The following is a 51,204-nucleotide window of genomic DNA, read 5'->3' on the forward strand; positions in this document are numbered from 1 at the left end:
AAGCGCTCGATGCGCGCGTCCATCGACAGCCCGAACACCGGCACGCCATGCGAGATCGCGAGCACTGCCGCGTGATAGCGTGTCGTCACCACACATGCGGCATGCGCGACCGTGGCGGCCACTTCGTCGAGCGTCTGCGGGCCGCGCGCGACGATCTCGATCGGGAACGGCACACGGGCCGCCAGATCGGCGCAGGCGCCGCGATCGAGTTGCTCCATGCCCACCAGCACCGGCGTGTACCCCTGCTCCCTCAAGCCGACAGCAATCCGCGCGAATCGATCCAGATAGGCGTGATAGGCCTCGGCGCGCGACGCGTCCCAGCAGTGGAAATGCAACGGCCCATAGCGCAGCGGCGATACTTCGCGACGCGCGTCGAGCTCACGCGCTCGCGCCGCGTCGGCATGCACCGGCCACCAGAACGGATTGTTGGGACAGAGCACCGCGCGCCGTGGGCCGTGCGGCCCATCGTGCACTGCAGAGTGTGCCCGATAGGTCCACGCGGTATCGGCGCCCGCTTGCGCGCTCACACCGAGCGACGCGAGCTGCGCGCGCGCCGCGTCGTTGCGGCAAATGACTTCTCCGGCCTGCGCGTGGCGTTCGACAAAGCGCGTGAGCGCTGCGCTCATCGTGCCGCTATCGACACCGTACGCAATCGCCGCCCGCCCGTGCGCATGCGCGAGCGCGATTCCGCCGATCAGCACGCCCGCCAACGAGTCGGAAAACTTCGACGTATAGGTCGAGCCCTCCACGTTCAGCACGAGATCGGCGTCGCGCACGGCGGCGTCGAGCGCATCGGGCAGATACGGCAGCGCGGGCATGAGACGCGGCGTGCCGGCAAGCAGCGGATGATCGAAGCAGTCGCCCAGCGCGAACAGCGTGATACGGGGCTCGCGCGGCGCGAGCAGACGACGCAACTGCGCGATCGTCTCGATCGTGCGCAGATCGGCACCGGTATTGCCCGCGCCGCTGTAGCCGAGCAACAGCACGCGCGGCGTGTCGCGCAATGTGTTGCGCGGCGCGTTTCGATTTTCTCCGGGATCGCTGCGCACGGGCGCACGCCGCGCCGCGTCGATGCGTCGCCGCATGTCGTCGAGAAATACCTCGTCTGGCGCGGGAGCGTCCGCATATCGGTTCAGCGCGGCGAGCGACCGCTGCAATGGGCTGTCGGCAAGGTCCCAATCCATCATGCCGCACCTAACGCTTGAGCAAGTTGCTGCATTTGCAGCGCACCGGAGTACGGATCGACCGCCACTTCGACGATCGTCACGCCGGCGTGATCACGCGCCTCTGCGAGCGCCTCGTCCAGCGTGTCTCGCGTCTCGACACGGCGATGCGCCAGCCCGAACGCCTGCGCCAGTGCGCCGATATTGAGCTGGTAAGGATTGCGGATCGTGCGCCGATAAGCCGGTGCTCGCGAGATCGGCAAGAAGTCGAAGATCGCGCCTCCGCCGTTGTCGAGCACGCATAGGCAGGCCGGCGTACTCACACGTTGCGCGCTCGCCAGCGAGGAGAGATCGTGAATCAACGCCTGATCGCCGAGCAGCAACAGACCCGCATCGCGGCGCGCGAGCGCTTCGCCGATGAACGTCGCCAGCGTGCCGTCGATGCCGCTCACACCGCGGTTCACATAGATAGTCTGGCGCGCGGCACGCACGTCGTAGCCGATATCGGCGTGACGCATCGACATGGAATTGCCGAGATGGACGAAGGCAAAGCCGGGCACAGCCAGCACGCGATGAACCGCCGACACTTCACCCCAGGGGAGCGCCGCAACGCACGCGCGCCGTTCGCGCGCACCGTAGGCGGCAACGCTCGCCCAGCGGTCACGCCAGGAAAAGGCGACGGGCGCGGCAGGCTTCGCCGCTGTGTTGGGACTGGCACTGGTACTGGCAGTCCGACGTAACGGCACGGGCACGGCCTCGCACAACGCCGCAGCCATCTCATCCAGCGTCGCTGGCGAAGCGGCGACCACCACATCGCGCGGATCCAGCGCCGGGTGCAGATAGTCATGCGCGACACGACAAGGCGCGATCTTGATGGTGGGCACGTCGGCATGCTTTTCGAGGTACGCATGCAGCACCGGCATGACCGGCGCGAGGCCGAAGCGCACGATCAGTTCCGCGCGCGCCGACGCGAGCCGCGCCGCGCCGCCGAACACATCGAATGCGTTGACGATCAATGCGCCCGCCGCGCCGTGCGCAGCCGCTTGCGGCGCCAATGCAAACGGCCCCGAGCGCAGCCCGCTGCCCGCATCGGCAAGCACGGGAAAACCACTCGCCGCGGCCAGCGCGAAGATCGCCTCGGGTGGCACGCCCGGTTCCGGGCCGACCACGATCAACCCGTCGAGACCGTCACTGAGCGGTCGGCTGCCGCGCCTCGCAAATACGCGCGCCATGACGCGTTCGACGATCAGCGTGGCAGACCTGTCGGATAAGCGGGAGTCGGCGTACAGAGACGCGCTGCGATCTTGCGAAGCAGTGAGCGCACATGCGCCACCGTCTGCCTCGGTCCGCGCGGCTCGTGCCGCGCGGACCGTCCCGAGCGACACCGGCTGCGTTTCGAGCGCGTCGTAGACACCGGCCAGCGGAACGTTCAGATGCACTGGACCACGCGTTGGCCGCATCGACGATGGATGCGCGTCGGCGCGTGACAGGCTGTCGCTGAGATCGGGCACGCCCTCGAACATGGCGGCCAGCACGGCCGCGATCTCGCCGCGCGCTCGCTCCACGGCTCGTGCGGAGTCCTCGGGATCGGCCAGGTCCGCCTGTGCGCGCACGAACGCGCGGGTCGCACCGAGATGGTCCGCCGTCTGTCCAAAGCCAGCGCCGCGCAGCCCACGCGGCCGGTCGCACGTCAGTACGACAAGCGCCACACCGCAGGCGTCCGCTTCGGTCAAGGCCGGCAAGACACTGGCAACCGCCGAGCCGGACGTCGTGACGATCGCGACCGGTGCGCCGCTCGCTTTCGCGATCCCAAGTGCGACGAACGCGCCGCTGCGCTCGTCCGTACTGATCATCTCGACGGCGATTCGTGGATGCGCGTCGAGGGCAAGACACATCGCGCTCGCGCGGCCACCGGGACACAACACCGCATGACGCACACCGGCCGCGCTCAACATCTCGACGATGAACTCCACCCATACCGTGTTGAGTGATTCACCGCGCGCCGCGGTGGCGGGAACGGCGCTCATCACGCCAACGCTTGCGAAGTGTCCGCCACCGGCGTAATCGCGATCGTGCGCGCCTGCGCAGCGTTCGCCCCTTGCTCCGCCGCAATCAGCCGCTCCATCACGCGTCGTGCGCGAATCGCGCCGGCGTCGATGGGCAGCAGCGCCGGCTGCAGCGCCCAGAAGTCGTTGTCGCCGAGATTCTTCTGCTGCGCTTCGAGCATCGGCAAGTCTTCGCACTCGAACGGCTTCATCAGACCTTCGACGGCATAGCGCACCAGACCGCGCGCCGCGTCGCCCATCTCATTGGGCAGACCGAACGCGAAGAAATAGTGTGTCGTGCACTCGGTTTCCGGCGTCAGCCAATGCGCGGACGGCGCGATCAGCCCCGCTTCGCGCGGCATGCCCGCCGCCGTTACGCCGACCACGATGGAGAGCAATCCGGGAGGCGTCCAGCGCACATCCATCCAGCGATCCACCCGCGTGCCGGGTGGAATCCCGAAGCCTTGCGCGACGAACGGCTGCAGCGCTTCGTCGTAAGTGCTGCGGCGAACCCAGACCGTATCTCCGAGACTGCCCGACTGCACGTCGCCGCGTGCAATTGCCTCGCTGCCGAGCGTATCGGGATGGAGGAACTGGAAGTGGCTCAGATCGAGCAGGTTATCCGCGCTCAGCTGATAGTGGGCGCGCGTATGCAGATAACCGTCGTGCGTGACGTTGGTCGCGGGATCGACGAAAGGAAACGACGGCACCAACGCCGCGTCGGCGCGGGCGGGGTCGCCCGGCCAGAACCAGATGGCGCCGTAACGTTCGATCGACGGGTAGGCACGCACCTTCGCGCCCGCCGGCACGCGGCCGTCGCCGTGCGGATTGTGCACGCACTGCCCGCTCGCGTTAAAGCGCAGACCGTGATACGGACATTCGAGCACGCCGTCGACGATACGGCCTTTCGAGAGCGGCGCGAAGCGATGCGCGCAGCGATCGTCGAGCGCGATAGCACGCTGTCCGGCATCGCGATACAGCACTACCGGCCGCCCGAGCAGCGTGCGCGTGAGCGGCAGGTCGGCGCGAACCTCGTGCGCAAAAGCGGCGACATGCCAGGCGTTTAACAGAAAGGACATGAGACCACTCGCAATGGAATCGGCAGAGGAAAAACACGGCGCGGCGCCGCATTGGGCGGCCGCCTCATGCGAGTGTAATTAGCCCGGTCATCCCACAGATTCAACAAAGCTCAGGCAAATGCGAAGCCGCATTCACAAAATGCGCATTCGAGATGCTCAACAAAGATAAATACGGCTTGCGAACCTGAAAGGTGCTGCGAACCTTGCTTCGCATGCGATTCCCGGCGGCCCGGGTCTCTTTTACCCGTTAAGGCAAACGATAAGGTAATTGATGCCGAATTCGCATTTAGCCATGCATCTCCCGGCTAATAGCCGCGATCTGTCCGGTTATTGACCGGATTGAAACGATGCGAAACAAATTCCGAATCTTTCATGCTGCTTCAGTGCATGTCAGGGCGAAACAATTCGTTACAGCCCTGATATTTTAAGGACCGTAATTTTCGGGACAAGCAACGCGGTTTGGGAAGCAACCTTATGCATCAATCCCCGGAGGGCATGTTGAAATTCGCCGTGATGACTACCAGCAGCAGCCTGTTCAATCTGATTTGCCAATGCTTTCGCGACGATACGATCGAATGCTGCCGCTTCCTCGATGACGTCGCGCTCTCACGGGCGATCTATCGGGAGGACTATCACGCCATTCTTGTGGACGCGGCAACGGGAATCGACGCGACGCGCGCGGTCTTCGCACGGCGAGCCTGCTATGGCGACCGCCGCGCGCCGTTGATCGTGATCGGCGCGTTTGCCGATCGCGACAGCATCGAGCGCGCTTTCGAAGTCGGCGCCGACGACGTCGTGCTCTCACCGATCGACCAGGGAGAACTCGAAGTACGCACCTACCAGGCATTGCGCCGCTTTCAGTCGCCGCCGCCGTTGCAATCCGAAGATCGGGCCGAACTCGGCCCTTACCGGCTGGACCGGCGTACCGGCACGGTGCTGGTGGACGAACGCGAAATCCGCCTGACGGTGCGCGAGTTCGCCATCGCCTGGCTGCTGTTCTCGCGCGCGGGTGAATACGTGAGCCGCCGGCAGATTGCCGGTGCGATCTGGAGCAGTACGGAAGATATCGTCGGACGCACGCTCGAACAGCACATCTACAAACTGCGCAAGAAGCTGGGGCTGAACGGCGCGTCAGGCGTTCAGCTACGCACGATGTATGCACACGGATATCGCGTCGAGTTGTGCGACGGCAAGCAGGATGCCGATGCCATCATGCCGGTGATCAGCGAGGCCGAGCGGGCCGTCGATGCGATCGAGGCGATCACAGAAGTCGTCGATATCGCTCGCGACGAAGGGAACAGACAAGGCATCCGGCAAACCGCGCGCGTTTCCCGAACGCTCGATGTCCACGAAAAAGACAGTGAAGCCGCTCGCAGCGCGCAACCGTGGGCTCAGTATGCCGCCATGTGGCACAGCGGCACCGCGCATATCGTGAACCCGGTTGCGGGCATCGGCACGCGCGGTGCCGAATCGTCGGTAAACGAGGCTTCGTCGGCCTTGACGTCGTTCCCGATTCCCGCCGCGCTGCTGGGCAGCAACGGGCGGCGGCGCTAATGCACGGGCAAAGGGACGCACACCACCGCTGAGGAAAGCGGGTGTGTCAATCGCAAGTGGGGGGCACTTACGACGTCGAACTTGACGCCGCACGTGCCCCCGCGTTCAGCAGCGGCCTTCCGATTACAGATCCAGCACTCGCGGCGACAACAGAAAGACGCGTTCCATATGCGAGCGCTCATCGTTGTTGTAGCGGAACAGTGCGCCGATCAGCGGAATCTTCGATAAGCCCGGCACGCCGGTCACGCCGTTCGAGTTGTTGTCCACGCTATACCCGGCGATCAACAGGCTCTCCCCCTGGCCGACAAAGGCCTGCGTATTGATCTCGCTGCTGGTGATGACCGGAATGTTGTCGACCTGCTGGCCGGTGAGCTGACCGTCTTCGATATGCACTTCGAGCTTGATGCGCATCTGGCCGTCCTCCTGCACGACCATCGGCAGCACACGCAGCGAGACGCCGGTCGACACGCTGTACAGATCCGCCGACGTATAACCGGACACACGCACGAAGAACTTGGTCTTGTTGTCCATCACGGCTTCGACGTTGTCGAGCGTGGCGACCTTCGGCGACGCATCGATCTTTGCCTTCGAGGTGGTCTGCAACGCGTTGACGCGCGCCATCAGATAACGCCCCGCATCGCCGAGCACGGCGGTAATCGAGGCGCCGACCGGTGTCGCTGAGACCACCGTGGTGCCGTCGGCGAGTGTCGTGGTGCCGAAGTTCGGGTTGATCGAGCCGTTCGCGTAGCTGTTCTGCTGATACGTTCCGGTACCGGTCTGGAAATCGAGATGACTGTTATGCGCGCGCCAGTCCACGCCGATTTGCGCGAGCACGTCGTCGTCGATTTCTATGATGTGCGCTTCGATCTCGATCAGCTTGGGCCGCGTGTCGAGTTGATCGATCAGCGAAGCGTACTGGTCGATGCGCTGCGGCGTATCGCGGATCAGCACCGAGTTGGTGGTCGGATCGGGCTGCATGATCGGCAAGGTCAGATCGCCGCCGCTCGGCGGGCTCGTCTGCGAAGCGCCAGGCGCATTCGCGTAGCCGACATTGCCGGTGCTGCCGTAGTTGGACGGCTGCGCATTACCGACCAGCCCGCCGAGCGCCCCACCCTGGCCGTCGGCCATATTGGGCGGCAACGGCGGGTTCAGCTGGCCGCCGCCGCTATTGCCTCCGCCCACGTCGTTCATGGCCGGCACGCGCTGCATGTTCGGCGCTACCGAGGTCTGCGACTGACCGCCGCCCTTCTCCTGCCTGGCGTGATACATGTTCGACAGCACGGTGGCCACACCCGGCACGGTGATCGTGTTGCCGTCGATCTGCACCTTGTGATCGGCGGCCCATGCGTGCTTGAGCTTGAACACGCGAATCACCGAGCCGCTGCGGCGGCTCGCATTGTCGTCGAGGCGTTTTGCGATCTCGCTCACCATCTGCACATACTGCGGCGGACCGTTGACGATCGCCGTGCCCGCGCTCTCGTCGTAGACGACCGGGAAGCGCGCGTCGTCGACACTCATGGTATGCAACGCTGCTCGTAGATCGGAAGCGGATGCGTGATCGAGCTTGATCACCTGGTGGGTGACGTCGTTGGCGCTGCTGATCGACAGCACGCTGCCGTCATAGAACCAGACGAAACCGAACGTCGACGCCAGCGTGTCGAGAAAGCGCTGCGGCGACATGTCGAAGCGACCCGTCACCGCGCCCTGAACATTGCCCGCGATCGACGCGGCCACGCCCTGGCTCGCGGTGAAATCGCGCAGCACGTCTTTGAGATCCTTGCCTTCGACGGCGATATGCACCGTCGTACCGCGCCACCGCACGGGCGCCGCACTGGCGGGTTGCAGCGTGCTCAACGTGAGGGACGCCGCGAGCCACGCGGCGCAGAACAGCGTCTTCGATTTCATGGAGTCGACTGTGTGAGGGTGATGGAAAAAGCCGCGAGCGCCGCAGCGCAACCGGAGCAGCAACCCGAGCAGCAACCGGAGCAGCAACCGGAGCAGCAACCCGAGCAGCAACCCGAGCCGCAAGCGCGGCGGCGCTATCGCTCGAGCGTCTCGGACGGCGCTTCATGAAACTGCTTGCGATAACCGTTGACGAGCGTCGAGCGGTTTTGCACGCCCCATTTACTCGCGGCGCCCAACACGCCGCGATCGCTCGAATACGACCGGTCGGTGAGTTCCGCGCGAATCCGCTCCATGCGTTGACGCCGGATCAGTTCGGTCGGCGACAGGCCGAGGAAATTCTTGAACGCGCTTTGCAACGCGCGCTCGGTCACGCCGATCTCGGCCGCTACTTCCCGAACCGACAGATCACGCCGGTCGAGGTTGTCGAGCACGTAGCTGTACGCGCGGCGATACTTGGCCGGCAGACGCGCGCCGACATCGTCGAGCTGGGGCGAGGCCTTCGCGCCGCGCTGCAGGAACGGCGCGCGCGTTTGCGAATCTTCGCGCAGGCATTGCATGGCCACGAGCGCATAGCGGCTATAGAGTTGCAGCGACTCCTGCGCGCGGCCTTCGGCCTGGCGCGTTTTGGCGCTGCAGTAGAGATATTCGAGCTGACGGTGGCCGGTGGTGCCGTTGCGGCCGATCTGATGCAGCGGTTCGAGAATCGAGCAGGCCAGATGAGGCGCCGCGCCCGCCAGCGTCGCCAGCGCGATTTCAAGGCGCAGCGTGCGCTGATAGTCGCCGATTCCCTGCTCGCGCGACCAGTGCAGATGCTGCTGCAATGCGCCGATCGCGTCACGATCCGCGCAGGCGGCCAGACGCAGTTGCTGCAGGTAGTCGATGCGCGCGCGCAGCAGCGGCGAGCGCACGCCGAACACCGCGCGCGCGAGACTGTCCACGCTTGCATCGGCGCCCCGGCCCGGCCGCGGCACGCGTTCGCTCGACAGGCCCGATTGCCAGTAGACATGATCGCGCAACGCCGTCGCGTTGCGCACTTCCATCTGCACGGCGAGGTCGAAGCGCAGCGTGCCGAGCAACGCGTGCCAATGACCCGCTGCATCGTCGAGATCGCGCTCCACCCGTTCGACGAGATCGTCGATGGCGTCGGCGGCTTCACTCGTGCGTCCCAGTTCGTAGAGCACGCAGACAATGCCGAAGTGCGCTTCCACGGCGCGCGCCGGTTCGATGCCGGGCTCATCGGCCACACGTGAAAAGCACGCCAGCGCAGTGCCGAGACGATGCCGGAAAAACGCCTGCCAGGCGGCGTTGCGGCACGACGCGGTACGAATGGCATGCTTGGACGAGCGACTCAGCTTTTGCGAACGACGGTAGTTCTCCTCGGCCTCGACTTCGATGCCGAGCATCAGTTGCATGTCGGCGTGCAGTTGCAGCGCATGCGGGGCGAATTCGGCGTGACCCGCTTCGTCGGCCCAGCGACTCGCGAGCTGACTCGCGGCGTTCAGCTTGCCGTCGAGCAACGTCTCGAGAAAACGGCTGGACAATGCCGGGTGAGCAGACGGTGCGGGCGTCGCGAGCGCGGATACCACGGGGAAGTAAAGCATCGAGAACATGGACGACTCCTCTGAGTGCGGGAACGCGTCGCAGGCGACATGCGCGATGCGTCGAGTGGAGTCAATGTAGCGAGCCGCCTGAAGCGAAGTTTCAATTAATCTGATATTTGCGGCGCATTTGAGAAGGTTTGAGTTTTGCATCGATGCGGCCGCGCAGCCGCGTTTCGCCACGCATTCTCAACGCAAGCTCAAGGCTTGCCTGACGGCGTCGCAAGGTTCGGCGTGCTCGATGCATTCGGTGCGTTCGATGCGTTCGGTGTCGCCGAAGCGGCCGGCGTTTTCGTCATTTCGTTCAGTACGCGAAACTGCGCTTCGAGACCGCGCAAGGTCACCTGATCGCGCACCTGGTCGACAAAGATGCCGACGAATAGCGCCAGCATCAACACCGTCACCGCGCCCTTGACCGGCTGACTGAGTGTCATCAGATCGAGCTTCGAGGCGGACTTCGCGGCAAAGCCGAAGGCGAAATCGACCAGCAGCAGAATGAACATCATCGGCGCGGCGAGCTTGGCAATGGTTTGCATCAGCGTGTCGGTCTGCGTGAGCACGAACGATTCGAGTATGTTCGACACATTCGGCCCCGCCGACACGATCGGCCACCAGTGATACGACTCGTACAGCGTGCCGAGCAGGAAGGTCATGCCGCCGAGCGCCCAGAACGCAACGGAGGCGATCTGTCCGAGCAGCGTGGCGGTCGGCGTCGATTGCTCCTGACGGGTGGGATTGGTGATCTGCACGTTGTTATAGCCGGTCAGGTCGTCGATATAGGTGCCCGCGCCCTCCGCGACCCAGAACACGACCGAGGCCGCAAAGCCGATCACGAGTCCGATCAGCGCTTCACGCAACCCCACTTCCAGCAGCATGACGCCGTGCAGCGATTGCATGAACGCGACGGGCTGACCGTAGGCCACATAGGCGCTGAACAGCACCACCACGGCATTGCGCACCACGCCTTGCAGCAAACCGTCCGCGGTCGGCGGGAAGACGAACATCACGATGAACAGGCGCAGCGAGCACACGCCAATCAACGTGATGTAGCCGACGAGCAGCGTGCCGAGTTGCGGCAGCGCGGAAAAGATGTCGTTCATGGGTGCGCTCCGCGCGCCTGAAAACGTCGCGCCAGCGCGGTTTCTTCAGCCTCCTCGTCGCTCGCGTCGCTGGCGGCATTGTCCTGAACGCGGCGAATGTCGCGAATCCGCTCGCCGCATAAATCGATGCGGCCTTGATTCAGCGCGATGTCGCGTTGCGTCTGCGCGATCGCGGCGCTATTGCTCTTTACCGCGGCTTCGGCCTGCGCGAGTTCCGTTTCGAGTAGGCGCAACCGGTCGCTCACCACGCCGATATACAAACGGCAGTTGTTCAGATCGTCGAGCGAGAACGGCTCGCTGCCCGTCATCATGCCGTCCATGCGATGCTGGTAGAACTGCAGCACGCCGGCCTCGTGCGCGTGTCGCTCGGCCTTGGCATCACGCGCGGCTTCGAGTTGAAGTTGCACATTGCGCTGCGCCGCGAGCGTCGCGCGCAAGGTTTCGTCCAGACGCCGGCGCCGCGTGCACGATCGCTCGAGCGCGACGATGCGCCGCTGCTGCATGCCCATCGATCCTGCGGCCATCAGCCGAGCCCGCTCAATTCGTACAGCAGCGCTTCGGTATCGCCCGGCGTGGCGTAGTCGCCGGTGCGCTGCGACAGAAACGCCCTGATCGCATCGGCCTTGCCGATGGCTTCGTCGGCGAGCGGATTGGAGCCGGGCTGATACTCGCCGATCTGCAACAGCATCTCCACCTCGCGATGCTTCGCCATCAGTTCGCGAATCCGTGCCGCAGCCTGCACGTAGGCGTCCGGCACGACCTGCGGCATGACGCGCGACAAACTGCCGAGCACGTCGATCGCGGGGTACTGGTTCTTCGCCGCGATCTCGCGCGACAGAATCATGTGGCCGTCGAGAATGCCGCGCACTTCTTCGGCGATCGGGTCGCTGCCGCTGTCGTCTTCGGCGAGCACCGTGTAGAGCGCGGTGATCGAGCCGGTCTCGCCCATCCCCGCGCGTTCCAGCAAGCGCGGCAATTCGGCGAAGATGGACGGCGGGAAGCCGCGTCTTGCGGGCGGCTCGCCGGCCGCAAGACCGATCTCGCGGCCGGCGCGCGCGAAGCGCGTCAGCGAATCCATCATCAGCAGCACGCGCTGACCGCGGTCACGAAAGTACTCGGCAATCGCGGTCGCGACGTAGGCCGCCTTGGCGCGCTCCATCGACGAACGATCCGAGGTCGCGCATACCACGACCGAGCGCGCCATGCCCTCGGGTCCGAGAATCAGCTCGACGAACTCGCGCACTTCGCGACCGCGCTCGCCGATCAGCGCGATCACGTTGACGTCGCACGAAGCGCCGCGCGCGAACATGCCGAGCAAGGTGCTCTTGCCGACGCCGGCCGGCGCGAAAATGCCCATACGCTGGCCCTCGGCGAGCGTCATCATCGCGTCGACGGCGCGCACGCCGGTCGGCAACGGCGCCTCGATCATGCGGCGGCTCATCGGATCGGGGGGCGCCGCGAAAATCGGCCGCAGCGTGTCGGAATGAATCGGCGGGCCGCCATCCACGGGTTCGCCGAGACTGTCGATCACGCGGCCGAGCAACATGTCGCCGACTTTCACGGCGAGCGAGCGGCCGAGACCGATTACCTGAGTCGAGCGCGAAATGTTTTCGAGGCGCGAGAACGGCGAGAGCAGCGCGACCTCGCGTGTGAAGCCGATCACCTCGGCATGCTGAAGCAACGTGCCGTTCGGCGCGCGCAATTCGCACAACTCGCCGAGCGACAGATCGAGACCGGCCACCTTGATCAGCGTGCCGATCACTTCCAGTACTTTACCGGTGCGCGTCACGCCCGGAACAGCAAGAATCTCGCGTTCGATCTCGTCGGTAAGCCGGTCGAAATCGATCGTCCGGGTGAACCACGGCGTGCTCATGCCGCTTCCCCGTCAGCGCGACTGTCGTAGTCGTCGGCGTCGTTATCCGCATCGCCGCGCGCCCGCTCTTCGCCCTGCGCATCGGCTTCTTCGACCGAGCGTTTCAGCGCACGTGACACGGCGCTGCGCATGGCGCGCAATTGCGTATCGAGGCTCGCGTCGACGGTGCCGAAGTCGGACTCGCACACGCAACTGCCGGGCTCGAGCCGCTTGTCCGCCATCACCGAAAGCGGTATGGGCTGACCGAGATCGCGCCAGCGCGAGGCAAGCCGGTCGAAGGTGGCCTTGGCCTCGGCATAGTCGTCGGGGTGGACCGCGACACGCAGGTAGGTCGCGCCTTCCACGATGCGGTCGACGGTGGCGAGCGCGCGCTCGAACAATGCCTCGTGCCGCTCCACGCGCACGATCTGCTCGACCGCCGACGCGACGATCTGCGCCAGCCGCTCGCGCATGCGGATCTGCAACTGGCTCTGCGCGTCCGCGACGTCGGCGAGACGCTGCATCCAGTCGGCGAGCGCGCGGTCGCAGCCGTCGCGATAGCCCTGCTCGCTGGCGGTGTCGTATTCGCGTTGCGCCTGTTCGGCGATGGCTGCGGCCCGCGCATGCCCCGCGTCGACGATGCTCGCCGCCTCCTCGCGCGCGCTCGCAAGCAGCGCATCGCGATCGGCGGCGAGCGCCGCATACGCCGCATCGATCGAGACCAGTTCGCCGAAGGTCGCGCGGGGAATTACATCGGCGGCCGCGCCGACCCGGGCTGACGAACCACAGACGTCGATATCGCCCAAGGCGGAGCGCGCGTGCTTCAACCAAATAGCCATGCAAACTCCGGTAGCAGATCGGATAGACGCGCGAATAACCTGGCGGAACCGGGCGCGTCGAGCTCGTCGGGCACGCACGCGAGCCATGCCGGCGTGAGCAGCGCGCGCGGCAACGCGAGCCTCAGCAAGGGAAACGCCACACGCATGCTGTCGTTCGCACTGCCTGCACCGTTTGCTGCGTTGACCCGGCCCAGGTCACGCAGGAGCAACGCACAGCCTTCCGCCGCCAGCGTGCCGGCATCAAGTGCTGTCAACGGCGGCATCGCCGCCCGCGCGGCCAATCGTGCGATATCGGGCGCATCGGCGAGATGGGCGTCCTGAGTGAGGCGGTCGATGCCCACACCCGTCCATTCCGAGAGTTGCGATCGCGTGCGCTTGTCGATCAAACGGCGCACCTCGGCGCGCCGGAACGACAATGCGCGCATGCGCAGAACCTGGAGCGAGCGACCGGCCGGCAGCACGTCGAGCAGCACCGCATTGGGCTGAGCCGTGCCCGCAGGCGAGGGCTTCAGCGCGGCATGGGTCAGCGAGGCGAACGCAGGCGGCCTGACGCCGGCGGCATCGGCAAGGGCATGGGAACAGGCTTCGACGGCGGCTGCGCCGGCACGCTCGAGCGCGCCCTGCCAGTGTTGCAACTGCACCGCATTGGCGCCGAGCAAGGCGGCGCTCCAGGACGGATCGGCCCAGCGCGCCACGCTCGCAAGGTTGCGGCGATAGCAGTCGAGCGCCGCGGCCACCCGCATGAAAGGCAAATCGGTCGGGGCGTTCATCGCAGCCGCTTCGCCGGATCAGTTCGCGGGGCGCAGACGGCGCAAACGCGCGAGCAATCCAGCCATGCGGCCGCTCGCGGACTCGCCCGTTGCAGTGCCGTCCATTGCACCGCCCGACTTGCCGCCCGGCCGCCCCGCCAGTACGCCACGGCGCGCGAGCACCAGCAGCGCGGTCGCGACGAGCACGACCACGCCGGCCAACACACCCATCAGCCACGCCGGCATGCCATTGCTCTGCGGCAACTGCGAGTATTCGACCGGGTCCGCCGCGACCGCCGTCACGCTGACCTGATCGTAGGTGAGCCCTTCCACGCTATGCATGACGAGCGTCTTGATCTGCGGCACCAGCGCGCCAATGTCCGAGTCACGCCGATATTTGATGAACACCGCCGCCGACGAAGGCTTGATGGTCTGCGCCAGCGGGTCGTTGTTCGGCAACACGATCTGCACGCGTGCGACCAGCACGCCGTCGATCTTCGACAAGGTCGACGACAACTCCTGCGAGGTGCCGTAGATAAAGCGCACGCGCTCCTCGGTCGGCGTCGACACCAGACCGTCTTTCTTGAACAGCGCGCCGAGGTCGTCGAACTTGTTGTGCGGCAGACCGCGCGCGCGCAGCACTTCCATCGCACGCACCATCTGCGCGTCGTCGACGTCGAGCGACCAGGTCTTGCCCGCATCCGACGTATCTTTCGACGCATCCACGCCGCGCTCCAGCAGCGCGACCACCATCTCGTTGACGTCCTGCTCGGACAGGTTGCCGTACAGCTCTTTCTTGCAGCCGCTCAGCAGCACGCACAACGCGAGCACGCAGACGAACGGTGTGGCGCGGCGGCGAATCGGCAGGCGGTCGAACATGGTGGCGGCGTCTCGCATCGAGTGCTCAGGGTTCGCGCAGGCGCTGCGCCACCGGCGGGGTGGCGTGCGCAGGTGAGCTACTGGTTCTTCATCAGCGTTTCGATCGCCGACTTCGACGAATCCACCACGCCCATCTTCGCTTCCAGGTCGAGTTGCGTGCTGGCGAGTTCGAGCGTCATGCGGATCGTGCCCGCGCTCATCTCGTTCATGGTCATGGTCGGCGCCTCCTGGGCGAGTTGCAGCGCATCGTTGACGGTGTGCTGCAACTCGGCGTCCTGCGACGCCACCAGCTTCGAGGCGACCGCGGTGCCGTCCTGCTGCGGCGTGGCGGGCGCGCTCATCGGCGCCTTCTGCATCAGCGACTGGAACCTGTCGGCCAGCTCGGGCGTGGTCTGCGCGGCCGGCGCGGCGCCCGCGCCTTGCGACATCTGCTCGAGCGAGGCCTGCAAGGCGGTCGTGGTGGCATTGACAGTCATGTGCGGCTCCGGAAACAGGTGGAAAAACCAGTCGCGGCCTGGCGGCGAAAATCAGGCGCGCAGGAAGGACTGGTGCGCGTAATCGGCAGTGACCGGCGCGGGCGAGACCGGCGCGGACTGAGCGGCCGGCTGGATTTCGGACTCGACATGCCCGGCCGTTTGCGCGTCGAACTCCGCCAGCGCCTCCACGGATTTCGGCGTGACGAACTGGCCGCCGGCGCGCTTCACCTTCATTGCGTTGAGCAGGTCTTCGCGCGCTTCGAGCGCGCGAACCAGCGATTGCGTGTCGCGTGTCGGATTGTTTTCCATGGCTTCGCTCGCGCATTGCTTCCAGTCGGGGTCGCCCTTTGCGGAGAGACAGAACGCGAGCAGCGCCTTGGCGTAGCCGAAGCGCGGCGCGTTCTCGCCGACCTGGCGCAGCACGTGGATAGCGTCGTCCCAGTGGCCGCGCACCATATGCAAAATGCCGTCGAGCGTGTCGATCTCGGCAACCCGCGGACGCAACACACGCAGCGCATCGAGCACGAGTTCGATGTCGTACGGGTCGGCCGACACCTTCGGGAAATTGCTGAGCAACGCGGTCGACACGGTTTCGATCAGGCCGCCGACGATATCGGGGCTGCAGTTCAGATATTCCGGCGTGCTGACGGTCATGGCGAGGGGCTCCTGACAGAAGCGTTGAGGTCGACCGGGCCGTTTGCAGCCGGTCGGAAGGGATGACGCAAACATAGCAACCGGCACGCGGCGGCAAGCCGCCGGATGCGAAGTGAGCGCATGCGATGCGAAGCCGGACGCCCGCTTCGTAATGCGCGCGCCCGCTTCGCTTCGACGGGCTCGCGCGAAGACAGCGGGCGCTATCGTCAGGCGGAATAAGCGGCGCCTGCCTCGCGCTCGATGCGTGAACCCGCCGCCTGCCCCGCCCGCCCACGCCCTTCTTCCCATTGCGCCCGAGCCGACATGAGCGACGAAAAGACCGAACAGCCAACCCAGAAAAAGCTGCGGGACGCGCGTAAGGACGGTCAGGTGTCCCGCAGCAGCGACTTGACCGATTCGATCTCGATGTCGGCGGTCGTGTTGTTGCTGATGGCCGGCGCGAGCCACTTCAGCGATGCGATGCGCGAAGCGGTGCTGATCGCCACGGGCTTCGTGAACGGCGATCATTCTCTGACCAATCTGCAGACGCAGTTCTACAGGATCGGCGGCCTCGCGCTGTCGGCGATCGTGCCGTGCATCTGCATTGCGGCGCTCGCCGCGATCGCCGGTTCGATCGGCCAGGTCGGCATGCAGATCGCCACCAAACCGATCACGCCCGATCCGAAGGCCGTCAGCCCGATGGCGGGCCTCAAGCGGATTTTCTCGGTTCGCACGCTGATCGAGTGCGCGAAGATGATCGTCAAGGCGGTGATCGTGTTCTGCGTGATGTGGCAAACCATCAAGTGGCTTTTTCCACTGATCGTCGGCTCGCTGTATCAGCCCCTGCCGGAACTCGCGCGCATGTTCTGGGACCTGCTGATCAAGCTCTTCATGGTTGCCGCGGCCGTATTCGTGCTGGTCGGCGCCGCCGACGTCAAGCTGCAAAGCTTCATGTTCCTCAAGAAGATGAAGATGTCGAAAGACGAGGTCAAACGCGAGCACAAGAATCAGGAAGGCGATCCGCGCATCAAGGGCGAACGGCGGCGCCTCGCGCGCGAAATGCTGAATGCGCCGCCGCAATCGAAAGTCGGCATGGCCAACATGATGGTGGTCAATCCCACTCACTATTCGGTGGCCGTGCGCTACGCGCCCGACGAACATCCGCTGCCGCGCGTGATCGCCAAAGGCATGGACGAGCACGCCGCCGAGTTGCGCCGTGCGGCTCGCGACGCGGGCGTGCCGATCATCGGCAATCCGCCTGTTGCGCGGGCGCTGTACAAGGTCGGCGTCGATCAGCCGATTCCCGAAGAATTGTTCGAGACGGTCGCGGCGATTCTGCGCTGGGTCGATGCGATCGGCGCGCGCCGCGCGTCGGGCGAGCCGGCCGTTGACGCCGCAGCGCCTGCCGATCCCTCCGCAACGCACCTGCCCGGTCCGCCGCCCGCCCTCCACTGACGAGACCCACCATGCTGAAGACGCTGAAACTTCCTGCCGGCGGTGAAATCGGCATCGTGGCGCTGATCGTCGCGATCATTTCGCTGATGATCCTGCCCCTGCCGCCGACGCTGATCGACATTCTGCTCGGCGTGAATATCACGATCAGCGTGACCTTGCTGATGGTGACCATGTATGTGCCGGACGTGGTGTCGCTCTCGGCATTTCCTTCGCTGCTGCTGTTCACCACGCTGTACCGGCTGTCGCTGAACATCGCGTCGACCAAGTCGATTCTGTTGCATGCGGAGGCCGGCCATATCATCGAGAGCTTCGGCGAACTGGTGGTGGGCGGCAATCTGGTGGTCGGGCTGGTGGTGTTCGTCATCATCACCACGGTGCAATTCATCGTGATCGCGAAGGGTTCGGAGCGGGTCGCCGAAGTCGGCGCGCGCTTCACGCTCGACGCGCTGCCGGGCAAGCAGATGAGTATCGACGCCGACCTGCGCGCCAATCTGCTGACCGCGGAAGAAGCGCGCCGCAAACGCGCGACGCTCGCCGTCGAAAGCCAGCTGCACGGCGGCATGGACGGGGCGATGAAGTTCGTCAAAGGCGATGCGATCGCCGGATTGATCATCACGATGATCAATATCGTCGCGGGGATCGCGGTAGGTGTGGCCTATCACAACATGAGCGCGGGCGAAGCGGCGAATCGCTTTTCGATTCTCTCGGTCGGCGATGCGATGGTGTCGCAGATTCCATCACTGTTGTTGTCGGTGGCGGCCGGCGTGATGATCACGCGCGTCGCGGATGAACGGCAGCTCAAGCCCGGCTCGCTCGGCGACGAGATCGGCCGCCAGCTCGGTTCCAGTTCGCGCGCGCTGTATTTCGCAGCCGTACTGCTGCTGGGCTTTGCCGCGGTGCCCGGCTTTCCCGCTGCGCTCTTCCTGCTGCTCGCCGGCACACTCGCCTTCACCGCATGGCGCCTGAACGCAAAGAAGCCGCAGCAGCAGAACCACGAACGCGAATCGCTGCACGCCATGCAACGCTCGGGTTCGAAGATCGACGTGCCCGCGATTCTCGCGCGCGCACCGCAGTTCACCTGCCCGCTCGGCGTTCGCATCGCGCCGGACCTGGTCGCCCGGCTGACCATGCCGGCACTCGACAAGTCGTTCGAAACCGAACGCGCGCGCTTGCAGGAAGAACTCGGCCTGCCGTTTCCAGGCATCACCATGTGGACCTATGCCGCGCTGCCGCCCTCCACCTGCCAGATCCTCGTGCACGATGTGCCGCAACTCACGCTCGAACTCCCCGCCGGCAAAGTGATGTTGCCCGAAGCCGGCCTGCTCGCGCATTCGGCCGCACCCGTCACGCTCACGAGCGAAGAAAGCCGGGCCATGGACGCGCTCATCGCTCAAAGCGAACCGGGACCGCCGCTCGACACGAGCGGCACGCCGACGCGCTGGCTCGAAGAGCGCGCGGTGCCGCCCAAAACACCGGTATGGCGCGCGGAACAGGCCCTCGCGCATGCGTCGGTGGCGCTGATGCGGCGCCACGCGCCGCTCTTTCTCGGCATTCAGGAAGTGCAGTGGATTCTCGATCAGCTGGCGGGCGACTATCCGGGCCTCGTTGCCGAAGTGCAGAAGGTGCTGCCGCCGCAACGGATCGCCGACGTGCTGCGCCGCCTGCTCGAAGAGCAGATCTCGATCCGCAATGTCCGCACGATCATGGAGAGTCTGATCGCGTGGGGACCGAAAGAGAAGGACATGCTGATGCTCACAGAATACGTGCGCGGCGATCTCTCGCGTTTTCTCGCGCATCGTGCCGCGAGCGGCGCGCGAACCTTGTCGGCGGTGCTGTTCGACATGCCGGTGGAGCAGCATATCCGTCAGTCGATCAAGCAGACGCCGACCGGCAATTTCCTCGCCTTGCCGCCCGACGAAGCCACCTTGCTGATCGACAAGATCCAGTCCTTCGTCGGCGCCGCGCCGCGCGAAGGGGTGGCGCTGGTGACGTCGATGGATATTCGCCGTTACGTGCGGCGCATGATCGAGGCGCGGCTCGGCTGGCTCGCGGTGTATTCGTATCAGGAACTCGGCGAGCACGTCGAATTGCAGCCGCTCGGCCGCGTGTCGATCTGAGGCCGTCGCCATGACGCATATCGTTTCGCGCCACGTGCGCGTGATTCCCGGCGAGGTGGACAGTGAAACGCCCGATGAAACCGACGCATCCATGGGCTCGCGTCGGCCGGGTGGACGGGGTTTCGACTATGCGTCGCTGCTCGGACGGCGGCGTGCATTGCAGCGGCTCACCGGCAAGGCGAATACCGATGCGCATGCAGGCTCGCAAGGCGGTGACGACGACGCCCTCGAAGTCGGCGCGCAGGCGACTGCTCCGCCCGCACCGCGCCCGTTCGCGCACAGCGGCGGCGATGCGGCCGCGGACGCTTCCGCGAACGTCGCCTGCGGCGCTCACGCGGATTCTTCAGGCGCGGCTGGCATGCCCTCGCCCGAGCGTCTGGCGATCGGCGCGCGCGTCACCGATGCCGCGGCGCCGGTCGTGACCGCCGTCTACCGGCAGCAGCAGCGCTTCGTGCAACTGCTCGGCTCGCTTGCGCGGGAGATCGGCGCGTTCTGCGGCGATCCTTCGATTGCCGAAGCCGGCAACTGGGAAGTGCAGTTGCCGCTCGATCAGACACTGCTGCCGCAGACCACGCTGTATCTGACGCTTTCGCGTTTCAGTCTGCAGCTTCGGTTCGACACGCCGGATACGGCGACGAGGCAACTACTCTTGGAACACAGCGCACTGCTCGAACGAGAACTCGACACGTTGCTGCGCGCGTGGGGTGAAGCCCGCGAAATCGAACTCACGGTCTGGTGACAGATTCCCTACGCATGGCCTATCCGCTCGACGAGCCGACAACCGAAGACGAAGCCGCGACCGATCCGCATGCCGCGCGTGTGCGGGAAGCGGACATGGCACGTATTGCGGGTGACGTGGGGGTTACCGGAGCGCCGGTTGCATCGGTTGCATCGGTCGCTTTTGTGGCGCCGGTCGCTTCGATCGCACCCATCGCATCTGTCGCGCCAGTCGCGCCAATCGCGCCGCTGCGTTTGCCTGCGGTCACGCCCGCCGCCGCTCGCGTGACACGCACGCTTTGCGATGCGCGCGTCACAGGATATCTGCATGCGGCGCTCGGCGTCACCGAATGGCAAGCGGCCTTGGTCGATACACACAGCGTCGATGCGGCTTATGCGGACCCCGGCGTCATCGAACTGACGTTCGCGCCTCAGAACGCCATATCCGCCGTCGCCGTGCGCGTGGCCCTCGACCTGCACGCCTATCCGGCGCTCGCCATCGCCGCGTGGCCGGACAGCGACGCACATGCAGAGAAGCCGCCCACCGACGTCGCGTTGCGCCACGCGGTCGCCGGCGTCGTGCTGGAACCGCTGTTCGAGCGATTGATCCGCGTGGGCTTCAGGGATCCACGCGTCATAGCGGTTCGCCGTGGCCACCTGAGCGACGCGATTTCGACGCGCAGGCCAACGGGCGAGGCTTCGGACGTTTCGCCTGTCGTGGCGCTTTCATTCGCACTCGATGAACGCCGCCATCGGATCGCGCTCAGCGCCGATCCCGCGTGCTACGACCTGCTCGACCGGCTATTGCGTGCCGAACCCACTGCTTTGGCGCCATCCGCCGTGGTGCCCGCCGCGGATGTTTCGGGCGCGTCATGCACATCGGTCGAAACCTCCGCATCCTTCGCTCAGGCAACCCGAACCGCCTTCGACCTCGCCGTCCCCGGCTGCCTGATTCTCGGGCTCAAGCGCTTGCCCGTCGACACGCTGAACGCGCTGGAACCGGGCGACGTGCTGCTGCGCGCCACCTTCCCTTCGCTCGATGCAACGCTGCTCGATGCCTCGAACGACTTATCTGCTTCCCATGCGCGGCCTCGTGCCGTCGCCGCGTGGGGAACCCCTGGGCTCACCCGTTTGTGTGCCGCTGTGGAAATCGACGGGCCGTCGCTCGTCATCGTCAAGGAGCCGAACATGTCAGAAGAGCTGGACCCGGCGAGCGCCGACGCCGGGCTCGCCATCGACGACCCCGCCGATCCCATTCGGATCGGCGAACTCGAACTGCCGGTGCAGTTCGAGATCGACACGGTGGCGCTACCGCTCGCCCAATTGTCGACGCTCGGCCCCGGCTATGTGCTCGAGCTGCCCGTGCCCGTGGCGGACGCCCAGTTGCGGCTCGTCGCGCACGGACAGACCATCGGCTATGGCGAGCTGGTGACGGTCGGCGAGCATCTCGGTATCCGCATCATTCGCATGGCGCACAGGCATGGTCCAATTCAGTGATATCACCGGGCTGCTGCTGGTCGTCGTCGCGATCAGCCTGCTGCCCTTCGTTGCCATGGTCGTCACGTCTTACGCGAAGATCGTCGTGGTGCTGGGGCTGCTGCGCAATGCGCTCGGCGTGCAGCAAGTGCCGCCGAACATGGTGCTCAACGGCATTGCGATCCTGGTCTCCATCTACGTGATGGCACCGATAGGCATGCTCGCCGAAAAATCGCTCGAAGGCCAGCAGCTCGCGGCGCAGCCTTCGCAGGCGCTGATCCAGGCGTTCGGCGCGGCACGCGAGCCGTTCCGCGCGTTCCTCGTCAAGCACACGAACGAGCGCGAAAAACGCTTCTTCCTGCGCTCCGCTTCCGTAGTGTGGCCGAAGGACGAAGCCGCGCAGATCAAGGAAGACGATCTGATCGTGCTCGCGCCCGCCTTCACGCTGACGGAAATGACCGACGCGTTCAAGATCGGCTTTCTGTTGTACATCGCGTTTATCGTCATCGATCTGATCATTGCCAACGTGCTGCTCGCGATGGGCCTCAATCAGGTCACGCCAACCAACGTCGCGATTCCATTCAAGCTGCTGCTGTTCGTCGTGATGGACGGCTGGTCGACGTTGATCCACGGTCTCGTGATGTCCTACAGGTAGCGCAGTTTCCGAAGTCACGCATCAGGACAATCAGCCGGAAAACCCGTAGGAAAACTCACATGGAAATCGATTCGCTGATCCGGTTCACCACCGAGGGCATGCTGCTGTGCCTGACCGTTTCGCTGCCGGCGGTGATCGTCGCGGCGGTGGTCGGGCTAGGCGTGTCGTTCCTGCAGGCGATCACGTCGATGCAGGACCAGACGCTGTCGCACGCGGTCAAGCTGATCGCGGTGACGGTGGCGATCGTGGTCGCCGCACCGCTGTCGTGCGCGGCGATTCTGCATTTCGCCAACGAAATGATGCAGGCGGCCGTGCCGCTGTAAAGCGGCGCACAGCCTGACCCACCCGCGAGGCGATCGACATGAGCCGCATCTCTCATCAAGGCAGCGAGACGGCCGCGGCCCAGGCGCAGCACGTCGCCCAGGCGCAGCAGAAAGCCGCCAACGCGCAAGGTGCGCGCAACGGTGCGCAGTTCGCGGCGCTCTATCGCGGCACCACCAATTTCACTTATGGCAGCGACGCCCAGCGTGGTCCGTCGGTGAGCTCGGTCCGCGCAAAGAGAATGGCGGATCAGCTGGCGCGCAAGCGGCGCGCCGCGAAGAAACAGCGCGGCAACAGCGCCGCGCTCGACGACGACGGCCCGGACGACGCCGAAGCGCATCATGCCGAGGGCCAGAAGGTCAACCGCGACGGCGGCGGGCGTGGCGGCGGCGGAAATCATTCACAAGGCGATCACGGCGACGAGCATGATGCCGGCGCGGCGCCCGCGATCAAGGCGCGCGGCGACCGCGGCGCAGTGCCGCCTCCGCCGCCCGGCCGGCTCGACGCGATCGCTGCGCAGTACGCGCAGCCGGGCCAGGAAATAGCGCGCGCCGCGGCGGTGCGCGACGCGTGGCGCACCGATATGTTGAACCTGCGCGAGCAGTTGGCCGGCAATCCACAGATACCGCTAGACGCGTGCGTGCTGGAACAGGCGATCGACCTGCTTGGCGTGCAGCAGAAAATCGGCAGCATTGCGGCGTCACAACCGGGGGCCGGGTGCGGTGTGGCCGCGTTGCGTGAGCGCGCCGGCGGCCCGGTATCCGGGGGTGCTCGCCAGAGTGTTACCCAACTGCCGCCGCCGGAACGGGTGCAGCGTTTCAACCTGCTGTTTCCGTTGTTATGGCTGCATGCCGACAAACCGTCCAATGCGCCGCAACTCGCCCGCTCGATCGACACGTTGTGCGCGCTGCGGGGTGGCGCGCTCGGCCGGTCGGCGGGGCCGGGGGCGGCGCAAACGCCTGGAACCTCCCCGGGTGCGCTCGATTCCGGCACGGCGCAGCCGGCCGCGGCAACAAGCGGCCATGCGGCAGCACCCGGCGCGGCGCAGCCGTATCCAATCTCGACCTCGACCTCGCCATCGTCACCACCCGGCGCGCGCCGCGCCTTTCCCGGCGGCAGCCGTTAGGCGGTTTGCCGCGCGGCTTCGCATCCCATGCGGCGCCTTCGCATCCGCTGCGGGACATGCCATGACGGGCAGCTACATTAAGGTCGATCGGGCCGCTCGCGCCGTGCGCCGCGCGCGCCCCGGCGGTCCACCCACCCACCTTGTGCGAGCACGATGAAACTGCTGCGGATACTGACGGGCGTTCACGCGGGAGCGCATTTGCAGCTCACGCCGGGCACGCACCGTGTCGGCGCCGACGACGACGCCGACATCCGCCTCACCGACTGGCGGGGCGCGGATGCGCTGCTGCACGTCGACGCGAGCGGCGTGGTCAGCGCGCAACGCGTGGCATTGGCGCAGGCGCCGGGCACGGCGGACGCGCAGCCGGCCGGCGCCGAAGAAGTGGTGCTGCTGGTGGACTTCGTGCCGATGCAATTCGACGACATGATCCTGTGCGTCGGGGCGGACGATGCCGTGTGGCCGTCCGATCTCGATCTGCTGTCGATGCTGCTGACCCGCCCCGCCGAAGCGCGCTTCGCGGCCGAGCGCAAAAAACGCCGCCGTTATGTGGGCGCCGTGGTGGCGTGCTTCGTGCTCGGCATCGTGATCATCGCCGGTTCGCTGCTGACCACCACGCAGATGAGCCGCGCCGCCCTGCCGCGCAATGCCGACGACCGCGCGCAGCGCGTCAGCGAGGCATTGGCCGCGGCCCATGTGAGCGGTTTGCAGGCGCACGCGGTCGGCAGCACCGTCGTGGTGACCGGCATGGTGACGAGCCCCGCGGACGACGACGCCGTACGCAACCTGCTCGCGCGCATTTCGACGACGGGCATCTCACGCAATTACGACGTCGCGCAGAACGACGCACGCAGCATCGAGGATTCGCTCGGCGTTGCCGGCGCTCACGTTCGCTATCTCGGCGACGGCAACTTCGCGGTGACCGGCGCCGTCAGCAGCCGGGCCGATCTCGACGCCGCGCTGGCGCGCGTGCGCGCGGATCTCGACGCAAACGTGAAGAACGTGGTGGTCGAGGCCGCCGAGAACGCTAACGTCGCCGCGGGCAATACGACCCCAGCGTCGTACTCCGAAATGATTTCCTCCGACGACGTCCGGTACGCGCAGACGCCGGACGGCGTCAAGCATATCTACGCGGTCGATCCGCCGGCATCGGAAAGCGATGCGGCGAACTCGGCGAACGCGGCTTCGGCTACGGGGGGCGCAAGCGGCGCGGCGCTTACCAATGGCAATGGCAACGGCAATACAGACGCGAACGGCAACCCGCAAGCCGCGCACGCGGCAGCCGCGGCGACCCCATCGCATCGGATCAGCCCGGCCAACCCCTCGGTCGTCGACAACGACACCGTCACCCGCAGCGCGGCCGGCGTCGTGCCGCTACCCGACCCCGCCACGCTGCCACCTGCGCAGCCGCGCGGTCCGTCCAGCTGATTCAACATCCGCACACCGCCCCGTTCAATCTGGAGATCGACATGTACGAGCAACTCGAAGCCCACGCCAGCGAATTCAACGACTTGCAGAAGACGCTCGCCGATCCGGACGGCGCGCCGAAGGTGGAAGCGATCCGTCAGGCGCTCGACGCAACCGCGCAGCGCATCAGCGAAATCCAGGGCGCAACCGACCTCGATCGCAACAATCTGGCGAAGCTCTACCGCGGCTTTCTCGCTGCGTCGCGGGTGATCGCGCGGCTGCAGGAAAAACAGGCCGGCGCGCACGCCTGATCAGGCGACGCGACCGCTCACCGCGAGTCTCGTGCGCATCTCGCACCGGGCTCCGCGGGCAACGCGCTTGCCGCGGCGGCCTGCTCTCACGAGCAACCGGCGCGGCGGCAGGTCTCGATACAGGCCACTCACTCTCTACCCATAGTCACTGGAGGTTTTTATGTCAGTAGGAAGCGCAGGCGGAATGATGGCTGGTCTCACGCAGGAAATGGACCAGATGACGATGATGTCCGCCCAGATGCAAGTCGAGCAAAGCATGTATGCATCGGTGGCGAACGTCGCAAAGAGCGGCGCAAACAACGTCAAGGATGCGTCGCGCGGCAGCTAGGCATCGCAGCTACGGGCCGCTCGCCGTTGGCGGCGGTCCGCACACGGCCGATCCCGCTTCGCGCGGGATACGGCCGTCCTATTTGCAACGTTCCCGGCATTCGCCGCAAGCGGCACGCGGCTCGCGTCCGCGGCGCGCCGAACCCCGCGCGCATCGCCCAGTCAAGGTACGAGGATGAGCAGCGAGCGTTACACCAGTCTGATCATGGACCTGTGCGCGACCGTCGGTCTCGGCGACGCGGAGCATGTGCTGCGCACACGGTCGATCGAGGTCGAAGGCTTCGACGTGCGGCTCGACTATTTCGAGCGCGACCTCGACGCGATGTATGCGAATTTTCATTTCGGCACGGTGACGGCCGGGCGCACGCTCGTCATCTTCCGGCTCATGCTCGAAGCCAACCTGCTGATCTATGCGCAGGACCAGGCGCAATTGGGTCTGGATACGGACACGGGCGGCGTGGTGCTGGTCCTGCGCTTGCCGTTCGCCGACGGTCTGAACGGCGAAGGGCTCGCCGATCTGCTCGCCCACTACGCGGAGCATGGCCGCTACTGGCGGCAGAACATCGTTGAATCGAGCGACGAGATGTTTGAAGGCATCGCTTCCGGGGAGTTTTTCTGGCTGCGGGCCTAAGGCCGCCTTAGCCCTTCGACGCTTCTTCGATATTGCGCGCGCCCTGCTTCAACAGCTCCGCGATCTGGTTGACCGCCGCCTGCTCCAGTTGCATCACGCCGCCCAGCACGTTCAACCCTGCCGAGGCCAGACCGGTGGTGTTGGTCGCCACGTTCGCCGCGCCCTGCGCCAGCCCGCCTTGCGCCAACGCGCCAAAGCGGCCGGAGCTGCCTGGCCCGACGCCCGGCATCGCGCCGACACCTTGCTGAGGCACCGCAGGCCGGGCCGCCGCTGAAGAGCTGTTCGCCGCGAAAGAAGCGCCCTTGCGCTTGCCGCTTGCCTCGCCGCTGCCGTTGGCGGCCAGCTGGCTGAGACTTGCATTCGCCTGCTGACTGGCATGCGCCTGCCCATCGACAGGTGGGCGGCCGCCGCTGTCAGGCGACGACTGGGTGCCGACGTTGGAGAGCGGCAGCATGGTGCTCGAGCGTGAAATCGACGGGGAATCCGGCATGGTGCGAGGCTCCTGATAGCAATGCGCGCTGCAGTGACGAAGCGCGGGACGGGACGTCGAACAGGCATTCTGTTCGACCTTACAGCCGGTGTACGACACTCGCGGCCACAGTGCGAACCGGTGTGTACCGAAGCGAAGCCGGAGACAGCTTCGCACCCCCTTACGCCGGTTCGCGGCCCGTCGTGCGCAAGTCACACGCGGGCCGCACACTGCGCGGGTTCGCCGCTCATTCGGAGTCCGACTCATGCGCTTCATCCCGCTCGACAGCATGGAAACGCCTTATCTGCGGCTGCGCCCGCTCACCCTCGCCGATGCCCCCGCCCTGTTCGATCAGATGCTCGGCGACGCCGGCACGATGCGCGACCTGCCGGTGCTGCGCCATACCGGCGTGGCGCAGACCGTCGAATTCGTCGACGAGGCGCTGCGCGGCTGGGAGGACGGCAGCCTGATCCGCTACGCGCTCGAATGCAAGGAAACCGGTCGGCTGACCGCGCTGATCGAATTGAAGCCGACGCTGCCGCGCGTGGAGATCGGTGTGATCATCAGCCGGCATGGCGGCGCTCGACGCCGCCGGGCAGGCATACTCGCGTTGCAGGAACTGATCGACTGGCTGATCGAACAACCCGGCGTGTACCGCGTCTTCGCCTGCTGCGCCGTGGATGGCGCCGCGCATAGCTCGATGGAGCGCCTCGGTTTCGTTCAGGAAGCGATATTGACCAATCACGAGCCGCGGCCGAACCGCGGCCTCGCCGCCGCTCATAGCTATCTTTACGCCTTGACGCGCCCCGCAGCGGTGCCGCCGGAGCCACCCAGCGAAGGCGTCGCGTGGCTGCGCAACACGATGCAGTGGGATCTCGCGGACGCCTGACGGAGTCGATCCGCGCCGACGTGCAGCCCGAGCCGGAATGAAGAAGTGTCCGCTACACAAGCAATTGTTCACTTCCCGAGCGATAATACAAAGGTCTGACGAATACCGCACCGCGGTCTTTCGTTATGCGTGCCTCGCGAGTACCCCTCGCCGGTGGACCGAAACACAACTACGCCGGAGACCCATCATGTCGCTACCGCGACTCACCGGTCAGGTGATCGCCTTTTCGCGATTCTGGCTCGCGCGCGAAGTGGGCCTGCTGATTTCGGACGGCGCCGTCATCGAACTCGGCGCGCGCCCGTTCGCGATGCTCGCTGCCCTGCTCGAGGCGCGCGGCCGCGTGGTGTCGACCGCCGAGTTGCGCGAAATCGTCTGGCCGGGCAGCAATGTCGACGCGAACACGGTGCAGGCGCAAATCTCCGCGATCCGCCGCGCGCTCGACGACGACCGCGATCTGATCGTGACCGTGGCCGGCCGCGGTTACCGCTTTGCGGGTGAAATCCGCGTACTCGAAACGCCCGACGCCGGACTCGACCTTCCGGTGGCGAATGCCGGCAGCATTGCCGCGTCGCTCGCCACCGCGTTCGCGGCGACCGCCGCGGCCAGCCCGCCGATCTCGGCGGAACTCACGTTCGGTTCGCAGCACGTGGCGTCCTATAGCGCGACGTGGCGTGGCGCCAGTTCTGCCTCCGCGCGTCCCGGCTATGCCAAAGCCGCTACCTCCGCGCGGCTCACGCCGGTCACCGCCGCATCGAGCCTGGCCGCCGCGGCCGCACCGCCGGCTTCCGCATTTCCGGCGTTGCTGCCGACCAGCGCCGTCACGTCGCTGCGCTCGCAGATCATCGACCCGTCGCCGTTTATCGGCCGTCATGCCGAGTTGTCCGAATTGCTCGCACTGGTGCCCACGCGCCGCATCGTCACGCTGACCGGGGCGTCCGGCGTCGGCAAAACGCGCCTCGCGATCGAAGCAGCGAGCCGCCTCGCGCCACATTTTCCGGACGGTGATTTTTGTGCGGCGCTTGCCTCGCTCGCACAGCCCGACCGCATTGCGAACGCGATCGGTGCGGCCGTCGGCCTGGAGCCGGATAGCGAGTTGTCGATGCCGGCCAACCTGGCCGCACAGATCGGTGAGCGCCGCATGCTCCTGATCGTCGATCACTGCGACCATCTGAGCGAAGCGGCGGCCGAGCTCATCGATACTCTGGTGGCAAACACAGGCGGCTTGCATGTAATCGCCACCTGCGAGTCGCCGCTTTTCATCGGCGGCGAAACGGCCGTGCCGGTGGCCGCGTTGCGCGCGCCGCCCGAGCAGATCGACGGCACGCCCGCCACGCTCGACTACGACGCGCTGCGTTTGCTCTTCACGCGGCTCGCGCACTGTCTGAAGCCGGCCGCTTTGCATGCACCGCTGCCCGAAGCGGACAGCATCGCGCCGGCCACCTTGGCGGCGGCCGCGCTGATTTGCCGGCGGGTCGATGGCGTGCCGTTCGCGCTCGAACTCGCTGCGGCGACGATCGCCGGACAGGTGCGCGCAGGCGTGCCGCCGGAAGACGCGATCATGGCGTTCGCGCGCGAACTCGATACGGTGATGACGCATCGCAGCGGCGGCCGCCGCATCGTGCTGCCGCGCGCAGCGATCGTTCACGTGATGCTCGACCTGTCGTACGCCGCGCTCGACGCCCCGACCCGCACCATGCTGCGCCGGCTCGGTATTTTCGCCACCGCGTTCTCGCACGACGCCGCCTGCGAAATGCTCGGCGCGTTCGGCAGCGACTACGGCTTCGGGCCTCCCGAGCCGCGCCTGCTGGAACGTCAGCTTCACACACTGATGGATGCGGGTCTCGTGAATACGGTCGACTGCGACGGTGCCTTGCGGCTGCGCCTGCCGCCCGCCGTGCGCCGCTTTGCGCTCGACGCTCTCGAGCGGAACCGCGAAAGCGCCGAGGCCGATCTGCACCACGCGCAGTTCGTCGCCCGTGACATGGCGCGCCGCTTCGGCGCGGGTGTCGCGGTGGCCAGCGCGCATAGCCGCCACGATATCGACGCGCTGCGCGCGGCGCTCGAATGGGCCGTCTCGGTCGACAAGGTGGAACTGTGCATCGAGTTGCTCGACAACACGGCGCCGATGTGGGGTGCGCTCGCGCTCGTCGACGAATATATCGGCTGGGTGCGCGCGGTGCTGGCGCGCGTGGACAGTGTGTCGATGCGCCGTATCCGCGACGAGATGCGCCTGCGCGCCGTGCTCGCGCGCGCGCTGATGCTCAAGCGCAGCGCGTCGAACGAGATCGTCGAGAGTTGGCAGCGCACCTACGAGCTCGCCAATATCTGCGCCGACACGCCGTACCGCCTGCGTGCGCTGTTCTGCCTCGTGATGTGCGCGCTCGACGCCGGCGAAGTCGAACATTGCCGGCGCCTCTCCGGCGAATTCAGCGAAATTGCGCCGGTGACACACAGCCAGGCGGTGAGCATCAACGCGCAGCGCATCGAAGGCATCGTCAAGGCGTATGCGGGTGAGTTCGATACCGCGATCCGCCTGCTCGCGCCGGTTGTCGGGCTCAACGACGAAGCCGCCGCCGAGATCGACGAAGACGTCAGCCGCGAGGCCAATGCGGTGGCCACCAGTTATGGGCTGTCGCTGCATCTCGTGGCGCGGGCGATTCACGCCGTCGCGCTGTGGCTGGTCGGTCAACCGCATATGGCCGCGCCCCCGCGCGTCACGATCCGCGATCCCGCCGACGAGAGCGAACCGCTCGCGGGCTGCATCGCGCTCGGGCTCGCCTGCGCGCTTGCCGCACTCGACGACGACATTGCGCTCACCGAGTCCTGCGCGGCGGCGCTGGTGACGCGAGCGCGAGCGGCCGGCGTCAAACGCTGGCTGCGTCTCGGCCTCGACTTTCAACTTTGGCTCGACGCCCGGCGCGGCGATCAGGACGCCTCGCGGCGGCTGATTACCGGCGCGATGAAGCGGATTGCGCGCGAACGCATCTATGTGCCCGATATCGCCTTTATCGCCACACTGCTGCCGCGCATCGCGCTGCAAGACGAACCTGAATTGGCGGCATCCCTCGGTGCGACACTCGGTGAAGCGGTCGGCCGCAGCGAGCGCACCGGCGAGCTCTGGTACGTGCCGGAACTGCTGCGTCTGATTGCGATGGTGCGTCTGCGCGGCGGCGAAAATCCACGGGTGGTCAGGCCGCTGCTCGAAGACGCGCTGCGGCGCGCCCGGCACCACGGCGCACGACGGCTCGAACTGCGCATCACCGTCGATCTCGAAGCGCTCGATGCATCCGCGTCCGAGGGGCTGCTTCGCGCAAGATGACTTCGCTTCGCACCCTGCCTGGGGGTGTCACATGCGCTTCGTACCGTGAGTTCAACTGCCGCTCGTTGAACCTCACGCGCCATGTCCGACATCCACGCAGTACCGCCGCACCCGATCCCCACACCCGATGCCGAAGCGACTGAAGCGCCCGTTCATCAGCATGGCGGCGCATCCGCCTTGCCAGACATGGGTGCGCCTCAGGGGCGGCCGCTAGTCGACGAAACGCTGCTGGGCAGGTTCAGCAACAAGCTCTCGCGTGCCGGCGCGCGGCTGCGCGCGAGCAAGTTCGATATCAGCACGGCGCTCTCGCAATCGAGCCAGCACGGCAAGCCATTTGCGCCGGCCGATTTCACCGCGAATGGCGCGCGCTATTCGGCCAAACCGGTGGTGGCGTCGAACGCGGCCGGGACTCCGCTGGCCAGGAGCGAACGGGAAATGCGCCAGGCGCTTGGCAAGACCGCGCGGTCTTCGTCATCCCCGGCGGCGAGCCTCGCTGCGGAGCATGCCAACGCAAACGCCGCAGCCACGGTCCCGCTCGACGCGACGGGCGGCGCGGCCGCGCTGAGCGACTACGTGGGCCGTCAATTGCCGGGCCCTGACCACGACCTGCTCGCGCAGGGCGAGCTTGCGCATCGGCTGGCCGCGTTGAGCGGCCCGCATGCCGCCACACAGACGCAACGCGGCGCATTGCTCGCGCAAGCGTTACACGGCGCGCAGATCGGCGATGCGCACAGCGCCAACGCGGTGCTCGATGCACTCGAACAGCTCGACTTCGCGCAGATGCACACGGCCCGCTCGACCACGCCGGCCGAAGCCGGCGCATGGCGAGTCGCGCGCACGCTGGCGCGCACCGACGCCGGTTTCGACGCGCTGAACCAGTTGCGCCATCACGGACAGGCGCCGCCCGGCGATGCGTCGACACAACTCGCCCAGCGGATGATGCTGCAAGCCGCCGACGCGCTCGATCCGCCTCTATACGGCGCAGGCCCGGCGCGGGACCCCGCGCCCGCCGCGGTCGCCGCGCGCTCGGCGCCCGTGGCCGCCACGCTGACGCATGACACCCCGCTCGCGTGGCAGGCTTACGACGCAGCGTCCACACTGGCCACGCAAGGCCGCGGCGCGCTGAGCGCGGACCAGAAAGGCGCGTTCTTCGCATGGCGTCAGAATTTTCGGGAAGACGGACGCGGCAGCGAGCTGTCACAGGCGCGCGAACGTCTGAACAAATTCTCAGCGAAGACGATCGACCGCGTCGGCGAAAACCGTTGGAAGACGTTCTTGCCGCGGCTCGCCGGCAAACGCAGCTCGCCATTGTCGGCACTGCGCTTCGGCACGCAAGGCGTGCCGCGCAAGACCATCGGCACTGAGCAGGGCAAGTTCGAAGAGGCCTTGCGTGAGTCGTTGCCGCCGCTGTGCGAGCGGCCCGAGATGCGCGCCGCGGCCGCGCTTTCGCACGCGCGCCCGGAACAGTCGATTGCCGAACTCGCGGCGCTGCATGTCTGGCTCGAAGCGGGCGGCTTTCCGAGTGGGAAGCTCGACGCCGATCAGTTGCACGAGGTCACCGAACGCGCGCAACAGCTGTGCGCCGAATTGCAAGCGCGCGACGTCGGCTCGCCCGCCACGCTCGCGCGCCTGCAAAACGAGACGACGCGCTGGGCCAACGCCGATCCGCATACGCTGGCGCGCAGCAAGCCGTTCCGGTCGATCGCGAAACAACCGTTCACTCTGGAGCGGCTCGCCGCGTGGGGCAAGGTCGCGAAGGTGCCTGCCGATTCGCCGTTCTGGGCCCACGTATCGAAACTGAAGGACCAGGCGCGGCCGCCTGCGCCGGCTGCCGATGCGGACAGCGTCGCCGCGGTCCGGCAAACGCTGAAGGACGTGGCGCACGATCTGCAATCGAGCTCGCGTCTGCGTCTTACCGACGGCCGCCGTATCGGTGTGAGCACGCGCGGGTTGTCGGCGAATCTCAGCAAGGTGCTGCACACCGGCGGCGTGCCGATCGCACCACGTGTCGATCTGCGCGCGTCGAAGAGCCGTGAAGCGGTGGTCGAGTTGAGCCGTGGCACGCACGGCGTCGAGATGTTCGTCGGCACCGCGAAAACGCAGGTGCGGCATGCCGGGGTCGGCGTGCTGGTGGGCTACGACATGGACGTCGGCTTGACCCAGTTGCGCGCCGGACTGACCACCCAGGCCGTGCTGCACTCGCAGGAATTGTCTGAGCCGAGCGGCGTGTCGCTGCGTGTCGCACGTCGCGTCAATCCGAACGGCACCGGCTACGATGACAATGCAATGCGCGAAAAACTCGAAGGCATCATCGATCATGTCTTCGACGAAGCGACCCAGGCGCACGGCGCCAACTCGGGTGGCTCGCGCGGCACCTGGGCCCGGCTCGCCGAACGCTATTTCGATGATCCCGATGTGTCGATCAGTTGGACCGACACGGTGGCGCGCACCGTCAAACGTGGCGCGTCCGCCGATCTTGGCCTCTCCGTCAGCGTGCCGAAGACCGGTTCGCCGTTTCGCGCCGGCGCCAACGTCGGTATCGGTTACGAGAAAACCGCACGACAGACGCTCGATTCGAACGAGCGAAGCGGGCGCGTGCAGGTCGAGCAACATCGCGTCGGCGCCGGCTCGCGTCTGATCGGACGGCTGAGCGGGACCGTCAGCGCGACGCAGCCCGTCGGCGCGAAAGAGTCGAGCGTGGGCGTCGGCATCGTCTCGCTCGACGCGCCGTCCGCGACCATGACGTTCAACGACGACAGCCGGCTCGCCAAAGTGCAACTGGTTCGCGAAGACGGTTCGCTGATGCATCGCGCGTGCTTACTGGACACCGAATACTCGAGCGCCGAAACCTACACGCGTGCGCTCGATGCGAGCCGTGACCAGTGGGTCGATCTGTTCACCGAGCAGGTGAACGCCGAACAGGAAGGCGAACGACAGGAGGCGCGATTGAATGGCAGACCCGAGCCGCAACAACCGCCGGCGCGCACGCTGGCGGAACAACGGCTCGACCGGCATCTTGGCGATGTGAAGGCGAACCGGCGACCGAACCAGACTTACTTTCACCGCTACCGATTGCGGCGTAGCGCGGCGAAACAACTCGACATGCTGGCGGCGATGTCGAAGCAATTACCGCCGGGCGAGGCGGTTGCAGGACGTGCGGAGATCGATGAAAAGGTGAACGGCATTCTGAACGAGCCAGCTTCGTGGATGCCCATTGAGCTTAAGGTCAAGGAGCGCACCACCAGCACGCGAAGTCCCGGTTTGAATTTCGCGCTGCAGTTGAATACGCAAACGAGCGCGACGGGAGACCGTGAGTTGTTTGCTGAGAGTATTCCGTTTGCACTGGTGGATCGGCTGGATAGTTGAGGTGCCGATGGCTCGCTTTACGTTGCGCGAGCTCATGCGGCGCGGAGCCGCTTGGGGATCGTTTGACTGGTCGTTTGACTTTTTTAGGCGCCGGCCAATGAAAAAGCCGCAGTGCCTTACGGCACTGCGGCTTTGATCTTTGGTCGGGGCGAGAGGATTTGAACCTCCGACCACCTGCACCCCATGCAGGTACGCTACCAGGCTGCGCTACGCCCCGAACAGCACAAAATTATAACAGACACTTCATTCGATTAGAACCGCCTTCTGCTAACAAAGGCGATTAGTGGCTCAGCAAATCGATCACGTGCAGCAATTCTTTACGCAACTGCTCGACATCCACCGAGGCCGTGGCAGCACCCGTGGTTGCCGCGGGCAACGTTGCGCCCTCGCCTTCCTCGAATACACTGGCCGGCGCAGCGTGCGCGCCACCGCCATGTGACTCGAGCCGGTTGCGCGCCCCGTTGATCGTAAAGCCCTGCTCGTACAACAACTCACGAATCCGCCGGATCAACAGCACCTCATGATGCTGATAGTACCGGCGATTGCCCCGCCGCTTGACCGGCCTCAACTGCGTGAACTCCTGTTCCCAGTAGCGCAACACATGCGGTTTCACACCGCATAGTTCGCTGACCTCACCAATCGTGAAGTAGCGCTTCGCCGGAATCGGAGGCAAGACGACTTTTTCGATCGTCGCTGTCATCGTCAGTTAGCCGTCGTGGTGGGTTGCGCGGGAACGCGCTAATCGATCAGCGCGTGAAGCTCGCTTCAGCGCCGTTCTCGACCAGCGCTTTCAGCTTTTGACTTGCATGGAACGTCACAACGCGGCGCGCGGCGATCGGAATCGCCTCGCCGGTCTTCGGGTTTCTGCCGGGACGCTGAGGTTTGTCACGCAACTGAAAGTTGCCGAACCCCGACAGCTTCACGCTGTCGCCGCTCTCCAACGCATCACGGATCACCTCGAAAAACGCTTCGACCATGTCTTTCGCTTCCCGCTTGTTGAGCCCGACATTGTCGAACAGCAACTCCGCGAGTTCCGCCTTGGTGAGTGTCGGCGTTTCAGCAGAAGCGACGGCGGGTGATGTCGGAATATCGCGAATCATGGCGCTGCGTTGCGCCGTAAGAAGGGCTTCGAAATCACTCGAGTTCATTTCATTCATATCTATCAAATGGCGCGCCAAGCAGAAAACAATGGATGCGGAAACAGCCGTGCAATTGTTAAATGCGGGTTATCCGCGCAACCGTGCGCCATATACTCGAGCAAGACGTTCCACCAGAGTTTGAATAGCCAGATCGACCGTTTCATCCTGAAGGGTTCCGCCAGTATCTTGCAAGGTCACACGGAACGCAAGGCTTTTCTCGTGAGCAGCCAAGCCACCGGAAGTGTTTGATTTTGGACGGAATTCGTCGAAAAGCGCAACCTTCTGAACCGTCTTGCAGGCGGGCTCGGACTGAGCATTCTGAAGCTCGTCCAGCAGTGCCTGAACCTCGATTTTCTGATCGACAACCACGGCAATATCACGACGCACCGGCGGGAATTTAGACACTTCCGACGGAGTGGGCAATACGCGCTGCATTAACGCCTCTGCTTCGATTTCAAACAGAATCGGTGCATGCGGCAAATCATATTTCTGCATCCAGCGCGGATGCAATTCGCCAATCCAGCCGACTGCGCGGCCATTCAATTCAATACGCGCGCTGCGTCCCGGATGCAATGCCGGATGTTCCGCTTTGACGAAACGCGCGACCGCCGGCGCCAGCACGGCTTCCAGATCGCCCTTCACGTCGAAGTAATCGACCGTGCGCGTCGGTGCGCCCCACTGCTCGTCGAGCGCAGGACCGTACGCGAGGCCGCCGATCATCTTGGGCTGTGCAAAGCCTTCAACCGTCAGTTCACCGGCCTTGATCGACGGATCGTGCAGGAACACGCGGCCGGCTTCGAACACGCGGACGCGATCCGCCGCGCGACGGTTCAGGTTCGTGCGCAGCACGTGGATCAAGCTGCCGAAGAGCGTAGTGCGCATCACCGACAACTGGCTTGCAATCGGATTCAGCAGACGTACCGGCTTGTCATTACCGGCGAAGTCCTGCTCCCACTCGGCGTCGACGAAACTGAAGTTCACCGTCTCCGCGTAATCGCGGGCGGCGAGCGCGTGACGGATCACGTGGATCGACCGCTGCGTTTCGTTGGTCGCGCGCATTTCGCTGGTCGCGACCGGCGGACGCGCCGGAATTTTCTCGAAGCCGTAAATACGCGCGACTTCTTCGATCAGGTCTTCTTCGATCTCGATATCGAAACGGTACGACGGCGGCATCACCGAGAACGTATCTTCACCTTGCTCGAACGACAGGCCGAGGCGCGTGAAAATCTGCGCGATTTCGTCCGCGCCGATTTTGATGCCGATGATGCGATTCGCGCGCGAGACGCGCATTGTGACGGGCTCGCGCTTCGGCACGTTGACGATCTGATCATCGACCGGGCCGGCTTCGCCGCCGCAGATGTCGAGGATGAGTTGCGTGATGCGTTCGATATGATCGACGGTAGTCGCGTAGTCCACGCCGCGCTCGAAGCGATGGCCGGCGTCGGTCGAGAAATTGTATTTGCGCGAGCGACCGCGAATGCTGTCGGGCCACCAGAACGCGGCTTCGAGATAGATGTTGGTGGTGTCGAGCGTGACGGCGGTGCTGTCGCCGCCCATGATGCCCGCGAGACTTTCGATGTGCTGCTCGTCCGCGATCACGCCGACGGTTTCATCGAGCTCCACCGTGTTGCCGTTCAGCAGCTTGAGCGTTTCGCCCTTGCGGCCCCAACGTACATCCATGCCGCCGTGGATCTTGTCGAGGTCGAACACATGCGACGGACGGCCCAACTCGAGCATCACGTAGTTCGAGATATCCACGAGTGCGGAAATGCTGCGCTGACCCGAACGCTCGAGTCGCTCCACCATCCATTGCGGCGACTTGGCTCGGGCATTCACGCCCCGAATGACTCGCCCCGAGAAACGGCCGCACAGATCGGGCGCCGAGATTTTGACGGGGAGCGTCTCGTTGAGCTTGACTTCAACCGGTTTGATGACGAGCGGGCGCAGCGGCGCACCGGTAATCGCCGAGGTCTCGCGCGCCACGCCGAATACCGAGAGGCAATCCGCCTTGTTCGGCGTCAGCTTGATCTCAAAAACGGTGTCGTCGAGATTGAGGGTTTCACGGATGTCCTGGCCGATCGGCGTATCTTCCGGCAGGATCATCAGGCCGCTATGATCTTCCGAGAGCTTGAGTTCGCGTGCCGAGCACAGCATGCCCTGGCTTTCCACGCCGCGCAGCTTCGAGAGCTTGATCGCGAACGGCGCGCCGCCCTCTTCAGCGGGCGGCAGTTGCGCGCCGACCAGCGCGACCGGCACCTTGATGCCCGGCGCCACATTCGGCGCACCGCACACGATGTTCAGCGTCGCGCCCGTGCCGGCGTCGACCTGACACACGTTGAGCTTGTCCGCGTCCGGGTGTTTGACGACTTCCAGCACCCGGCCGACGACGATCTTCGAGGTCGGCGGCGCTGCCGGCCGCAGGTCTTCGACTTCGAGACCCGCCATCGTCAACGCGTGCGACAGTTCGTCGGTCGTCAGTTGCGGATCGACAAAGGTTCTCAGCCAGGATTCCGGGAATTGCATGGTTCTGTGTACGTTCTGATCAGGTTAGGTCCACGTCCGGCAGCAGCTGGCGTGACTCGGTGTTCTGAGATTCATCGGGCCCTGCCGGGGACGCTGTGGCGGCTTGCACTGCGTGCATTGCCGCGCTCTATGCTTGTCGCGTTCGACCGAGCGGTTCAGGCGAATTGCCGCAGGAAACGCAGGTCGTTTTCGAAGAACAGACGCAGGTCTTGCACGCCGTAACGCAACATGGTGAGCCGCTCGAGGCCGCTTCCGAAAGCAAAGCCGATGTAACGCTCCGGGTCGAGGCCCATGTTGCGGATCACCGTGGGGTGAACCTGGCCCGAGCCCGAAATTTCGAGCCACTTGCCGGCGTTCTTGCCCGTTTCGAACAACATGTCGATCTCGGCCGACGGTTCGGTGAACGGGAAATACGACGGACGGAAACGCACGAGAATATCGTCGCGCTCGAAGAATTTTTTGAGAAAGTCGGTGTAGACACCCTTCAGATCCGCGAAGCTGATGTTCTCGTCGATCCACAGGCCTTCGACCTGGTTGAACATGGGCGAATGCGTTGCGTCGCTGTCCACACGGTACGTGCGGCCCGGCACGATCACCTTGATAGGCGGCGTGTTGGTGCGCGCGTAGCGAACCTGCATCGGGCTGGTGTGCGTGCGCAACAGCAGTTGGCGGCCGTCGGCATCTTTGCCGTCGACGTAGAAGGTGTCCTGCATGGAACGCGCCGGATGATTTTCCGGGCTGTTCAGCGAGGTGAAGTTGTACCAGTCGGTTTCGATTTCGGGGCCGTCGGCCACGTCGAAGCCAATAGTACGGAAAATCTGTTCGACGCGCTCCCACGTGCGCATCACCGGGTGCAGACTGCCTGCGCCGGTGCCGCGGCCCGGCAGCGTGACGTCGATGGCTTCAGCGGCAAGGCGCTGATTCAGCAGCGCGTCGGCCAGCGCCTGACGGCGGGCCGTCAACGCGGCTTCCACTTGTTGCTTGACGAGGTTGATCCGTGCGCCTTCGGTCTTGCGCGTTTCGGGATCGAGTTTGCCAAGGCCCTTCAATAGCTCGGTCAGCGCACCCGATTTGCCGAGAAAGCGGGCTTTCTCGTTCTCGAGGGTGGTGACGTCGGAGGCTTCTGCGAAGGCTTTTTGCGCGTCGGCGACAATCTGGTCCAGATCCATTGATCCCATCATTTCAACGTCAGTGTTCTATCGAAGCAAATCCGGTTCTACCAACAAAAACGGGGCTCGGTGAGGAGCCCCGTTTTTGCTGCAGCGTCACCGAGACTACCGGATGTTCGCTGCAACGAACCACGCAGTTTAATTGCCCAAAGCGCAATCAGGCTGCAACGGCGGCTTTCACCTGCTGAACGATCGCAGCAAAAGCAGCCTTGTCGAACACAGCCATGTCGGCCAGCACCTTGCGGTCGAGTTCGATCGAAGCCTTCTTCAGGCCGTTGATGAACACGCTGTACGTCATGTCGTGCTGACGCACCGCCGCGTTGATACGCGTGATCCACAATGCACGGAACACACGCTTCTTGTTGCGGCGATCGCGGTAGGCGTATTGGCCTGCGCGCATGACCGCCTGCTTGGCGATGCGATAGACGTTATTGCGACGGCCGCGGTAACCCTTGGCCAGCTTGATGATCTTCTTGTGACGGGCCCGTGCGGTAACCCCACGTTTTACTCGAGGCATGTTTCGCTCCTATGAGTTTCGGTTAAGGGTTAAGCGAACGGCAGCATTGCGCGCACGGAGTTCAGATCGGAATCATGAACTGCCGTCGAACCGCGCAGATGGCGTTTGTTCTTGGTGGTCTTCTTGGTAAGAATGTGGCGCTTGAAGGCTTGACCGCGCTTGACGGTACCGCCCGGACGCACCACGAAGCGCTTTGCAGCACTCTTCTTGGTCTTCATCTTCGGCATGACAACTCCATTATTAGATGGATATGGGTGTGCGGTCGGCCAGTTGGCCATTACCCGCCCTTCGAAACCCACTCCACTTGGTATGCAGACCGCCTGAACAGCCGGCAGCCGCTTTTCAGGAAGCGGCGTGCATTGATTTGCACACGCGCCGTTCCGAAACCTGCCGATACCGCACCGGACACCCGGTGCCGCACCGTTTAAATCTTTCACAACCGAAGCGCACGCCACATGGCGTGCCGCTGCTTCAGCCGGTTACTTCTTTTTCTTCGGAGCGAGCACCATGATCATCTGGCGCCCTTCCATTTTCGGCATCTGCTCGACCTGACCGACTTCGTCGAGGTCCGTGCGCAGGCGCTCGAGCATGCGCATACCGATTTCCTGGTGAGCCATTTCGCGGCCACGGAAACGCAACGTGATTTTCGTCTTGTCGCCGTCGTCGAGGAAGCGGATGAGGTTGCGCAGCTTGACGTTGTAATCGCCGTCGTCCGTGCCCGGGCGGAATTTAACTTCCTTGACCTGGACGATCTTCTGCTTCAGCTTGGCCTCGTGTTGCTTCTTCGCTTCCGAGTACTTGAACTTGCCGTAGTCCATCAAGCGGCAAACCGGCGGGACCGCTTGCGGAGCGATTTCGACCAGATCCACGTCTTGCTGTTCCGACATGCGGAACGCATCGGCGAGTTTCACGATGCCGAGCGGTTCGTTCTCGACGCCGACCAGACGCACCTCGGGTGCCGTAATTTCACCGTTGATGCGGTGCGCAGACTTATCAGTAGCGATGTTACGTTTCCTCTAAAAATTAAAAAAACGAGCCGGGCTGCCAAGTGGCTCAGTTGAACGACTGCACGTCCTGGCGCAGACGCTCAATGAAGGTGTCGAGGGGCATCACGCCCATATCGACACCACCACGGGCACGCACGGCTACCGTTTGGGCTTCACGCTCTTTGTCGCCGACCACAAGCAGGTACGGCACCTTTTCCAGCGTGTGCTCGCGTATTTTATAGCTAATCTTCTCGTTGCGCAAATCGGCCTCCACTCTAACCCCTTGTTTTTGCAACGATTGGGCTAGAGCTTGCGCATATTCGGTCTGACTTTCGGCGATATTCATCACCACGACCTGCATTGGCGCAAGCCAGGCAGGCATTGCCCCAGCATGGTGCTCGATCAGGATACCGAGGAAACGCTCCATTGATCCGACGATTGCCCGGTGCAGCATGATCGGACGGCGGCGGCTGTTGTCTTCGGCAACGTATTCCGCACCCAGACGCTCCGGCAGAACCATATCGAGCTGCAGCGTGCCGCATTGCCACGAACGGCCGAGCGCGTCCTTGATGTGATATTCGACCTTCGGGCCGTAGAACGCGCCCTCGCCGGGCAATTCTTCCCACGTTACGCCGCAGGCCGTCAGCGCTTCGCGCAAACCCTGCTCCGCACGATCCCATGTCTCGTCCGTGCCAGCGCGCGCGTCCGGGCGCAGCGACAACTTGATCTCGACATTGTCGAAGCCAAAGTCTTTGTAGACGCTCATTGCCAGCGTATTGAACGCGATCGATTCGCTGATGAACTGGTCTTCGGTACAGAAAATGTGTGCGTCGTCCTGCACGAAACCGCGCACGCGCATCAGACCATGCAGCGCACCCGACGATTCATTGCGATGGCACGAGCCGAATTCCGCGTAACGCAGCGGCAGATCGCGATACGAACGCAGACCGTGGTTGAACACCTGCACGTGACCCGGGCAGTTCATCGGCTTGATTGCGTAGTCACGCTTCTCAGATTCCGTCGTGAACATGTTTTCACGATAGTTCTGCCAGTGGCCCGACGCCTCCCAGAGCGAGCGGTCCATGATCATCGGCGTCTTGATTTCGAGGTAGCCCGCGTCGTTCACGCGACGGCGCATGTACTGCTCGACCTGCTGCCACAACGTCCAGCCGCGCGGATGCCAGAACACCATGCCCGGCGACTCGTCCTGCATGTGGAACAGATCGAGTTGTTTGCCGAGCTTGCGGTGGTCGCGCTTTTCCGCCTCTTCGAGCATGTGCAGATACGCTTCCTGATCTTCCTTCTTCGTCCAGGCCGTACCGTAGATCCGCTGCAACTGTTCGTTCTTCGAATCGCCGCGCCAGTAGGCGCCCGCCACCTTCATCAGCTTGAAAACTTTCAACTTGCCGGTGGACGGCACGTGCGGGCCGCGGCACAGATCCGTGAAGCCGCCATGCGAGTACAGCTTGATTTCGTCGGTAGCGGGAATCGATTCGATGATCTCAGCCTTGTACTTTTCGCCGATGCTCTTGAAGTAGTCCACCGCTTCGTCGCGCGACACCGCGCGGCGCGAAACCGGCTCGTCTTTCTTCGCGAGTTCCTGCATGCGCTTTTCGATCTTCTCGAGATCTTCCGGCGTGAAGGGGCGGTTGTACGCGAAGTCGTAGTAAAAGCCGTTGTCGATCACCGGACCGATCGTGACCTGCGCTTCCGGGTACAGATCCTTCACCGCGTACGCGAGCAAATGCGCCGCGGAGTGACGGATGATATCGAGTCCGTCTGCGTCTTTCTCGGTGACGATGGCGAGCGCCACGTCGTGATCGATCAGCGCGGACGTATCGACCAACTCACCGTCGATCTTGCCGCCGAGCGCGGCCTTCGCGAGGCCGGGGCCGATCGAGGCGGCCACTTCGGCGACGGTCACCGGATGCTCGTACTGTCGAACAGAACCGTCAGGCAGACGTATCGAAACCATTGCGTTCTCCGTGGTGCCGACCGGCGGCGGCACATACAACCAGGTGAAAAAGCCCAAAAAAAATGCGGCCCCGCTTTCGAGGGGCCGCATTCACATTTCCTACAAACTACATTGGCGAAAGTGGTCCTCGACTAGCGTCGCTCCGAAGTGGTTTCGGTCAACGTTCGCGGTGTCATAACCGTATTCGCCTTTTGCGCCAAAGGCGCTTACTGCAGCTTGCGAAACCCCGGCAAAACCGGAATTTCTCTTTCGTTGGTAGGCTCGATTGGACTCGAACCAACGACCCCCACCATGTCAAGGTGGTGCTCTAACCAGCTGAGCTACGAGCCTGAAGAAACGAGATTATATGGAGCCCCACACCGCTTGGCAAGTACTTTTATGCGCCGACTTTAAATATTGACTCGCGAATTCGTGCGCGCCCACGGAATACCCCCTCCAAGATGCACCGTCTCGAACATGTATCAACTCTTGCGCGATGCGCGCACCACACCCGTCACTTCACCGAGCAGCGTACAGGCGCGCTGAATCTGTGCGGCGCTCGACACCTCGACGGTGAATTGCATGAACGCAGCGTTACGGCGCGTCTGCGTCTTCACGCCGATCACGTTCATCTTTTCGCGCGCGAACACTTCGGAAATATCGCGCAGCAAGCCCTGCCGATCCGTCGCGTCGATCGAAAGATCGACCGGATAGACCGACTGGCCGCGCCCACTCATCACCTCGGCCGACCACGCCGTTTGCAACACCCGCTCGGGCGCGCGCTCGGCCATGCGCAGGAACGTCGCGCAATCGCTGCGGTGAATCGACATGCCCTTGCCGCGCGTGACGAAGCCGCAGATATCGTCGGGCGGAGCCGGCCGGCAACAGCGCGCGAGTTGCGTGAGCAACGCGTCGACACCGACCACCAGCACGCCGGTGGACGCGCCGCGCGCCACGCTCGCGCCACTACTGCGCTTTTCGAATTGCTCGGGCGCCTCGACCACGGGTTCCGGCGGAGGCGCATCGTGCAGCGCCTGCTCGACGAGCCGCAAACTGAATTCTTCTTTGCCCACCACCGAGAACAGGTCGTCGGTGGTCTTGAAACCAAGCTTGGCCGCGAGCTGATCGAGATTGACCGACGTTTTGCCCTCGCGCTGCAAGGTCTTTTCGACCATCGCCCGGCCGCTCGCGATGTGCTCCTGGACTTCCACCGCGTTGAACCACGCACGCACTTTTTGCCGCGCGCGCGGACTTTGCAGATAGCCGAGTTGCGGGTTCAGCCAGTCGCGCGACGGACCGCCCTCCTTGACCGCAACGATCTCGACCGTCTGACCGTTCTGCAGGGGCGTGTTGAGCGGCACCATCGCGCCATCCACGCGTGCGCCACGGCAGCGATGCCCCAGTTCGCTATGCAGGTGATACGCGAAGTCGACGGGCGTTGCGCCGTGCGGCAACGGAATCACCCGCGCCTGAGGCGTCAGCACGTAGATGTGGTCGTCGTCGAGCGTGGCCTGACGCAGTTGCTCCCACGGCTGCGCCGCGCGCTTCTCGCCGTGCTCGCCCTCGGAGACTTCGTCTTTCCACGCGAGCAATTGGCGCAGCCATGCAATCTTCTCGTCGTACTTCTCGTTGGCGGCGAACTGGCCGGCGTATCCGCGCGTGCCCGCTTCCTTGTAACGCCAGTGCGCGGCCACGCCGTATTCGGCGAACTGATGCATTTCCTGCGTACGTATCTGCACTTCGAACGCGCGACCGTCGTCGCCGATCACGACCGTGTGCAGCGACTTGTAGCCGTTCGGCTTCGGCCGCGAGATGTAATCGTCGAACTCTTTGGGCACCGGTTGCCACAGGTTGTGCACGATGCCGAGCACCGTGTAGCAATCCTTGATGTCCGGCACGATCACGCGAAATGCGCGCACGTCGTACAGCTCGGCGAAGTCCAGTTCCTTGCCGCGCATCTTGCGCCAGATGCTGTAGATGTGTTTCGGCCTGCCGCTCACCTCTGCGCGAATATGCGCGGCGGCCAATTCCCTTTGCAGGCGTTCGATAGCCTGCGCGACATAGCTTTCGCGTTCGACGCGTTTTTCGTCGAGCAGCTTGGCGATGCGCTTATAGGTAACCGGCTCTTCGAAGCGCAGCGCGAGGTCCTCGAGCTCCCACTTCAGTTGCCAGATGCCCAGACGGTTGGCGAGCGGCGCATAGATATCGAGCGTCTCGCGCGCCACGTCCGGCGAGGGGGTGATCTTCGCCGCCGCGTAATAGCGCAACGATTGCAGGCGCGATGCAAGCCGGATCAGCACCACCCGAATATCCTGCGCGAACGCGAGCAGCATCTTGCGCAGCGCCTCGACCTGCGCGCGCCGTGCGGCCTGGGCGTCGCGCCCGGCTTCGGGCATGGCATTCTGAGCGGCGCGCAAGCTCACCGTGCCAAGGCGCAGCAGCTTGCGCACGTCGCCGACCAGTTGCGCGACTTCTTCGCCGAAGTTGTCGGCGATCACGCGCTCCGGGTCTTGCAGATGCGGCGTCAGCGCAAACAGAGCCGCCGCCAGCACCGCCGGCGGATCGACATTGAGCTTGCGCATGATCGACGCCGTACCCGCCGCGTGATCCGCCAGCATTTCGCCCGATGAGAGCCGCACCTCGCCCGCATGTTCACGCACGAACGCCATCGCCTCGTCGAAAGAAGGGAGAGGGTTCGGTGTGCTCGTAACGATTTCGGTATTCATGGTGCGATGGCCCACCGGGCCAAACGAATCAACGGAATTTCAACAACACATAGCGGATTAGCTACGCTGCGCAGCAACCGCGACGACTTCGACGAGGCACTTCGGATTGGCGAGCTTCGCTTCGACCGTAGCGCGCGGCGGCGTGGCGCCTTGTGCGACCCACTCGTCCCACACGGCGTTCATGCCGGCAAAATGCGCCATGTCCGAGATGAAGATCTGCACCGACAGCAAATGCGACTTGTCGCTGTTCACTTCGCCCAGCAAACGGTCGATGTGGCCAAGCACTTCGCGCGTCTGGCCCGTGATGTCCTGATCCGCGTCTTCGGCGATCTGACCCGCGAGGTACACCGTACCGTTGTGAACGGCGATTTCCGAGAGGCGCTTGCCGACGTGGTGACGAATGACTGCCATGTAGGATCCTGAAGTTGGTTGAAAGTTGATCGGAGATGCGTTCCGCATCGCGCCCCGTCTGGGAGCGCCGGGCGGAACTGCATATTATGACGCGTCAGCGGCCGGTCCGATAAAGAACTGCCTCGCAATGTCGATCTGATCGGCCGACAGGAACGCCGGCGCATGCCCGACGCCCGCAATCTCCGCGCTCGATACGGCGCGTCCGGTCTCGACCATCTTCGCGACGGTTTCACGCGAGAGCAAATCAGATTGCTCGCCGCGCACCACCAGCACGGGCCCCTGGAAAGCGGCCAGCGAATGCCAGAGCGCGGCCTCGCCGAGTTTGGCGGCTTCCTCGGTGGTCGCGGTGAAGGGCTGCGCGATACGCGGGTCGTAACGGAACAGCCACTTGCCGTCCTGTTCGTGCAGAAGCGGCGTGTTGATCTCGCGCCATTCTTCCGGCGTGAGCGGGCCGAAAGTCTGCGCGAGCAACGCGGCGTAGTCGATGCCTTGCTGCAGCGTTTCGAACAGCACGGGCTTGCCGAGATAGTCGCCGATGCGCTTCACCGCAGCTGGCTCCAGATGCGGACCGACGTCGTTCAACAGCATCTTGCGAATCGGCGTTTCCGGCAGGCCGGCCAGCGCGAGTCCGATCAGGCCGCCCATCGAGGTGCCGAACCAATCGACCGTTTCGACATTCAGGCGCGCGATCAACGTGACCATGTCGGCGACGTATTGCGGCACGACATAGAAGTTGGGGTTGGCGAGCCACGATGACAAGCCCCGCCCGGCGACATCCGGACAAACCACGCGGTAAGTGCCGGCAAACTCTTCGGCCAGGCGGTCGAAATCGCGCCCTGAACGGGTCAGGCCGTGTACGCACAGCAGCACCCGCGGATTGGCCGGGTCGCCCCACTCCGTATAGGCGATGCGGTGCAAGCCGCCGGCGCTCGCGCACTGCACATAGCGTTGACGCGGCGCGGGCCGCCCGGCGGTGGAAACGGACGTGGTTGCGGTCATCTGGGTTCCTTGCAAAAGCGCTGCGGGTTCGGCCTGGGCGTAGCAGGATCGATAAGCATCCAATCTTCAAACGATTGTAAACCGCTTTGCCGCGCGGCAAGAGTCGGCCGGACGGCATAGGACAACTCAGAGCGGCTACGGGCCAGACAAACAAAAGCGGGCGAGACTCACGCCTCGCCCGCCTGGGAACCACCTTGCCGCCTCCTGCCGCGAGGGCAAGCCCAACGGCCTATCCAACAGCTGCAGACCGCTTCAGAGGGCCTGACAACAGCCAGCCTTTCAGCTCACCGCGCTTACATCGAGCGGCGCACCCGTCTTCGCCTTGATTTCCTCGACGCTCACGCCCGGCGCCAGCTCCGTCACCTTCAGACCGTCTTCCGTGATTTCGATCACGCCGAGGTCGGTGATGATCTGATCGACCACACCCACGCCCGTGAGCGGCAGCGTGCATTCTTCGAGAATCTTGTGCTGGTCGCCCTTCGCGACGTGCTCCATCAGCACGACCACGCGCTTGACGCCCGCGACCAGATCCATCGCGCCGCCCATGCCCTTGATCATCTTGCCCGGGATCATCCAGTTGGCCAGATCGCCCTTCTTGCTGATCTGCATCGCGCCCAGAATCGCCAGGTTGATGTGGCCGCCGCGAATCATCGCGAACGAATCCGCCGACGAGAAAATCGACGAGCCCGGCAGCGTGGTCACCGTCTGCTTGCCGGCGTTGATGAGGTCGGCGTCCACTTCCTCTTCGGTCGGCGACGGGCCGATGCCGAGCAGGCCGTTTTCCGACTGCAGCCACACTTCGACGCCCGCCGGCACGTGATTGGCCACCAGCGTCGGCAAGCCGATGCCGAGGTTCACATAGAAGCCGTCCTGCAATTCCTTCGCCGCGCGCGCGGCCATTTCGTCACGAGTCCATGCCATGATCAGTCTCCTTTCGCGCGGACGACGCGTTGTTCGATGCGTTTTTCCGGATGCGCATTGAGCACGATGCGCTGCACGAAGATGCCTGGCGTATGGATCGCGTCCGGATCGAGTTCGCCCACTTCGACGATTTCTTCGACTTCCGCGACGGTGATCTTGCCGGCCATCGCGCACATCGGGTTGAAGTTGCGCGCGGTGCGGCGGTAGATCAGGTTGCCCGACTTGTCGGCTTTCCACGCCTTGACCAGCGCGACGTCGGCCGTCAGCGAGTGTTCTAGCACGTAGTGGTTTTCGCCGAACTGGCGGGTTTCCTTGCCTTCGGCGATCAGCGTGCCGTAGCCGGTATTGGTGAAGAACGCCGGAATGCCCGAACCGCCCGCGCGCAGCTTCTCGGCGAGCGTGCCTTGCGGCGTGAATTCGAGCTCGAGTTCGCCGGCCAGATACTGGCGTTCGAACTCCTTGTTCTCGCCGACATACGACGAGATCATCTTCTTGACCTGACGCGTTTCGAGCAGCAGACCGAGGCCGAAACCGTCGACGCCCGCGTTGTTGCTGATGCAGGTGATGCCCTGCACCTTCGAATCGCGCAGCGCGCCGATCAGCGCCTCAGGAATGCCGCACAGCCCAAAGCCGCCGACGGCAAACGTCTGCCCGTCCTTGACGATGTCTTTCAGCGCCTCGGCGGCGCCTGGATAGACTTTGTTCATCAGTTTGTCCCTTCCTTTATGGAAACCCGAATCCGGATCTTTACAGCCCGTATGACGTTCCGCGGGCTCGAGCCCGACACGTCATTCTAGTCATCCCCGGCGGCCTGTGCGGTCAGGTTTCCCTGCGCGCCGCGCAAACGCCCGCCGCGGACGGCTTGGCCGCGTTATCGTGTGGTCGAAAGAGTACGCTGCGCGCGCCATGCGGCACAATACGCAAAAATACATAAGTACTTGCCGCCAGCCCATGCCCGCACTGGATTACCAAACCGCGTTCCACCTCGCTCCGATCGGACTCGTGCTGTCGCGCGAACGGACTATCGAAGACTGCAATGACGAACTCGCGTCGATTTTCGGCTGCACGCGCGAGTCGCTGCTCGGCCAGTCGTTCCAGGTGCTGTATCCGTCCACAGATGAATTCGAGCGGATCGGCGCGCGGATTCCGCCGATCATGACTGCACAAGGCAGTTACGCGGACGACCGCATCATGAAGCGGGCCAACGGCGAACTGTTCTGGTGCCACGTGACGGGCCGCGCGCAGGAACGCGCCGACGCGCACGCCGCGGGTGTCTGGACCTTCGAGGACTTGAGCGCGACGCGGCGCGTGGCGGTCGAACTGACACCGCGCGAGCGCGAAATCGCCGCGCAGCTGGTGACGGGGAAAACCAGCAAGCAGATCGGCCGCGTGCTGGATATCAGCCCGCGCACGGTGGATGTCTACCGGGCGCGGCTGATGCGTAAATACGATACGGGTAACGCGACGGAGCTATTGCAGCGCCTGCTCGGACATTGAAAAGAGGCGCTGACGGATGCGCGCCGGGATTCGCGCTATCGCCGCTCAGGCCGCCTTGACCAAAACAGCGCGCTCGATGGTCGCGCGCAGCAGATCAGGCACGGGCACCGACTTGCCGGCCGCATAATCGATCCATACGCAGCGCGCTGCGCCGCGGGCATACACGGTGTTCGGGTCATCCGCTCGCACGAGTTCAAACCCCGTGTCGAAACTGCTGCGGCCGGGCGTGGCCACCGTCATCCGGCCGATCACGTCGCCCGGATAATGCAGTTGCTTGAGAAACTCCATCGATGCATTGACGATCACCGGCCCCTGTCCGTCGGCATTGCTGCCGGCCAGACCCAACTGCTCGAACCAGGAAATCCGCACCTGCTCCATGTAGCGGAAATAGACCGTGTTGTTCACATGGCCGAAGGCGTCCATGTCGCCCCAGCGGATCGGCATCGACATCTCAAAAACAGCGTGAAAATCGCTCATCGCACTTCTTTATCGGGTTGAAACGAGGTTGAAGCCGGTACGCAGGCCGGCACAGAGAGAAACAGCAACATAGCGTGCGCGCTCATGAGGCGCCAAGGCCAGAGCGCGTAAAACAGTTTCTTCGAACGGGCGCTAATCCGGCCCGCGCGGCTCGACATACGGGGGCCGGCAGCGCCGGTTTGCGCTCAGGAGAGCCCGAATCCGTCATCGGCCGCAATCACCGAGCCATTGATGAACTGCGATTCGTCGGCCGCCAGCAGCAGCAGGAGCCCGTCCAGGTCGTCCGGCTTGCCGACGCGATGGCGCGGCAGCATCGACACGAGCTTTTGCCCTTGCTCCGTCGACCAGTGATGGTGGTTGATCTCGGTGTCGATATAGCCGGGACAGATCGCGTTCACGTTGATGCCGTGCTTGCCCCACTCCAGCGCCATGGCTTTGGTCATATGCACGACGGCCGCCTTGCTGATCGCGTACAGGCCGATCTGCGGCAATACGCGCAAGCCCGCCATAGACGCGATATTGATGATCCGGTACGACGGCTTCTGCGCGCTGTTGCCGCGCATGATCATGCGTTTGGCGACTTCCTGCGCGACGAAAAACGCGCCGCGTGTGTTGGTATCGAACACGTACTCGAAGTCGGCGGGCGTGACCTCGGAGAGCTTTTGCGTGGTGGACACGCCCGAATTGTTCACCAGGATGTCGATCGTGCCAGCCTCGGTTTCCGCATGCGCGACGGCCGACTTGATGCTCTGATAATCGGTCACGTCGAGCGACACGACGTGGGCCGCGCCGCCGGACGCCTCGATCTCGGCGCGCAATTCCTTCAGACGCTCGGTTCGCCGGCTCGCCAGCACGACCTTGGCGCCCGCTTGCGACAACACTTGAGCAAAGCGCTTTCCCAACCCGCTCGAGGCGCCGGTGATCAGCGCAACCTTGCCTTCCAGATTAATCGAACGGCCCATTGTCGTTCCTTGTTCGGTTGTTATTACAGATGCGGTTGACAGGTGCGGTAAGACCGTCAAAAGCAGGCCGATACCGTATCACGTAAATAGAACGATCGTGCTAATGTCTGCTCATCTGGTTGCAGTGCGGGAGTGCATCGCCCACAATACGAACCCGAAAAAAGCATTCTAACGGTAAGAGGAGCATCAATGACCCCCGCAAGTCTCATTGAGCAGTACGGCCCGCGCGAGTCGATGGAATACGACGTCGTGATCGTCGGCGGCGGCCCGGCCGGCCTGTCCGCGGCGATTCGCCTGAAGCAGCTGGCGGCGGAAAAAGGCGTCGAGATTGGCGTGTGCGTACTGGAAAAAGGCTCGGAGATCGGGGCGCATATCCTCTCGGGCGCGGTCATGGATCCGCGCGCCATGACCGAGCTGATTCCGGACTGGAAGGAAAAAGGCGCTCCGCTGACCGTGGATGTGACCGAA

Annotated in this window: 47 protein-coding genes and 2 tRNA genes; 18 read left to right on the top strand and 31 right to left on the bottom strand. The window is 64.5% G+C overall.

What is annotated here, in order from left to right; translation table 11 throughout:
* The 3 genes from P0D71_RS33195 to P0D71_RS33205 form a co-directional block, all read right to left on the bottom strand.
* Positions 1 to 1,187: polysaccharide pyruvyl transferase family protein (locus tag P0D71_RS33195; RefSeq protein WP_408483633.1), on the bottom strand; the 1,187-nt coding region annotated here is incomplete at its 3' end.
* Complete coding sequence (locus P0D71_RS33200) at positions 1,184 to 3,190, bottom strand: thiamine pyrophosphate-binding protein (protein ID WP_408483634.1); 2,007 nt, start codon at positions 3,188 to 3,190, stop codon at positions 1,184 to 1,186. The genes P0D71_RS33200 and P0D71_RS33195, both read right to left, overlap by 4 nt.
* Positions 3,190 to 4,287, bottom strand: coding sequence for an aromatic ring-hydroxylating dioxygenase subunit alpha (locus P0D71_RS33205; RefSeq protein WP_408483635.1), 1,098 nt, complete (start codon positions 4,285 to 4,287; stop codon positions 3,190 to 3,192). Before P0D71_RS33205 ends, P0D71_RS33200 begins: the two co-directional genes overlap by 1 nt.
* A 495-nt stretch (positions 4,288 to 4,782) precedes the next feature.
* On the opposite strand from P0D71_RS33205, the gene P0D71_RS33210 reads away from it, so the two are divergent.
* Complete coding sequence (locus tag P0D71_RS33210; RefSeq protein ID WP_408483636.1) at positions 4,783 to 5,841, top strand: response regulator transcription factor; 1,059 nt, start codon at positions 4,783 to 4,785, stop codon at positions 5,839 to 5,841.
* Between the two features lie 123 nt (positions 5,842 to 5,964).
* On the opposite strand, the gene sctC is transcribed toward P0D71_RS33210, so the two are convergent.
* Positions 5,965 to 7,746: a type III secretion system outer membrane ring subunit SctC gene (gene sctC, locus P0D71_RS33215; protein WP_091792711.1), complete on the bottom strand. Its 1,782-nt coding sequence runs from the start codon at positions 7,744 to 7,746 to the stop codon at positions 5,965 to 5,967.
* 12 nt (positions 7,747 to 7,758) lie between these two features.
* Here sctC and P0D71_RS33220 point away from each other — a divergent pair, with 12 nt between their 5' ends.
* Entirely contained in the window at positions 7,759 to 7,914 is a 156-nt protein-coding gene (locus P0D71_RS33220) for a hypothetical protein (RefSeq protein ID WP_408483637.1), read from the top strand.
* Here the strand turns inward: P0D71_RS33220 and P0D71_RS33225 are convergent.
* The 9 genes from P0D71_RS33225 to P0D71_RS33265 all read right to left on the bottom strand — a co-directional run bounded on the left by P0D71_RS33225 (position 7,881) and on the right by P0D71_RS33265 (position 15,893).
* Positions 7,881 to 9,356: a helix-turn-helix transcriptional regulator gene (locus P0D71_RS33225; protein ID WP_408185811.1), complete on the bottom strand. Its 1,476-nt coding sequence runs from the start codon at positions 9,354 to 9,356 to the stop codon at positions 7,881 to 7,883. The genes P0D71_RS33220 and P0D71_RS33225 overlap by 34 nt on opposite strands.
* Before the next feature lie 188 nt (positions 9,357 to 9,544).
* Positions 9,545 to 10,444: a type III secretion system export apparatus subunit SctT gene (sctT, locus tag P0D71_RS33230; protein ID WP_408483638.1), complete on the bottom strand. Its 900-nt coding sequence runs from the start codon at positions 10,442 to 10,444 to the stop codon at positions 9,545 to 9,547.
* Positions 10,441 to 10,968, bottom strand: a complete 528-nt coding sequence (locus P0D71_RS33235) for a hypothetical protein (protein WP_091792708.1) — start codon at positions 10,966 to 10,968, stop codon at positions 10,441 to 10,443. Before P0D71_RS33235 ends, sctT begins: the two co-directional genes overlap by 4 nt.
* A complete protein-coding gene (gene sctN, locus P0D71_RS33240) occupies positions 10,968 to 12,317 on the bottom strand; it encodes a type III secretion system ATPase SctN (protein WP_408483639.1) in 1,350 nt (449 codons plus the stop codon). Before sctN ends, P0D71_RS33235 begins: the two co-directional genes overlap by 1 nt.
* On the bottom strand, positions 12,314 to 13,135 hold the full coding sequence (sctL, locus tag P0D71_RS33245; RefSeq protein WP_408185808.1) for a type III secretion system stator protein SctL: 822 nt from the start codon (positions 13,133 to 13,135) through the stop codon (positions 12,314 to 12,316). Before sctL ends, sctN begins: the two co-directional genes overlap by 4 nt.
* Positions 13,120 to 13,905 carry a type III secretion protein HrpB4 gene (locus tag P0D71_RS33250; protein ID WP_091792705.1) on the bottom strand — a complete coding sequence of 262 codons (786 nt, stop codon included), beginning with the start codon at positions 13,903 to 13,905 and terminating at the stop codon, positions 13,120 to 13,122. Before P0D71_RS33250 ends, sctL begins: the two co-directional genes overlap by 16 nt.
* 18 nt (positions 13,906 to 13,923) lie before the next feature.
* Complete coding sequence (gene sctJ, locus P0D71_RS33255) at positions 13,924 to 14,763, bottom strand: type III secretion system inner membrane ring lipoprotein SctJ (protein WP_408483652.1); 840 nt, start codon at positions 14,761 to 14,763, stop codon at positions 13,924 to 13,926.
* Positions 14,764 to 14,840: 77 nt separating this feature from the next.
* Complete coding sequence (locus tag P0D71_RS33260) at positions 14,841 to 15,239, bottom strand: type III secretion protein HrpB2 (protein ID WP_408483640.1); 399 nt, start codon at positions 15,237 to 15,239, stop codon at positions 14,841 to 14,843.
* Positions 15,240 to 15,290: 51 nt separating this feature from the next.
* On the bottom strand, positions 15,291 to 15,893 hold the full coding sequence (locus P0D71_RS33265) for an HrpB1 family type III secretion system apparatus protein (RefSeq protein ID WP_408483641.1): 603 nt from the start codon (positions 15,891 to 15,893) through the stop codon (positions 15,291 to 15,293).
* Positions 15,894 to 16,196: 303 nt separating this feature from the next.
* Here P0D71_RS33265 and sctU point away from each other — a divergent pair, with 303 nt between their 5' ends.
* The 11 genes from sctU to P0D71_RS33320 all read left to right on the top strand — a co-directional run bounded on the left by sctU (position 16,197) and on the right by P0D71_RS33320 (position 26,412).
* Positions 16,197 to 17,327: a type III secretion system export apparatus subunit SctU gene (gene sctU, locus P0D71_RS33270; protein ID WP_408483642.1), complete on the top strand. Its 1,131-nt coding sequence runs from the start codon at positions 16,197 to 16,199 to the stop codon at positions 17,325 to 17,327.
* A gap of 11 nt (positions 17,328 to 17,338) precedes the next feature.
* The gene (gene sctV, locus P0D71_RS33275) at positions 17,339 to 19,444 is read left to right on the top strand and encodes a type III secretion system export apparatus subunit SctV (RefSeq protein ID WP_408483643.1); all 2,106 of its coding nucleotides are present in this window, start codon (positions 17,339 to 17,341) and stop codon (positions 19,442 to 19,444) included.
* 10 nt (positions 19,445 to 19,454) lie between these two features.
* Entirely contained in the window at positions 19,455 to 20,183 is a 729-nt protein-coding gene (gene sctP / locus P0D71_RS33280; protein WP_091792700.1) for a type III secretion system protein SctP, read from the top strand.
* Positions 20,180 to 21,658 (top strand): type III secretion system cytoplasmic ring protein SctQ, encoded by a 1,479-nt coding sequence (gene sctQ / locus P0D71_RS33285; protein ID WP_408483644.1) that lies wholly within the window; start codon positions 20,180 to 20,182, stop codon positions 21,656 to 21,658. The genes sctP and sctQ overlap by 4 nt, the downstream gene beginning before the upstream one ends.
* The gene (gene sctR / locus P0D71_RS33290) at positions 21,642 to 22,292 is read left to right on the top strand and encodes a type III secretion system export apparatus subunit SctR (protein WP_091792698.1); all 651 of its coding nucleotides are present in this window, start codon (positions 21,642 to 21,644) and stop codon (positions 22,290 to 22,292) included. Before sctQ ends, sctR begins: the two co-directional genes overlap by 17 nt.
* Before the next feature lie 59 nt (positions 22,293 to 22,351).
* The gene (gene sctS, locus P0D71_RS33295) at positions 22,352 to 22,615 is read left to right on the top strand and encodes a type III secretion system export apparatus subunit SctS (protein WP_091792697.1); all 264 of its coding nucleotides are present in this window, start codon (positions 22,352 to 22,354) and stop codon (positions 22,613 to 22,615) included.
* A 38-nt stretch (positions 22,616 to 22,653) separates the two neighbouring features.
* Positions 22,654 to 23,739, top strand: a complete 1,086-nt coding sequence (locus P0D71_RS33300) for a hypothetical protein (protein ID WP_408483645.1) — start codon at positions 22,654 to 22,656, stop codon at positions 23,737 to 23,739.
* A 153-nt stretch (positions 23,740 to 23,892) separates the two neighbouring features.
* The gene (locus P0D71_RS33305; RefSeq protein ID WP_408483646.1) at positions 23,893 to 25,164 is read left to right on the top strand and encodes a type III secretion protein; all 1,272 of its coding nucleotides are present in this window, start codon (positions 23,893 to 23,895) and stop codon (positions 25,162 to 25,164) included.
* A 41-nt stretch (positions 25,165 to 25,205) separates the two neighbouring features.
* Positions 25,206 to 25,454 carry a type III secretion protein gene (locus P0D71_RS33310; protein ID WP_091792694.1) on the top strand — a complete coding sequence of 83 codons (249 nt, stop codon included), beginning with the start codon at positions 25,206 to 25,208 and terminating at the stop codon, positions 25,452 to 25,454.
* A 160-nt stretch (positions 25,455 to 25,614) separates the two neighbouring features.
* The gene (locus P0D71_RS33315; protein ID WP_177204927.1) at positions 25,615 to 25,782 is read left to right on the top strand and encodes a hypothetical protein; all 168 of its coding nucleotides are present in this window, start codon (positions 25,615 to 25,617) and stop codon (positions 25,780 to 25,782) included.
* A 174-nt stretch (positions 25,783 to 25,956) separates the two neighbouring features.
* Positions 25,957 to 26,412 (top strand): CesT family type III secretion system chaperone, encoded by a 456-nt coding sequence (locus P0D71_RS33320; protein ID WP_091792693.1) that lies wholly within the window; start codon positions 25,957 to 25,959, stop codon positions 26,410 to 26,412.
* Between the two features lie 7 nt (positions 26,413 to 26,419).
* On the opposite strand, the gene P0D71_RS33325 is transcribed toward P0D71_RS33320, so the two are convergent.
* A complete protein-coding gene (locus P0D71_RS33325; protein WP_408483647.1) occupies positions 26,420 to 26,902 on the bottom strand; it encodes a hypothetical protein in 483 nt (160 codons plus the stop codon).
* 244 nt (positions 26,903 to 27,146) lie between these two features.
* Here P0D71_RS33325 and P0D71_RS33330 point away from each other — a divergent pair, with 244 nt between their 5' ends.
* From P0D71_RS33330 to P0D71_RS33340, 3 genes are all read left to right on the top strand, one after another.
* Positions 27,147 to 27,770, top strand: a complete 624-nt coding sequence (locus P0D71_RS33330; protein ID WP_408483648.1) for a GNAT family N-acetyltransferase — start codon at positions 27,147 to 27,149, stop codon at positions 27,768 to 27,770.
* A 187-nt stretch (positions 27,771 to 27,957) separates the two neighbouring features.
* Positions 27,958 to 31,089, top strand: a complete 3,132-nt coding sequence (locus P0D71_RS33335) for an ATP-binding protein (protein WP_408483649.1) — start codon at positions 27,958 to 27,960, stop codon at positions 31,087 to 31,089.
* 81 nt (positions 31,090 to 31,170) lie between these two features.
* Positions 31,171 to 34,455 carry an autotransporter gene (locus P0D71_RS33340; RefSeq protein ID WP_408483650.1) on the top strand — a complete coding sequence of 1,095 codons (3,285 nt, stop codon included), beginning with the start codon at positions 31,171 to 31,173 and terminating at the stop codon, positions 34,453 to 34,455.
* A 140-nt stretch (positions 34,456 to 34,595) separates the two neighbouring features.
* Here the strand turns inward: P0D71_RS33340 and P0D71_RS33345 are convergent.
* The 15 genes from P0D71_RS33345 to P0D71_RS33415 all read right to left on the bottom strand — a co-directional run bounded on the left by P0D71_RS33345 (position 34,596) and on the right by P0D71_RS33415 (position 48,507).
* A tRNA-Pro gene (locus P0D71_RS33345) sits at positions 34,596 to 34,672 on the bottom strand.
* A gap of 63 nt (positions 34,673 to 34,735) precedes the next feature.
* A complete protein-coding gene (locus tag P0D71_RS33350) occupies positions 34,736 to 35,155 on the bottom strand; it encodes a MerR family transcriptional regulator (RefSeq protein WP_091792688.1) in 420 nt (139 codons plus the stop codon).
* Between the two features lie 46 nt (positions 35,156 to 35,201).
* Positions 35,202 to 35,612, bottom strand: coding sequence for an integration host factor subunit alpha (locus P0D71_RS33355; RefSeq protein WP_091792687.1), 411 nt, complete (start codon positions 35,610 to 35,612; stop codon positions 35,202 to 35,204).
* A gap of 69 nt (positions 35,613 to 35,681) precedes the next feature.
* The gene (gene pheT, locus P0D71_RS33360; RefSeq protein ID WP_408185792.1) at positions 35,682 to 38,117 is read right to left on the bottom strand and encodes a phenylalanine--tRNA ligase subunit beta; all 2,436 of its coding nucleotides are present in this window, start codon (positions 38,115 to 38,117) and stop codon (positions 35,682 to 35,684) included.
* Positions 38,118 to 38,272: 155 nt separating this feature from the next.
* Positions 38,273 to 39,286, bottom strand: coding sequence for a phenylalanine--tRNA ligase subunit alpha (gene pheS, locus P0D71_RS33365; RefSeq protein WP_007181117.1), 1,014 nt, complete (start codon positions 39,284 to 39,286; stop codon positions 38,273 to 38,275).
* Between the two features lie 157 nt (positions 39,287 to 39,443).
* Positions 39,444 to 39,803 carry a 50S ribosomal protein L20 gene (rplT, locus tag P0D71_RS33370; RefSeq protein ID WP_006052502.1) on the bottom strand — a complete coding sequence of 120 codons (360 nt, stop codon included), beginning with the start codon at positions 39,801 to 39,803 and terminating at the stop codon, positions 39,444 to 39,446.
* Positions 39,804 to 39,832: 29 nt separating this feature from the next.
* Complete coding sequence (gene rpmI / locus P0D71_RS33375; protein WP_006052501.1) at positions 39,833 to 40,030, bottom strand: 50S ribosomal protein L35; 198 nt, start codon at positions 40,028 to 40,030, stop codon at positions 39,833 to 39,835.
* 252 nt (positions 40,031 to 40,282) lie between these two features.
* A complete protein-coding gene (gene infC / locus P0D71_RS33380; RefSeq protein ID WP_074263967.1) occupies positions 40,283 to 40,807 on the bottom strand; it encodes a translation initiation factor IF-3 in 525 nt (174 codons plus the stop codon).
* A 49-nt stretch (positions 40,808 to 40,856) separates the two neighbouring features.
* Positions 40,857 to 42,764, bottom strand: coding sequence for a threonine--tRNA ligase (gene thrS, locus P0D71_RS33385; protein WP_408468823.1), 1,908 nt, complete (start codon positions 42,762 to 42,764; stop codon positions 40,857 to 40,859).
* Positions 42,765 to 43,017: 253 nt separating this feature from the next.
* Positions 43,018 to 43,094: transfer RNA gene (locus P0D71_RS33390), tRNA-Val, on the bottom strand.
* Between the two features lie 131 nt (positions 43,095 to 43,225).
* Positions 43,226 to 45,469 (bottom strand): RelA/SpoT family protein, encoded by a 2,244-nt coding sequence (locus P0D71_RS33395; RefSeq protein ID WP_408185791.1) that lies wholly within the window; start codon positions 45,467 to 45,469, stop codon positions 43,226 to 43,228.
* Positions 45,470 to 45,526: 57 nt separating this feature from the next.
* Positions 45,527 to 45,880, bottom strand: a complete 354-nt coding sequence (locus tag P0D71_RS33400; protein WP_091792683.1) for a RidA family protein — start codon at positions 45,878 to 45,880, stop codon at positions 45,527 to 45,529.
* An 84-nt stretch (positions 45,881 to 45,964) separates the two neighbouring features.
* Complete coding sequence (locus tag P0D71_RS33405; RefSeq protein ID WP_408300442.1) at positions 45,965 to 46,879, bottom strand: alpha/beta fold hydrolase; 915 nt, start codon at positions 46,877 to 46,879, stop codon at positions 45,965 to 45,967.
* Between the two features lie 279 nt (positions 46,880 to 47,158).
* Complete coding sequence (locus P0D71_RS33410; protein WP_007181111.1) at positions 47,159 to 47,800, bottom strand: CoA transferase subunit B; 642 nt, start codon at positions 47,798 to 47,800, stop codon at positions 47,159 to 47,161.
* 2 nt (positions 47,801 to 47,802) lie between these two features.
* Positions 47,803 to 48,507, bottom strand: a complete 705-nt coding sequence (locus P0D71_RS33415; protein WP_028200192.1) for a CoA transferase subunit A — start codon at positions 48,505 to 48,507, stop codon at positions 47,803 to 47,805.
* 244 nt (positions 48,508 to 48,751) lie between these two features.
* Between P0D71_RS33415 and P0D71_RS33420 the strand changes: the two genes are divergently transcribed.
* Complete coding sequence (locus P0D71_RS33420) at positions 48,752 to 49,297, top strand: LuxR C-terminal-related transcriptional regulator (protein WP_408185789.1); 546 nt, start codon at positions 48,752 to 48,754, stop codon at positions 49,295 to 49,297.
* 45 nt (positions 49,298 to 49,342) lie between these two features.
* Here P0D71_RS33420 and P0D71_RS33425 read toward each other — a convergent pair whose 3' ends face one another.
* The gene (locus P0D71_RS33425) at positions 49,343 to 49,774 is read right to left on the bottom strand and encodes an acyl-CoA thioesterase (RefSeq protein ID WP_091792679.1); all 432 of its coding nucleotides are present in this window, start codon (positions 49,772 to 49,774) and stop codon (positions 49,343 to 49,345) included.
* A 185-nt stretch (positions 49,775 to 49,959) separates the two neighbouring features.
* The gene (locus P0D71_RS33430; protein ID WP_091792678.1) at positions 49,960 to 50,736 is read right to left on the bottom strand and encodes an SDR family oxidoreductase; all 777 of its coding nucleotides are present in this window, start codon (positions 50,734 to 50,736) and stop codon (positions 49,960 to 49,962) included.
* 189 nt (positions 50,737 to 50,925) lie between these two features.
* Between P0D71_RS33430 and P0D71_RS33435 the strand changes: the two genes are divergently transcribed.
* The coding region (locus P0D71_RS33435) for an NAD(P)/FAD-dependent oxidoreductase (protein ID WP_408483651.1) at positions 50,926 to 51,204 on the top strand (279 nt) is incomplete at its 3' end.

It is taken from the genome of Paraburkholderia sp. RL17-383-BIF-A, from assembly GCF_046028015.1.
Classification (GTDB): Bacteria; Pseudomonadota; Gammaproteobacteria; order Burkholderiales; family Burkholderiaceae; genus Paraburkholderia.

Bases quoted from the DNA above. Each gene is read 5' to 3' on its own strand.
- P0D71_RS33200 (WP_408483634.1), bottom strand. From the start codon at position 3,190: ATGAGCGCCGTTCCCGCCACCGCGGCGCGCGGTGAATCACTCAACACG.
- P0D71_RS33205 (WP_408483635.1), bottom strand. From the start codon at position 4,287: ATGTCCTTTCTGTTAAACGCCTGGCATGTCGCCGCTTTTGCGCACGAG.
- P0D71_RS33210 (WP_408483636.1), top strand. From the start codon at position 4,783: ATGTTGAAATTCGCCGTGATGACTACCAGCAGCAGCCTGTTCAATCTG.
- sctC (WP_091792711.1), bottom strand. From the start codon at position 7,746: ATGAAATCGAAGACGCTGTTCTGCGCCGCGTGGCTCGCGGCGTCCCTC.
- P0D71_RS33225 (WP_408185811.1), bottom strand. From the start codon at position 9,356: ATGTTCTCGATGCTTTACTTCCCCGTGGTATCCGCGCTCGCGACGCCC.
- sctT (WP_408483638.1), bottom strand. From the start codon at position 10,444: ATGAACGACATCTTTTCCGCGCTGCCGCAACTCGGCACGCTGCTCGTC.
- P0D71_RS33235 (WP_091792708.1), bottom strand. From the start codon at position 10,968: ATGGCCGCAGGATCGATGGGCATGCAGCAGCGGCGCATCGTCGCGCTC.
- sctN (WP_408483639.1), bottom strand. From the start codon at position 12,317: ATGAGCACGCCGTGGTTCACCCGGACGATCGATTTCGACCGGCTTACC.
- sctL (WP_408185808.1), bottom strand. From the start codon at position 13,135: ATGGCTATTTGGTTGAAGCACGCGCGCTCCGCCTTGGGCGATATCGAC.
- P0D71_RS33250 (WP_091792705.1), bottom strand. From the start codon at position 13,905: ATGAACGCCCCGACCGATTTGCCTTTCATGCGGGTGGCCGCGGCGCTC.
- sctJ (WP_408483652.1), bottom strand. From the start codon at position 14,763: ATGTTCGACCGCCTGCCGATTCGCCGCCGCGCCACACCGTTCGTCTGC.
- P0D71_RS33260 (WP_408483640.1), bottom strand. From the start codon at position 15,239: ATGACTGTCAATGCCACCACGACCGCCTTGCAGGCCTCGCTCGAGCAG.
- P0D71_RS33265 (WP_408483641.1), bottom strand. From the start codon at position 15,893: ATGACCGTCAGCACGCCGGAATATCTGAACTGCAGCCCCGATATCGTC.
- sctU (WP_408483642.1), top strand. From the start codon at position 16,197: ATGAGCGACGAAAAGACCGAACAGCCAACCCAGAAAAAGCTGCGGGAC.
- sctV (WP_408483643.1), top strand. From the start codon at position 17,339: ATGCTGAAGACGCTGAAACTTCCTGCCGGCGGTGAAATCGGCATCGTG.
- sctP (WP_091792700.1), top strand. From the start codon at position 19,455: ATGACGCATATCGTTTCGCGCCACGTGCGCGTGATTCCCGGCGAGGTG.
- sctR (WP_091792698.1), top strand. From the start codon at position 21,642: ATGGTCCAATTCAGTGATATCACCGGGCTGCTGCTGGTCGTCGTCGCG.
- sctS (WP_091792697.1), top strand. From the start codon at position 22,352: ATGGAAATCGATTCGCTGATCCGGTTCACCACCGAGGGCATGCTGCTG.
- P0D71_RS33300 (WP_408483645.1), top strand. From the start codon at position 22,654: ATGAGCCGCATCTCTCATCAAGGCAGCGAGACGGCCGCGGCCCAGGCG.
- P0D71_RS33305 (WP_408483646.1), top strand. From the start codon at position 23,893: ATGAAACTGCTGCGGATACTGACGGGCGTTCACGCGGGAGCGCATTTG.
- P0D71_RS33310 (WP_091792694.1), top strand. From the start codon at position 25,206: ATGTACGAGCAACTCGAAGCCCACGCCAGCGAATTCAACGACTTGCAG.
- P0D71_RS33315 (WP_177204927.1), top strand. From the start codon at position 25,615: ATGTCAGTAGGAAGCGCAGGCGGAATGATGGCTGGTCTCACGCAGGAA.
- P0D71_RS33320 (WP_091792693.1), top strand. From the start codon at position 25,957: ATGAGCAGCGAGCGTTACACCAGTCTGATCATGGACCTGTGCGCGACC.
- P0D71_RS33325 (WP_408483647.1), bottom strand. From the start codon at position 26,902: ATGCCGGATTCCCCGTCGATTTCACGCTCGAGCACCATGCTGCCGCTC.
- P0D71_RS33330 (WP_408483648.1), top strand. From the start codon at position 27,147: ATGCGCTTCATCCCGCTCGACAGCATGGAAACGCCTTATCTGCGGCTG.
- P0D71_RS33335 (WP_408483649.1), top strand. From the start codon at position 27,958: ATGTCGCTACCGCGACTCACCGGTCAGGTGATCGCCTTTTCGCGATTC.
- P0D71_RS33340 (WP_408483650.1), top strand. From the start codon at position 31,171: ATGTCCGACATCCACGCAGTACCGCCGCACCCGATCCCCACACCCGAT.
- P0D71_RS33350 (WP_091792688.1), bottom strand. From the start codon at position 35,155: ATGACAGCGACGATCGAAAAAGTCGTCTTGCCTCCGATTCCGGCGAAG.
- P0D71_RS33355 (WP_091792687.1), bottom strand. From the start codon at position 35,612: ATGAATGAAATGAACTCGAGTGATTTCGAAGCCCTTCTTACGGCGCAA.
- pheT (WP_408185792.1), bottom strand. From the start codon at position 38,117: ATGCAATTCCCGGAATCCTGGCTGAGAACCTTTGTCGATCCGCAACTG.
- pheS (WP_007181117.1), bottom strand. From the start codon at position 39,286: ATGGATCTGGACCAGATTGTCGCCGACGCGCAAAAAGCCTTCGCAGAA.
- rplT (WP_006052502.1), bottom strand. From the start codon at position 39,803: ATGCCTCGAGTAAAACGTGGGGTTACCGCACGGGCCCGTCACAAGAAG.
- rpmI (WP_006052501.1), bottom strand. From the start codon at position 40,030: ATGCCGAAGATGAAGACCAAGAAGAGTGCTGCAAAGCGCTTCGTGGTG.
- thrS (WP_408468823.1), bottom strand. From the start codon at position 42,764: ATGGTTTCGATACGTCTGCCTGACGGTTCTGTTCGACAGTACGAGCAT.
- P0D71_RS33395 (WP_408185791.1), bottom strand. From the start codon at position 45,469: ATGAATACCGAAATCGTTACGAGCACACCGAACCCTCTCCCTTCTTTC.
- P0D71_RS33400 (WP_091792683.1), bottom strand. From the start codon at position 45,880: ATGGCAGTCATTCGTCACCACGTCGGCAAGCGCCTCTCGGAAATCGCC.
- P0D71_RS33405 (WP_408300442.1), bottom strand. From the start codon at position 46,879: ATGACCGCAACCACGTCCGTTTCCACCGCCGGGCGGCCCGCGCCGCGT.
- P0D71_RS33410 (WP_007181111.1), bottom strand. From the start codon at position 47,800: ATGGCATGGACTCGTGACGAAATGGCCGCGCGCGCGGCGAAGGAATTG.
- P0D71_RS33415 (WP_028200192.1), bottom strand. From the start codon at position 48,507: ATGAACAAAGTCTATCCAGGCGCCGCCGAGGCGCTGAAAGACATCGTC.
- P0D71_RS33420 (WP_408185789.1), top strand. From the start codon at position 48,752: ATGCCCGCACTGGATTACCAAACCGCGTTCCACCTCGCTCCGATCGGA.
- P0D71_RS33425 (WP_091792679.1), bottom strand. From the start codon at position 49,774: ATGAGCGATTTTCACGCTGTTTTTGAGATGTCGATGCCGATCCGCTGG.
- P0D71_RS33430 (WP_091792678.1), bottom strand. From the start codon at position 50,736: ATGGGCCGTTCGATTAATCTGGAAGGCAAGGTTGCGCTGATCACCGGC.